At 61.9% G+C, this 57671-nt stretch carries 49 protein-coding genes, 1 tRNA gene and 1 pseudogene (1 of these 51 running past the window's edge); 25 read left to right on the top strand and 26 right to left on the bottom strand.

Annotated features, from left to right (window positions below):
• Positions 1-27: 27 nt before the first annotated feature.
• Positions 28-294 (top strand): DUF1127 domain-containing protein, encoded by a 267-nt coding sequence (locus tag V1277_RS12745; RefSeq protein ID WP_334416452.1) that lies wholly within the window; start codon positions 28-30, stop codon positions 292-294.
• 165 nt (positions 295-459) lie between these two features.
• Here the strand turns inward: V1277_RS12745 and V1277_RS12740 are convergent, their stop codons facing one another.
• The 3 genes from V1277_RS12740 to V1277_RS12730 all read right to left on the bottom strand — a co-directional run bounded on the left by V1277_RS12740 (position 460) and on the right by V1277_RS12730 (position 6497).
• Positions 460-1557 carry an ISAs1 family transposase gene (locus V1277_RS12740; protein ID WP_334416451.1) on the bottom strand — a complete coding sequence of 366 codons (1098 nt, stop codon included), beginning with the start codon at positions 1555-1557 and terminating at the stop codon, positions 460-462.
• 248 nt (positions 1558-1805) lie between these two features.
• Positions 1806-4259 (bottom strand): adenylate/guanylate cyclase domain-containing protein, encoded by a 2454-nt coding sequence (locus V1277_RS12735; protein WP_334416450.1) that lies wholly within the window; start codon positions 4257-4259, stop codon positions 1806-1808.
• A gap of 174 nt (positions 4260-4433) precedes the next feature.
• Positions 4434-6497 carry an AsmA family protein gene (locus V1277_RS12730; protein WP_334416449.1) on the bottom strand — a complete coding sequence of 688 codons (2064 nt, stop codon included), beginning with the start codon at positions 6495-6497 and terminating at the stop codon, positions 4434-4436.
• 218 nt (positions 6498-6715) lie between these two features.
• Between V1277_RS12730 and V1277_RS12725 the strand changes: the two genes are divergently transcribed.
• A complete protein-coding gene (locus tag V1277_RS12725; protein WP_334372095.1) occupies positions 6716-7390 on the top strand; it encodes a Crp/Fnr family transcriptional regulator in 675 nt (224 codons plus the stop codon).
• 14 nt (positions 7391-7404) lie between these two features.
• Here the strand turns inward: V1277_RS12725 and V1277_RS12720 are convergent, their stop codons facing one another.
• The 6 genes from V1277_RS12720 to V1277_RS12700 form a co-directional block, all read right to left on the bottom strand.
• Positions 7405-7635 carry a DUF4926 domain-containing protein gene (locus tag V1277_RS12720; protein WP_334416448.1) on the bottom strand — a complete coding sequence of 77 codons (231 nt, stop codon included), beginning with the start codon at positions 7633-7635 and terminating at the stop codon, positions 7405-7407.
• A gap of 64 nt (positions 7636-7699) precedes the next feature.
• Entirely contained in the window at positions 7700-7960 is a 261-nt protein-coding gene (locus V1277_RS34965) for a DUF6883 domain-containing protein (protein ID WP_442894575.1), read from the bottom strand.
• Between the two features lie 42 nt (positions 7961-8002).
• Positions 8003-11152 (bottom strand): efflux RND transporter permease subunit, encoded by a 3150-nt coding sequence (locus V1277_RS12715; RefSeq protein ID WP_334416447.1) that lies wholly within the window; start codon positions 11150-11152, stop codon positions 8003-8005.
• Positions 11152-12075: an efflux RND transporter periplasmic adaptor subunit gene (locus V1277_RS12710; protein WP_334416446.1), complete on the bottom strand. Its 924-nt coding sequence runs from the start codon at positions 12073-12075 to the stop codon at positions 11152-11154. The genes V1277_RS12715 and V1277_RS12710 overlap by 1 nt, the downstream gene beginning before the upstream one ends.
• A 146-nt stretch (positions 12076-12221) precedes the next feature.
• Entirely contained in the window at positions 12222-12896 is a 675-nt protein-coding gene (locus tag V1277_RS12705) for an OmpA family protein (RefSeq protein ID WP_334416445.1), read from the bottom strand.
• A 149-nt stretch (positions 12897-13045) separates the two neighbouring features.
• A complete protein-coding gene (locus V1277_RS12700; RefSeq protein ID WP_334416444.1) occupies positions 13046-14527 on the bottom strand; it encodes a caspase family protein in 1482 nt (493 codons plus the stop codon).
• A gap of 449 nt (positions 14528-14976) precedes the next feature.
• Here V1277_RS12700 and V1277_RS12695 point away from each other — a divergent pair, with 449 nt between their 5' ends.
• The 3 genes from V1277_RS12695 to V1277_RS12685 are packed head-to-tail and all read left to right on the top strand — an operon-like array spanning position 14977 to position 17036.
• Positions 14977-15783: an N-acyl homoserine lactonase family protein gene (locus tag V1277_RS12695; protein WP_334416443.1), complete on the top strand. Its 807-nt coding sequence runs from the start codon at positions 14977-14979 to the stop codon at positions 15781-15783.
• Between the two features lie 14 nt (positions 15784-15797).
• Complete coding sequence (locus V1277_RS12690) at positions 15798-16679, top strand: NAD(P)-dependent oxidoreductase (protein WP_334416442.1); 882 nt, start codon at positions 15798-15800, stop codon at positions 16677-16679.
• A 12-nt stretch (positions 16680-16691) separates the two neighbouring features.
• The gene (locus V1277_RS12685; protein ID WP_334416441.1) at positions 16692-17036 is read left to right on the top strand and encodes a RidA family protein; all 345 of its coding nucleotides are present in this window, start codon (positions 16692-16694) and stop codon (positions 17034-17036) included.
• A 24-nt stretch (positions 17037-17060) separates the two neighbouring features.
• Here V1277_RS12685 and V1277_RS12680 read toward each other — a convergent pair whose 3' ends face one another.
• Entirely contained in the window at positions 17061-17576 is a 516-nt protein-coding gene (locus V1277_RS12680; RefSeq protein WP_334420359.1) for a MarR family winged helix-turn-helix transcriptional regulator, read from the bottom strand.
• Between the two features lie 231 nt (positions 17577-17807).
• Here V1277_RS12680 and V1277_RS12675 point away from each other — a divergent pair, with 231 nt between their 5' ends.
• The 5 genes from V1277_RS12675 (at position 17808) to fahA (ending at position 23493) form a co-directional block, all read left to right on the top strand.
• Positions 17808-19421, top strand: coding sequence for an FAD-dependent oxidoreductase (locus tag V1277_RS12675; protein ID WP_334416439.1), 1614 nt, complete (start codon positions 17808-17810; stop codon positions 19419-19421).
• 9 nt (positions 19422-19430) lie between these two features.
• Positions 19431-19661 (top strand): DUF2783 domain-containing protein, encoded by a 231-nt coding sequence (locus V1277_RS12670; protein ID WP_334416438.1) that lies wholly within the window; start codon positions 19431-19433, stop codon positions 19659-19661.
• Between the two features lie 33 nt (positions 19662-19694).
• Entirely contained in the window at positions 19695-20651 is a 957-nt protein-coding gene (locus V1277_RS12665) for an MBL fold metallo-hydrolase (RefSeq protein ID WP_334416437.1), read from the top strand.
• Positions 20652-20654: 3 nt separating this feature from the next.
• Positions 20655-22001, top strand: coding sequence for a homogentisate 1,2-dioxygenase (hmgA, locus tag V1277_RS12660; protein ID WP_334416436.1), 1347 nt, complete (start codon positions 20655-20657; stop codon positions 21999-22001).
• 220 nt (positions 22002-22221) lie between these two features.
• Positions 22222-23493, top strand: a complete 1272-nt coding sequence (fahA, locus tag V1277_RS12655; protein WP_334416435.1) for a fumarylacetoacetase — start codon at positions 22222-22224, stop codon at positions 23491-23493.
• A 150-nt stretch (positions 23494-23643) separates the two neighbouring features.
• Here the strand turns inward: fahA and V1277_RS12650 are convergent, their stop codons facing one another.
• Both V1277_RS12650 and V1277_RS12645 read right to left on the bottom strand, forming a co-directional pair.
• Positions 23644-23955 carry a DUF1272 domain-containing protein gene (locus tag V1277_RS12650; protein WP_334416434.1) on the bottom strand — a complete coding sequence of 104 codons (312 nt, stop codon included), beginning with the start codon at positions 23953-23955 and terminating at the stop codon, positions 23644-23646.
• Between the two features lie 111 nt (positions 23956-24066).
• Complete coding sequence (locus tag V1277_RS12645) at positions 24067-24531, bottom strand: Lrp/AsnC family transcriptional regulator (RefSeq protein WP_334416433.1); 465 nt, start codon at positions 24529-24531, stop codon at positions 24067-24069.
• Between the two features lie 122 nt (positions 24532-24653).
• Between V1277_RS12645 and hppD the strand changes: the two genes are divergently transcribed.
• A complete protein-coding gene (hppD, locus tag V1277_RS12640; protein ID WP_334416432.1) occupies positions 24654-25772 on the top strand; it encodes a 4-hydroxyphenylpyruvate dioxygenase in 1119 nt (372 codons plus the stop codon).
• Positions 25773-25900: 128 nt separating this feature from the next.
• Here hppD and V1277_RS12635 read toward each other — a convergent pair whose 3' ends face one another.
• The 4 genes from V1277_RS12635 to V1277_RS12620 all read right to left on the bottom strand — a co-directional run bounded on the left by V1277_RS12635 (position 25901) and on the right by V1277_RS12620 (position 30904).
• Complete coding sequence (locus V1277_RS12635; protein ID WP_334416431.1) at positions 25901-27013, bottom strand: CaiB/BaiF CoA transferase family protein; 1113 nt, start codon at positions 27011-27013, stop codon at positions 25901-25903.
• 164 nt (positions 27014-27177) lie between these two features.
• Entirely contained in the window at positions 27178-27978 is an 801-nt protein-coding gene (locus V1277_RS12630; protein ID WP_334416430.1) for an FAD binding domain-containing protein, read from the bottom strand.
• 14 nt (positions 27979-27992) lie between these two features.
• A complete protein-coding gene (locus tag V1277_RS12625) occupies positions 27993-30332 on the bottom strand; it encodes a xanthine dehydrogenase family protein molybdopterin-binding subunit (RefSeq protein WP_334416429.1) in 2340 nt (779 codons plus the stop codon).
• A gap of 86 nt (positions 30333-30418) precedes the next feature.
• Positions 30419-30904 (bottom strand): (2Fe-2S)-binding protein, encoded by a 486-nt coding sequence (locus V1277_RS12620; RefSeq protein WP_334372119.1) that lies wholly within the window; start codon positions 30902-30904, stop codon positions 30419-30421.
• Positions 30905-31403: 499 nt separating this feature from the next.
• On the opposite strand from V1277_RS12620, the gene V1277_RS12615 reads away from it, so the two are divergent.
• Positions 31404-33374 carry a methyl-accepting chemotaxis protein gene (locus V1277_RS12615; protein ID WP_334420358.1) on the top strand — a complete coding sequence of 657 codons (1971 nt, stop codon included), beginning with the start codon at positions 31404-31406 and terminating at the stop codon, positions 33372-33374.
• Positions 33375-33588: 214 nt separating this feature from the next.
• Here the strand turns inward: V1277_RS12615 and V1277_RS12610 are convergent, their stop codons facing one another.
• Positions 33589-33939, bottom strand: a complete 351-nt coding sequence (locus V1277_RS12610; RefSeq protein ID WP_334416428.1) for a DUF3175 domain-containing protein — start codon at positions 33937-33939, stop codon at positions 33589-33591.
• Between the two features lie 552 nt (positions 33940-34491).
• On the opposite strand from V1277_RS12610, the gene V1277_RS12605 reads away from it, so the two are divergent.
• The 3 genes from V1277_RS12605 to V1277_RS12595 all read left to right on the top strand — a co-directional run bounded on the left by V1277_RS12605 (position 34492) and on the right by V1277_RS12595 (position 38500).
• Positions 34492-35991 (top strand): MFS transporter, encoded by a 1500-nt coding sequence (locus V1277_RS12605; protein WP_442894477.1) that lies wholly within the window; start codon positions 34492-34494, stop codon positions 35989-35991.
• Positions 35992-36006: 15 nt separating this feature from the next.
• The gene (otsB, locus tag V1277_RS12600) at positions 36007-36843 is read left to right on the top strand and encodes a trehalose-phosphatase (RefSeq protein WP_334369061.1); all 837 of its coding nucleotides are present in this window, start codon (positions 36007-36009) and stop codon (positions 36841-36843) included.
• 196 nt (positions 36844-37039) lie between these two features.
• Positions 37040-38500, top strand: coding sequence for a trehalose-6-phosphate synthase (locus V1277_RS12595; RefSeq protein ID WP_334416426.1), 1461 nt, complete (start codon positions 37040-37042; stop codon positions 38498-38500).
• A 77-nt stretch (positions 38501-38577) separates the two neighbouring features.
• Here the strand turns inward: V1277_RS12595 and V1277_RS12590 are convergent, their stop codons facing one another.
• Positions 38578-38928 (bottom strand): hypothetical protein, encoded by a 351-nt coding sequence (locus tag V1277_RS12590; RefSeq protein ID WP_334420357.1) that lies wholly within the window; start codon positions 38926-38928, stop codon positions 38578-38580.
• Positions 38929-39124: 196 nt separating this feature from the next.
• On the opposite strand from V1277_RS12590, the gene V1277_RS12585 reads away from it, so the two are divergent.
• The 4 genes from V1277_RS12585 to V1277_RS12570 all read left to right on the top strand — a co-directional run bounded on the left by V1277_RS12585 (position 39125) and on the right by V1277_RS12570 (position 41928).
• Positions 39125-39214 (top strand) — tRNA-Ser (locus tag V1277_RS12585).
• Between the two features lie 398 nt (positions 39215-39612).
• Complete coding sequence (locus V1277_RS12580) at positions 39613-40608, top strand: DUF3644 domain-containing protein (protein ID WP_334416425.1); 996 nt, start codon at positions 39613-39615, stop codon at positions 40606-40608.
• Between the two features lie 69 nt (positions 40609-40677).
• Positions 40678-41178, top strand: a complete 501-nt coding sequence (locus V1277_RS12575) for a Panacea domain-containing protein (RefSeq protein ID WP_334416423.1) — start codon at positions 40678-40680, stop codon at positions 41176-41178.
• A gap of 9 nt (positions 41179-41187) precedes the next feature.
• Positions 41188-41928 carry a hypothetical protein gene (locus tag V1277_RS12570; RefSeq protein ID WP_334416422.1) on the top strand — a complete coding sequence of 247 codons (741 nt, stop codon included), beginning with the start codon at positions 41188-41190 and terminating at the stop codon, positions 41926-41928.
• Positions 41929-42260: 332 nt separating this feature from the next.
• On the opposite strand, the gene V1277_RS12565 is transcribed toward V1277_RS12570, so the two are convergent.
• Positions 42261-43343: a murein L,D-transpeptidase family protein gene (locus tag V1277_RS12565; RefSeq protein WP_334416421.1), complete on the bottom strand. Its 1083-nt coding sequence runs from the start codon at positions 43341-43343 to the stop codon at positions 42261-42263.
• A 165-nt stretch (positions 43344-43508) separates the two neighbouring features.
• Positions 43509-44186, bottom strand: coding sequence for a nitroreductase (locus V1277_RS12560; RefSeq protein ID WP_334416420.1), 678 nt, complete (start codon positions 44184-44186; stop codon positions 43509-43511).
• A gap of 768 nt (positions 44187-44954) precedes the next feature.
• Between V1277_RS12560 and V1277_RS12555 the strand changes: the two genes are divergently transcribed.
• Positions 44955-45842 (top strand): TRAP transporter substrate-binding protein, encoded by an 888-nt coding sequence (locus V1277_RS12555; protein WP_334416419.1) that lies wholly within the window; start codon positions 44955-44957, stop codon positions 45840-45842.
• A 448-nt stretch (positions 45843-46290) separates the two neighbouring features.
• Here V1277_RS12555 and V1277_RS12550 read toward each other — a convergent pair whose 3' ends face one another.
• From V1277_RS12550 to V1277_RS12540, 3 genes are all read right to left on the bottom strand, one after another.
• A complete protein-coding gene (locus tag V1277_RS12550) occupies positions 46291-47826 on the bottom strand; it encodes a TRAP transporter large permease (protein ID WP_334416418.1) in 1536 nt (511 codons plus the stop codon).
• 6 nt (positions 47827-47832) lie between these two features.
• Positions 47833-48408 (bottom strand): TRAP transporter small permease subunit, encoded by a 576-nt coding sequence (locus V1277_RS12545; protein WP_334416416.1) that lies wholly within the window; start codon positions 48406-48408, stop codon positions 47833-47835.
• Positions 48409-48924: 516 nt separating this feature from the next.
• The gene (locus V1277_RS12540; protein WP_334416415.1) at positions 48925-49251 is read right to left on the bottom strand and encodes a hypothetical protein; all 327 of its coding nucleotides are present in this window, start codon (positions 49249-49251) and stop codon (positions 48925-48927) included.
• Between the two features lie 3 nt (positions 49252-49254).
• On the opposite strand from V1277_RS12540, the pseudogene V1277_RS34960 reads away from it, so the two are divergent.
• Positions 49255-49446 (top strand): annotated as a pseudogene (locus V1277_RS34960) (MBL fold metallo-hydrolase); the annotation flags it as partial.
• A gap of 26 nt (positions 49447-49472) precedes the next feature.
• A complete protein-coding gene (locus V1277_RS12535; RefSeq protein ID WP_334416414.1) occupies positions 49473-49907 on the top strand; it encodes an MBL fold metallo-hydrolase in 435 nt (144 codons plus the stop codon).
• Between the two features lie 146 nt (positions 49908-50053).
• Here V1277_RS12535 and V1277_RS12530 read toward each other — a convergent pair whose 3' ends face one another.
• Together V1277_RS12530 and V1277_RS12525 are read right to left on the bottom strand one after the other, a co-directional pair.
• Complete coding sequence (locus tag V1277_RS12530; protein WP_334416413.1) at positions 50054-50692, bottom strand: 2-dehydro-3-deoxy-6-phosphogalactonate aldolase; 639 nt, start codon at positions 50690-50692, stop codon at positions 50054-50056.
• 11 nt (positions 50693-50703) lie between these two features.
• Positions 50704-51630: a 2-dehydro-3-deoxygalactonokinase gene (locus V1277_RS12525; protein WP_334416412.1), complete on the bottom strand. Its 927-nt coding sequence runs from the start codon at positions 51628-51630 to the stop codon at positions 50704-50706.
• 219 nt (positions 51631-51849) lie between these two features.
• Between V1277_RS12525 and V1277_RS12520 the strand changes: the two genes are divergently transcribed.
• Positions 51850-52842, top strand: coding sequence for a Bug family tripartite tricarboxylate transporter substrate binding protein (locus tag V1277_RS12520; RefSeq protein WP_334416410.1), 993 nt, complete (start codon positions 51850-51852; stop codon positions 52840-52842).
• Positions 52843-52893: 51 nt separating this feature from the next.
• Here the strand turns inward: V1277_RS12520 and V1277_RS12515 are convergent, their stop codons facing one another.
• Entirely contained in the window at positions 52894-56106 is a 3213-nt protein-coding gene (locus V1277_RS12515; protein WP_334416409.1) for a VCBS domain-containing protein, read from the bottom strand.
• A gap of 328 nt (positions 56107-56434) precedes the next feature.
• Between V1277_RS12515 and V1277_RS12510 the strand changes: the two genes are divergently transcribed.
• Positions 56435-57052, top strand: coding sequence for a FecR family protein (locus V1277_RS12510; protein WP_334416408.1), 618 nt, complete (start codon positions 56435-56437; stop codon positions 57050-57052).
• 96 nt (positions 57053-57148) lie between these two features.
• On the top strand, positions 57149-57671 hold the 5' portion of the coding sequence (locus tag V1277_RS12505; RefSeq protein WP_334416407.1) for a tetratricopeptide repeat protein. The gene runs 347 nt beyond the window's last position; the window shows 523 of its 870 coding nt (coding positions 1-523); the start codon lies at positions 57149-57151; its stop codon lies off the right edge, out of view.

Here is a 57671-nt window from a genome sequence, read left to right as displayed (position 1 = left end):
CCGGCTACGGTTTGAAAGAAAACAGCCATGACTATGCTGACCACCATTCCGACCTCCGCCACCAGGCCATTTGCCTGGCGAACTGCGGTTTGGCTCGCGCGCCTGCGCCGTCTCGTCAACCGCTTCCTCGCAGCGGTCATTGCGCGCCACGAACGGCACGCCATGCGCGAGGCCCTGCGCAAGCTCGACGATCGCCATCTCGAGGACATCGGCATGTACCGCACGCAGATCGACAGCAGCCTCGAAGAATTGGCACAGACCCGCGCGCGAATGCAGCAGCCCGGTTGGCACTGACAGGCGGGTGCGTCGAGCACCCAGTCTTCCCTGTGCCCTCTTGTTTTCATGGGGCGGTGAATGAAGCAAATCCTCGGGCGCAACGGCGCTGCGGGAGGTTTTGGTGTGTGTGGCTATTTGAAAATTGAATCAGGCGCTAGCTTCACCCTCCCCTGGAGGGCAGGGCTATCGCATGTGAGCAATGAGTTCGAAGAGGAAGGCATCGTTCCAGCCAGCCCGCTTGAGCTTGAGGCGCAAGGAGCTGGTTGTGTCGGGATGGGCTCTGGCAACATTGAGGGCAAGGCGCCTGAGTACGGCAAGGTTGGCCGGGCCGTTGTCCTTGCGATTGCGGGCCAGATCCTCGTCGAGGATGACATCGAGCGGCCAGTGCAGGCCGTTTTCGATGGTCCAATGGGTGCGAACGATGCGCAGAACCTGCGTGCGGCTGTAGTTTTGGCTCATCAGGAAGTAGCGCTCGACGGTTTTGTCCTTGCCGCGCTTGCTGCTGATCCGTGCGACGGCTTTGAGGCCCGGAAAGTTGTGCTTCCGCTCCATATCCTTGACGGGCACGACAAGCACACTGCGCTTTTCCTTTCGGCCATGATCTGCCTCGGTGGTGGAAACCGGCTTCTTGCCCTTGCGCACCGCTGCGGCAATCGCCGCCCTGGCGTCGGCCAACAGCGCTGGCTGGTTCTCCTTCACCGCCAGCACGTAATCGCCGCCCCGCGCCACGATCTCCTTGGCCATGCCGCGATGGCAGTGCAGCGCATCGGCCGTCACCACGCAGCCTTTGAGCTGCAGAAGTTCGATCAACTGCAACGCGCCAGCAGCTTCGTTGTTGTTCGGCGCCTGCACGTTGGCCAGCGCCATGCGGGTCTGCGCCGCCCAAGCGGTCACCATGACCGGCGGCATGTGGCTCCTGCCGCGCTCGTAGCCGCGCCGCAGCGCCTTGCCGTCGAGCGCGATCACGCCTTTTGGCCGTTCGATCTTCGCGCCTTCGGCAAAGGCTTTCATGAAGCGCTGGAAGGCTTTCTCGAACGCTTTCGGATCGAGCATGCGGAACACGCGGCTGAACGTGTCGTGGCTCGGCAGACCATGCTCGAGCACCAGCACGCCCTCCCAAAGATAGGCCTTCATTCGCGCAAACAAGGCCATGTCGGTGCAACTCGTTGCCCCGCACAGCGTCGCCATCAAGGCGATGAACAAAATCTCCGTCAGATCGTGCCGCGCATTGTCCGCGCGCGGGTCCGGCAGTTCCTCGAAGCACTCCGCAAATCGATTCATCGGCCGCTCCATCCGAATCAGGAGCTACCTTCAGAATCAATTTCTCGCCGCTGCGCAATAACTTACGGAATTGAACATGCGATTCCCCTGCCCTGGAGGGGGAGGGTCGGCACGGATCGAGCGAAGCGAGATGCGTGACGGGGTGGGGTGATCTCTCAGCTCGGGCACCGTTCGAGTGGAGAGACCGTCACCCCACCCCGCCGCTTCGCGTCGACCCTCCCCTCCAGGGGAGGGTAAGCACCCGCGCATTACGACTTCTTCTTCATCCGCGCCGCCGCCGCGGCGGCATCGACCACGTTGTCGACCGACTCGCGCCAGGCGGTGATCTCCGCGGCCAGAATCGGATGGTTGAATCCCTTCAAATTCAAATCATCGATCGGCCGGCCCTCGGTCCACGGCTCGACCATGCCATAGACGCGCCGGCTCACCACGATCTGGTTGGCCTTGGCCTCGTCGCAGAGTCTCGACGCAAGATTGGTCACGCTGCCGATCGCGGCGTATTCCAGGCGCTGCTCAAAACCGATCTGGCCGAGGGTGGCGTAGCCGAGCGCGATGCCGATGCCGAAGCCGAGATTGTGGCCGCGGTTGCGCCACTTCTCGGTCAGCCCGCCAATGGTGTCGCGCATCTCCACCGCCATCCGCACCGCGCGCGCGGTGTGGTCCTCGAACTGGATCGGCGCGTTGAACAGGATCATCACGCCGTCGCCGGCATAGCGGTCGAGCGTGCCCTCGTACTTGAAGATCAGTTCGCCGAGCGCGGCGTGATATTCGCGCAGCACGTTCATCGCCTCTTCCGGCTCGGTGGTCTCGGTGAACGCCGTAAAGCCGCGCAAATCGCAGAACACCACCGTCACCTCACGGCGGTGGCTGTCGAGCAGGCCCTCATGACCGTCGGAGGAGGCGATGAGCTGCGCCACCTGCGGCGCCAGGAAACGCTCCAGCCGTCGGATGCGCTCGATCTCGCCGAGCTGCGTCTCCACCCGCTCCTCCAGCGAGCGATTCCAGTCGCGGAGCTGGTCGGTCTGCTCCTGCAGCTTGCTCGCCTGCTCGCGCACGATGTCGTTGGCGTCGAGCAGCTCGCGGCTCTTGTGGTCCACTTCGGTAAACAGCCGCGCATTGCGCATTGCCAGCACCGCCTGGTGCGCAAACGTCTTCATCAGGCCGATCAGATTGGCGGAGAATTCGCCCTCGTTCCGCCGCAGCACCACCAGCGATCCCAAAATGCCGGTCTGGTCGACCAGCGGCACCACCAGCACCGAGTGGAAGCCGGCTTCCATCGCGACATCGCGCAGCGGATGCTCGGCCGTCGCGCCGAGCTGGGGGATCGCGATCGGCTCGCCGCTGGTTGCGGCCTCGCCAAGCGGCGAATGGTCGGCGTCGATGGCGCGATGGCGGCCTTCGGCCGCCTTGTCGATGCCGATGGCCTCGGTCAGGCTGAATTGGTGATTGCCGGCGTCATAGCCGTAGATCAGCACGGCATCGGCATGGGTGATCTCCAGCGCGCGCGCGGCGACCGTCGGCAGTACGGCGTTGAGATCGAGCGAGGAGGCGACCGCGCGGCCGACCTCCTCGAGCACCTTGAGCTCGTTGATCGATTGCGCGAGATCCCGCGTGCGCTCGTTCACCTTGGTTTCGAGGTTCGAATAGGTCTCGGCGAGCTGCCCGGCCATGCCGTTGAACTGGTTGGCGAGCTCCTCCAATTCGTCGGAGGTCTTCACCTCGATACGGTGGCCGAAATCGCCGGCGCCGAGCCGCCGCGCGCCGGCCTGCAGCGCCGTGATCGGCACCAGCAGGCGCCGCGCCATGATGGTGCCGGCGATGATCGCGACCACGAGGCCAAGCGCGATCAAAAGCGCGATCCGCACCAACTGGTCGCGGATCGGCGTCAGCGCCTGCGCCGTCGGCTGTTCGAAGAACACGCGCCAGCCGAGTTTCGGCACCAGGCTCGAGGTCGTCAGCACGGCATCGCCATTGGCATCGGTACCCGACGCCGGCGCCACGCCGCCGGGCTTGCTGACGGCAGCGACCTGCGGCAGCGCCGACAGATTCTTGCCGACCTCGGGCCCGTTCGAGGACCTGGCCAGCACCTCGCCCTTGGCGTCAGTGACATAGGCATACGCCACCTTGCCGACCTGGGCGTCGATCAAAAATTCGGAGAGGAAATCGAGGTCGATTTCGGCAATCGTGATGCTGCCGTCGGCATGCGACAGCGCGATCGACATGAACGGCTGCTGGTCGCGCAGATAGGCCGGCGCAAAGCTGGTGCCGCGCGAAACGGTTTCGGTGAAGCGGACATCGCGGGAAAAATCGGCGTTGCTGCCGAGCGTGACAGTCTGCCGCGTCAGGCGGAGCTGCTCGCGGCCGTTGCTGCCAAGCAGCGAGAGCTGGCTGACCTGCGGCACCTGCCGCAGCAATTGGGTGTAGTCGGCGCGGCGCAGGTCCAGCGTGTTGGAGGAGGCGCGCGTCACCCAGGAGATCTGCCGCTCCAGCTCGGAGATCGATTGCGCGATCCGCTTCGCGGTCGCCTCCGCCTTGTCGGACATGCCGTCGTGGAGCGAGCTCTTGATGCCGCGATAGGTGATCCAGATTTCCATCGCGCCGTTGATGGCCAGCACGAACACGACAAGCCCGACCAGCGCGACGACGTATTTGGCAAACAGTCCCTCGCGCAGAAATCTTGCTCTGTCGTTGCCCTCGCTCATCCGGACCCTCGTGCGCCACGCCTTAGAGCATGCGCATCCGTTCGTCGCTTGCTGCGGGGCCGGCCGCTATCGGGGGCCCCGGATGAGGGCCTGTTTAGCACGAATTGAGGGAGCCGGCGGGCCCTCCGCCAGCATGGTTAGCCCCGATTTAGGCAGGAAACGGGGCCGTGGGCCTCACCGATTGAACAACTGCCGCAACACCTCGTTCATCGGCTGGCTGTCCTGCTGCGCCGTCGTATCGCTCGGCGGTGCGGGAGTTGCCGGCTCGGCCGGCGCGGCTTGGGTCGGCGCATCGGCGGGCGAGGTCGGCGTCAGGCTCCGTTGACCGCCCGGGCGCGTGCCGCCTTGCGGCTGATTCTGGCCCAATCCACCCAATCCCTGAATGAGATTGCCGATGGTCTCACCAAGCTGACCGCCGAGCGGATCATTCGGCTTGCCGCCCGTCTGGCCGGTGCCGGGCGTAGTGCCCTGTCCGCCGGCCGCACCTTGTTGTCCGCCGCCGAGCAGGTTGCCGATCGCAGCGCCAAGCCCGGCGCCGTTCTGGCCGAACAGGCCCTTGCCCATTTCGCGCAGCTTGGCATAGGCCCCCTCCGGATTGTCGAGGATGCCCTGCATCTCCGGATAGATCCGTGGGCTCCCCCACGGTCCCTCGATCATCACGGGAATGCCGAGCCCGACCGGATCGCTGGCGCGGCCCTGGCCTTCGGTGGTCATCACCAGTTTCGGCTCGACACGGAAGCCGATCTGCTTGGTGCCGAGATCGATGGTGCCGACGCCGGTCATCTTCACCAGCGGGCCGACCAGATTGAGATCGGTAGTCTGCGCCTGCCCCTTGTCGATTTTGAACGACGCCGACAACTGCGACAGATCCGTCGCCTTCTCATCGCTCGCCTGCCACCCGGACAAGGTGCTCGCCGTGAGCGAGCGGATCATCTGCGCGACGTTGAGCCCCTTGATCGCGCCGTCCTGGAACACGACGAAGGCGGTGCCCGCCATGTTCGACATGATCGCGCGCTGGCTCGTGCCGTTGGAGCGCACGCTGATCTTCGCCTGCATCCTGCCGTCGATCCTGTCGAAATCGGCAAGGCCATCCAGCAGCGGCAGCGCGCGCACGCTGGTGAGATCGGCCCGCATCGCATAAGTGGGATTGGCGGTGGAGACATCGACAGTCAGGTCGCCATTGGCGTTGCCGTCATAGGCGCCGACATTGGCAACCTGCGCCTTCAAGACGCCGCTTGCGAGCGTGGCGTCGATCGCGGCAGGGGTGAAGCGCGCGTCGCCGATTTTGAGTTCGGCCGCGGAAATGCGCGCCTGCACGTCGACGTAGTTGAGCCCATTGACGTCGATCGTCGCGTTGCTCCAGGGCTGGCCTGAGGAAGAATCGGTGCTACGCGACATCGGGACCGTGAGCTTCTGGAAATCGAGGTCGAGCTTGACCAGCGGCTTGCTCGACAGATCGACCGAGGCCCAGCCGTTGAACGCGCCGTCGCCGAGCGCGCCGGTGACGCCGTTGATCATCACGACCGAGCCGTTGAGCCGGGCTTCGGCCTTCGCCATGAGCTGCGCGTGCAACAGGCCCGGCGCGTCGATCTTGATCTCGGCCGGAATATTCTGCCGTTCGATCGGGGCCGCGGGCAGCGCCGCCTTGCCCTCGAATTTCAGCGGATGGCCGCCGCTGCGCGCACTGCCGGTCAGCGTAACCTTGCGGTCGGCATCAATCGTAATGTCGGCGTTGACGGTCTCGATCCTGTTCTCGACGCGGTCGCGCAAATTGGAGAACACGATGGTGCCGCCGGTGACGCTGACATGCTCGATCGAAAAGGCGTCCGCCGTCTTGCCGCCGGCGGGCTTCGAGGGAGGATTGGCCTCCCTCACGCGCTCGCGCTTCAGGGGCAAATTCACCACCGGGCGAATGATGACGAGTTCGGTGATCTGCGGCCGGCCGGCCCACAGGCTCGCCAGCGTCACGTCCGCCTCGATGCTCGAGGCCGTGAAACGATGGTTGATGTCGCGATCCCTGGGATCCTGCAGCGTGACATCGTTCAGCCGGATGTTGACCTGTGGCCACAGGCCGATCTTGGCGCCGCCATTAATGGCGAGCTTGTAGCCGGTCTCGCGCTCGATCCGCTCCTGGATCTCGGCCTTCAGGTAGCCCGAGGGGATGCCGATCACCAGCAGCAGCGCGATGACGACGATCACGGCGGCAATGATGGCGCCGGCAATTTTCAGTGCTCTCATATCGACATTCCAGACCGCGCAAACGGCTCTTATTTCGGTGGCTCGACACGCCGTCGCAACCGGTCGGGCGAGCTTATCCCGGAAAGGGATAGCGCCCAAAGCAGCCAAAAATAATCCGGGCGTACTGCAAAGTTATGTGACTTATGACACACTTGCGGGCAGGGGAATCCTGCTAACGGCGTTCGGGGGCGGTGGAGCCGATCTGGAAGGCAATACAAATGACTAAACAGGCCGAATTTGCGGTCATTTTGAAAATGAACCCGATGTTCGCGGATTTGGGCGCCGACGAATTGCAGCGCATCTCCGGCCTTTGCCATACCCAGCAGCTCGGCGTCGGCGAAATGTTGTTCCAGAAGGGCGATCCCGGCGACGCCCTGTACGGCGTCCGCCGCGGCCAGATCCGGATCGAAACCGGCGCCTCCGACGGCAGCCGCCTGACGTTGAATTTCATGGGCTCCGGCGATCTCTTCGGCGAAGTCGCCGTGCTCGACGGCCAAAGCCGCACCGCGGACGCCACCGCCGGCGAGCCGTCGGAACTGTTCGTGCTGCGGCGCGAGGATTTCCTCGCCTTCCTGGAGCGCGAGCCCAAGGTCGCGATCAAGATCATCACGCTCTTGTGCCAACGCATCCGCTGGCAGAGCGAACGGATGGAAGAATCCGTGCTGCAGCCGCTGCCGGTCCGGCTGGCGCGCCGGCTCTGCGCGCTCTCGGACGACTTCGGCTCGGAGGTGCACATTTCGCAGGAGCAACTCGGCGTCTTCGTCGGCGCCGCCCGCGAAAGCGTCAACCGGCAACTGCAGCTCTGGCGCAAGGACGGCATCTTGGACCTGCAGCGCGGGCGGATTTTGCTGCAGAACATGACCAAGCTGACAGCGGTGGCGAGGAACGAGTAACGTAGTCGCTGAGCTCAGGCCACTTCGGGAACGTAGTGCAGGGTGAGCAATTCTGCGCGCGGGCAGGGGACGACGGCGTAGGCTTGGCCCTGCTCGTCACTGAACTCCACAAGCGAAGTGCCATCGTCCAAGAGTTCCACCACCGTGCCAACTTGCCCACGTGTAAGCTGCTGCGCCGGGATGTCCGATAGCAGCGCGACAACGTCGAGCAAGGAGGGGCCTTCGTTCTTATCTTTCGAAGTCATCATCGTACCCAACAGGTAACGAACATAGGCCGGTCTTCACCGGCTCGCACGATCCAGATCGTTCTTACCACAACATCTTTGCCATGTCGCCTGACCTGGCGTCCAGACGCCAATGAGTACCCCAAGCATCGACTGCAACTTCGGAAGCCTCGCTGGTGCGGGCTGCTGCCAGCAGGGCATCTCGTAACCAAGGAGCATCCGCGCGCTGCAGGCCAAGAGCCTCGCGGAATACGCGGGCCTTGTGACGACCGCGTGGGTGCGACGGACTGAGGCAATAATCCTCGATCTTACGGATGTCGAGGATTGCCTCGTCGGAGTTTGGCAGCCGGATAGCCGTGGCGCTAGTCTCCCGGCCCGTCCGTTTTACCTACTCCGCCGCAGGCGATATCGCGGGCGGGCCCTTGGCCGGCGGCTTGCCGTGATGATCCGATCCGTGGCTGGCATCCTCCGTCTCCGCGCTGGAGACGATCAGCTTCTTGCCGAGGCGCCAGCACAGGGCGCCGAAATCGTCCATCACCATGAACATCGCGGGCACGAACACCAGCGACAGGATGGTGGAGAAGATCAGGCCGCCGATCACCGCGAGCGCCATCGGCGAGCGGAATTCACCGCCGGCGCCGAACGCCAGCGCTGACGGCATCATGCCGGCGGCCATTGCGATCGTCGTCATCACGATCGGGCGGGCGCGCTTCATGCCGGCGTCGATCATGGCGTCTTCGCGCTTCCTGCCCTCGCGGATCGCCGCACTCGCGAATTCGACCAGCATGATGGCGTTCTTGGTGACGATGCCCATCAGCATCAGGATGCCGATCCACACCGGCGTGGTGAGCTGCTTCCCGGTCAGCAGCAATGCCGCGATCGCGCCGCCGATCGAGAGCGGCAGCGAGAACAGGATGGTGATCGGTTGCAGGAAGGTGCCGAACAACAGCACCAGCACCGCATAGACCATCATTAGGCCGGCGGTGATTGCAGTCGCAAAGCCTTCCGACAATTCGTTGAGGCTTTCGGCGTCGCCCGACGGACTTACCCTCACGCCCTTCGGCAGGCTCTTCATGACCGGAAGATCGTAGATCAACTTGGTGGCGTCGCCGAGCGCGGCGGTGCCGACGAGGTCGGCGGCAACGGTTGCCTGCCGTTCGCGGTCGTAACGATTGATGCTGGTCGGGCCCTGATCGAGCTGGATGTCGGCGACGACAGACAGCGGCACGCCGCCGCGTTCGCCGCGTTGGCCGAGCGGCACCCGCAACTGCTGCAGCATCTGCAGGTCGCTGCGCGCACTGTCTTCGAGTTGGACTCGGATCGGCACCTGACGGTCGCCGGCGTCGAACTTTGCCAATGCCGGGCCGACGTCACCGATGGTGGCGACGCGGATCGTTTGCGACAGGCTCTCCGTCGAAACGCCCAGCCGTGCCGCCAGTTCGGCGCGCGGCCGGATGCGAAGCTCGGGGCGGTCGAGCGCGGTTTCCGAGATCACGTTGGCGATGATCGGGATCCGCTTCATCTGCGTCGCCAGCTCGCTGGCGACGTTGTTGACGATGTTGCTGTCGGTGCCGGTCACGACCAGCGAAATCGCTCGCAGGCCGTTTTCGTCTAGGAACCAGAAGCGGATATCGGGAACGTTTTCCAGCTCCTGGCCGATCTCGAGTTCGAGCTGCCGCTGCGTAATCTTGCGATCGGCCTTCGGCGTGTAGTTGATGATCAGCGCGGCGCGGCGGACTTCCTGCGTTCCCGGCGGCACCCGGCCGCCATCGACGAAGATGCTCTTCACCTCGGGACGCTTGCGCAGCCGGGCGACGATTTCTTCAGTGACCTTTTCGGTATAGGCGAGCTGCGAGCCCGGCGGCAATTCCATTGCCAGCAGCGAGCGCGCGGTGTCCTGCGCCGGCAGGAAGCCTTGCGGCAGCAGCGTAATGCTCCAGATCGAGGCGGCGAAGACGCCGAAGCCGATCAGCACCGTGATGAAGTAGTGCTTCACTGACCAGGTCACGAGTTTGGCGTAGGTCTGCAGGATGCGCCCGGGCGGCGGGTCTTCGTGCGGGTGATCCTTCAGGAAGTAAGCGGCGAGCACCGGCGTGACGAAGCGCGCCGCCAGGAGCGAGAAGAACACCTGCACCGACACGGTGATGCCGAACTGCTTGAAGAACTGTCCCGCGATACCGGACATGAAGCTGGCGGGAGCAAAAATCGCAATAATCGTCAGCGAAATCGCGATCACCGCGAGACCGATTTCGTCGGCGGCCTCCAGCGCGGCGCGATAGGGCGATTTGCCCATGCGCATGTGGCGCACGATGTTCTCGATCTCGACGATGGCGTCGTCGACCAGAATGCCCGTCGACAGCGTAATAGCGAGGAAGGAGACGAGGTTCAGCGAGAAGCCGAGCAGGTCCATCGCCCAGAACGCCGGAAAGATCGACAGCGGCAATGAGATCGCGGCGATGATGGTGGCTCTGATATCGCGCAGGAACAGCAGCACGACGATCACCGCGAGGATCGCGCCTTCGAACAAGGTCGAGATCGCCGCATCGTAATTGCCCTTGGTGAAGTTGACCGAGGTGTCGATCAGTTTCAGGTCGACGTCGGGATAGGCGACCTTCAGCGCATCGATGCGCTTCTGCACGGCCTCCGCCACCACCACGTCGCTGGCGCCCTTGGAGCGCTTGATGCCGAGCGCCACCACCGGTTCGCCGTTGAAGCGGGCAAAGGTCCGGCGATCGGCAATTGTATCGGTGACGGTGCCGAGGTCGTCGAGCCGGACCTCGCCGCCGCCGAACAGCGGGATCATCGTGCCGGCGAGTTCGTTCAGCGTCTTGGCGCCCGCCAGTGTGCGGATCGCCTGGTCATTCTTGCCGATTTCAGCACGGCCGCCAGCGAGGTCGACATTGGTGCCGCGAAGGATCTGGCTGACATTAACGGCGGTGAGCCCCGCTGCCTGCAGCCGGTCGGGATCGAGCGAAACGAGAATTTCGCGCTCGACACCGCCGATGCGCTCGACCTGCGCGACACCGCGCACGCCCTGCAGCGCGCGCTTGACGACGTCGTCGACGAAATAGGAAAGCTGCTCCGGCGTCTTGCCCGGCGAGATCGCGGCATAGGTGACGATCGGCAGGCCGATCACGTCGACGCGCTGGATCAGCGGCTCGTTGACGTTCTGCGGCAGGTTGGCCCGAACGCGCGTGACCGCGTCCTTGACGTCGTTGAGCGCGCGATCGGTGTTGGTTTCGAGCGCGAACTGGATCGTCGTCACCGACAGGCCGTCGGTTATCGAGGATGAAATATGCCGCACGCCTTCGACGCCGGATACGCCGTCCTCGATGGTCTTGGTGACCTGCGCTTCCAGTTCAGCGGGAGCGGCGCCGAATTGCGCGACCGCGACCGAAATCACGGGGATGTCGGCGCTCGGCAACCGCGTCACCGCGAGCTTGGTGAAGCTGACCCAGCCCAAGACCAGGAGAATGATTGAAAAGACGATCGAAGGAAGCGGGTTCCGGATCGACCAAGCCGAGATGTTCAAAGCCATTAGCGTGCCCGCGTGCGCTCGAGTTCGTCGGCGAACATGGTCTTGACCTGGTCGCCGTCATGTAGCGAGGTGCCAGCATCGGCCACGACGATTTCGCCGACGTCGAGGCCTTCAAGAATTTCGGTTGAGGTTTCGGAGGTCAGGCCGACCCGCACTTTTCGTGTTTCGATGGTGTTGCCTTTGACCACCTGCAGGGTCAGACGGTCGATAGCGGTGCGCGGGACGGCGACGCCGCAGGAGCGCTTGGCATCGATATTGGCGCGGGCAAACATGCCGACCTTGAGCGAGGGGTTGTTGTTCAGCGAAATCCGGACCTTGCCGAGTTGGGTGGTGCGGTCGATCTGCGGCGAGATCTGCCGGACCTTGCCGACGACATCGGGCGCATCGTCACGGCTGATGCGTACCGTCGCACCCGGATTGAGCTTGAGCAGATGAACGCTCGGCACTTCGGCTTCGAGCTCGATTTCATTGTTCACGGAGACACGGAACATCGGCCCGGCCTGGGGCGAAGCCGGCGCGCCGACCGCAGTCCTGACTTCGGTGACGAGACCGGCAGCCGGCGCACGAAGCGATATCGGTCCAGATCGGCCTCCCGGGGCTCCCGGCTGTTGCGGCGGCGGGGTGAGGCGCGCCATCTCCTGATTTTCGGTAACCGTATCGCCTTCCTTGACGAACAGATCAGTGACCCTGGAGCCTTCCTGATCGACGCCGATCTGGGCCTCGCGCCGCGGCACGATAAAGCCGGTGACGCGGACCATGTCGGAGAAACAGGCATTGGTGGATTTGGTCACGATCACCAGCGCCTGTCCCGGCGTTTCCTTTTCTTCCGCGCGCGGACGGTGCTCGAACCAGTAATAGCCGATGGCGAGAGCGGCAACGAAGGCCACTCCGAGCGCAGGTTTAAGGTATTCGGAGAATTTCATCGCCGGATCAATCCAGACTCGAAGTCAAATCAAAGCAGAGCTCATTTGGTCGGCCGAAGGCCTGCCATGGCGCCCAAAACGAATACGTCCCGCATTTGTGCTGCGGGACGTATTGTAGCCGGAAACTATTGCTCGGCGCCACGCCCTTACTTGGCGTTCGACGCCGTGGCCTTGTTTTCCATGTTGACGACCTGGACGCGGCGATTCACTTCCGCCATCGGCTGGCTCGGATCCTTGAGCTTGCTCTCACCGTATCCGACGGTGACAAGATCGGTGCCGTTGATGCCGTATTTGTCGACGAGATAGCGCTTGATTGCGTCGGCGCGGCGCTCGGACAGATCCTGGTTGTAGGCGTCGCCGCCGGCCGCGTCGGTGTGGCCCGCGACCACGAAGGTCGAGCCCCTCAGATCATTGTTGGTGAGCGCGCGGCCGAGCGCCTGAACCGACGGCAGCGACTTCGCGCTGATGTCGGCCGAGTTGTAGTCGAAATTGATCTCCAGATCGATCTTCGGCTTGTCCTTGACGATGGCGGCGATTTCCTCGCGCTCGGCGGTCGAGAGCGACCGCGTGGAGCGGCCGCGGATCTTCTGGACGAATTTGCTTTCGGTAGCGGCCGCGGTCGGATCGACGGTTTGGTGCGGGCCGACCGAAAGGCCGCGGGTGAGCGGCTTCTTCTCCGGCGCCAGCGCGCGGACGATCTGATCCTCGGTGACGTTCCTCTCCTGCGCGAGGGCAGTTCCCGCACTCAAACAGGTTGCTGCGCCGAGCGCTACAACCGAGACGATTGCGGCTAGGGTTTTCGTTGCTGAGAAAGTTGCCATTGCCAGTCCCCCTCCTGCGGGCTTCCCACGCGGTTCTAAGGTCATCCAAATGAGCTGCCGGACCCCTTGGTTTGGGCCGGCTGGTTTTCTTTAGTCTGGGCGCCCGCCGCAGGGTTCGAGGCGTCGCCAGCCTTCTACCTAAAAAATCGTCACTGCACCCCGTAATCGGCGAATTCCTTGACGATATTGGGGTCCATCGCCTTCGCATTGTTAATATCGAGATCACCTTCCGAAATCGAGCCGTTGCGCTTCTTGGCAAGGCCGCGGCCGTACAGCGATGACGTCAATCTCGGGTTGATCTTGAGGGCCGCGTCGAAATCAGCAATTGCATTTTTGTTCTGGCCGCTTTTCAGATTGACGAGGCCGCGGCTGTCGAGCGCGTCGACGAAATTCGGCCGCAGCCGCAACGCCTCGTTGCAATCCTTCAGCGCTGCCTGCAGGTCCCCGATCACCGTGCGGGCCCAGCAGCGGTTGTTGTAAGCTTCCACATCCTTCGGATTCAGGCGCAGCGAATTGTTGAAGTCCTTGATGGCGAGCTCGTAGGCGCCCTTGCTCGCATAGACCTGTCCGCGCCGGTACAGCGCGGCGGCATCGTCCGGATTGTCGTTGAGCCTGGTGGTCAGGTTCTTGATGGTCGGGTCGTCGGCCAGCGCAACCGCGGTCGGGCTGGGGCTCTCGGCCGGCTTGGCCGGCGGAGGAGGCGGAGGAATCGCGGCTTCAACCGCCGGCTTCGGCGGTGCCGGAGGAGGCGGTGGCGGAGCAGGCGCGGCCACCTGGGGCGCGGCAGGTGCGGGAGCAGGGGGAGGAGCGGGGGCAGGCGCGGGAGTCGTTGGCGCTGCGGCCACCGGAGCCGGCGGCGGGCTCGCCGGCCGCGGACCGCCGCTGGGAATAAAGGAGAAATCCTCGGCCAGCGACGACGAGATCCACGGCACCTGCTCCTGGCGCGAGGCGCGGGTGACGCCGACGCGCGTGCGGTTCAGCGTTTCCTCCGCCATCAAATCGGGGGTGCGGATTTCCTTCAGCAGCTCTTTCACAAACAGACTGCGGTCGCTGCCATTGTCGGAAACGACCGACGAGAGCGCGGCCGAATACATCACCAGCGTGCCGTTCGGCGCGATAACCGGCGCAAGGCCGGCGGAAAAGCTGCGGAACCGGCGCTCGAACGGATTGCGCCTGCTGGCGTCGATCAGCGCGATCTTGACGCCCGCGCCGCGGCTGTTGATCTCCCCCAGCACGGTTTCGAGGCTGAAACCGTCGCGGCGAACGTCGGCCTCGGTCCAGATCTGCGCATCGACAGGGATCATGTAGCTCTGGCGGCTCGACTGCACGCCAAAGCCCGAAAAGAAGATCAGCGCAACCGAGCCGGGCTTGACCTTGCCGTACAGCCGCTCGAAGGCGCGGCGCATCTGCTCCCCGGTCAGGTTCTCGCCGATATCGACATTGAAGCCGTCACGCTTGAGCTCTTCGGCGATGTCGCGCGCATCATTGATCGGCTCCTTCAGGGGCGCCTCGGCGTCCGGATATTTCGCGTTGCCGATTACCAGCGCATAGCGTTCGCCGGCTGCGAGCGACGGGGCTACCGACGCGACCGCAAAAATCAGGGAAAGGAGCAATACAAGGCGGGTTTTCATATTGACGGCAATCCAGCCAAAATGGCGCCGATACCAGCTTGCGCCGCGGCGACCTTACTCTACGCACTCTGCATTATCAAACCGCGCGCACATCCCGTCAACTGCTTGCGATCTCGTCACTAATTGCGACAATTAACCGCGACCGCACCGCGTGGGTGAAGGGGAATAAACGATGTTGACGGGCGGCAACACTTCGGCGCGCGGACTTGGTCCGTGCAATCGGTTCCCGATCTGCCCGACCACCCTTTCGTCCGTACCCGGCTGCGTCGAATACGACGGTCATACCCGGGTCACCCGCGGGTGACGACCACCATGGAAATGTGACCCCTCTCACATAATGCTCTGCAATGCAACGCGATCGTCATTCGCGCACCGCGTTTGACCTTTGTAGGTGACAATGGCTTGCTGCCGGCATCGGCCAAGTTCAGCACAAAAGAAAAGTGACACCGATGGGAAACGCCTACGAGATCTACGCCCTGCGCTATGCGACGATGTCGCCCCGCACTCCCCATTTGAATTTTCTGATCCCCGATCCGCACGAAACCGCGGCGCAGGATCTGGATTACTTCGTCTGGCTGATTAGAGGGGGCGGCCGCGACATCCTGGTCGACACCGGCTTCAACGCCGAGGAGGCGAAGGCGCGTTCGCGCAAACTCACGCTCAATCCGGTTGACGCACTGGCCGATTTTGGCGTCGCCGCCGATACGATTCGTGACGTGATCGTCACCCATCTGCATTACGATCACGCCGGCAATCTCGACCGATTCCCCAATGCTCGGTTTCATCTGCAGGACCGCGAGATGAGCTACGCGACCGGGCGCTGCATGTGCAACGGCATGCTACGGCATCCGTTTTCGGTCGAGCACGTCACCACGATGGTGCGCCACGTCTATGGCGAGCGCGTTACCTTTCATTCCGGCGACGGCGAGATCGCTCCCGGCGTGACGGTGCATCGCGTCGGCGGCCATTCCGATGGGTTGCAGGTGGTGCGCGTGGAAACCGCGCGCGGACCGGTGGTGCTGGCGTCGGACGCTTCGCATTACTACGCCAATTTGCACAAGCGCAGCCCGTTTCCGATCGTCTACAATGTCGGCGACATGGCGCAGGGCTGGGAAATCGTCGAGCGGCTGGCCGGCCATCCCGACCGTTTCATTCCCGGCCACGATCCGATCGTGAGCGAGATCTATCCGCGCGCCAGCGACAAGGTCGATGCGTTCGCGCTGCACCTGGCGCCGTCGCGTTCCTTTGCAAAATAGGCTCAAGAAAAACAATGTTGGAATACAACACGATCGGCTTCATCGGCCTCGGCGTGATGGGCGAGCCGATCTGCCGCAATCTCGTGAAGAAGATCGGCAAGCGCGTGATCGCGTTCGATCTTGCGGCCGAGCCGCTGGCGCGGCTGCATGCCGAGGGCGCGGAGGCCGCAGGCTCCGTCGCCGACGTCGTCAGGCAAAGCGACCTGCTGTTCCTCTGCCTGCCCAGCGCCAAGCATGTGCGCGCGGTGTTCGAGGGCGACGGCATCTTGAAGAACATCCGCAGCCGCCAGGTCGTCATCGATCTCGGTACGTCGTCAGTCGGCCAAACCCGTGAGTTTGCCAAGCTGCTGCAGGCCAAGGGTGCGTCCTGGGCCGACGCGCCGATCGCGCGCACGCGCCAGGCGGCGCAGGACGGCACGCTCAGCGTGATGGTTGGAACAACGCCTTCGCTTTACGCCGAGATCGAGCCCTTGATCCGCTGCTTTGCCACTGATGTCACTCATTGCGGCGACGTTGGCGCGGGGCAGGTGACGAAGATTCTCAACAACATGGTGCTGTTCGAAACCGTCAACGCGCTCGCCGAAGCGGTCGCTGTCGCGAAGCATAATGGTGTCGACCCAAAGCTGTTGCTCGATACGCTATCCAAGGGCTCGGCCGACAGTTTTGCGCTGCGCAATCACGGCATGAAGGCGATCGTGCCGGGCAATTTTCCGGAGCGCGCGTTCTCGACCGAATATGCGCTGAAGGATCTTTCCTATGCGCTGGAGTTCGCGGCCGATGCGGGGTTGAAAATCCGCGGTGCGGAGCTGGTCGGCACGGTATTGCAGGAAGCGATCGATGCCGGCTCGGGGGATAATTATTTCCCTGTCATCGCGAAACATATTGGCGGCCGCTAATCGGAGACGATCATGATTCAACGCTTTGCCGGGCTTACACCAACCCGCAGCCGCGCCGTCGCGCACGACGATCTGGTGTTCACGGTGGCTGTCGCGCCCGACCCGGTCACCCCGTCGATGTACGAGCAGAGCGTAAGGGCGCTCGCCCGGATCGACGAAAGCCTCGCATTATGCGGCACGGACAAGAGCAAGATTCTCTCGGCCATCGTCTACATCGCCGACATCAAGCGGAAGGGCGAGATGAACCGTGCCTGGGATGAATGGGTCGATACCAAAAATCCGCCAATGCGCGCCTGCATCGGCGTCGATCTCGAGCCGCCGCATATCGTGGAGATCGTGGTGACGGCCGTGAAGTGAGCCTCGGCACAGCGCTCAAGCCGGTCAGTAAGCCTCCTTCGCGTCCGCCTCCTCGCTGGTCTGCACCAGGTCGAGGCTCGCCTCGACTTTCCCCAGCAGCCGCGCGAAATCCTTGCGCTCCTGCGCGGACAGGCAGGAGAGAATCTCGTGTTCCCTGCGCAGCAGGCGTGGGATCAACTCCTCATAGAGCGCTTCGCCCTTGTGTGTCAGGCGGAGGCGGAATTCGCGGCGGTCATCCTCGTTCTCGACGCGCTCGATGATCTCTCGCTTCATCAACGAGGTGACCGCGCGGCTGATGGTGGATTTGTGGGTGCGGGTGCAGTGGGCGATGTATTGCGCGCTGCAGGCATCGTGGCGGAAGCCGAGCGTCGCCAGCACGCGCCATTCCGGAATATCGAGCCCATAGCGCTCCGCATACTCGGCCGAGAGTGCGGAACTGACTTCCGCCGCCAGCCGGTTGAGCCGGAACGGCACGAACTTGAAGAGGTCCAGTCGCGCGGCCCTTTTCGGCGCGCTCTCTTCCCGCGGACCGACCGCCATTTCGCCTGATATCGCTTTTGGCAAGAATCGCCTCGATTTGAGTTGACGCCGGACCCGGCCGGGGGTTTAAGATAGTTGCATGTGAGACTAATTAGCAGGGTCGCAGGCCGCTAGCCAGCGTTTTCGAGCGAAGTGGAATACCGTTCGCGTTAAGAAAACGCGTCAAAACAGAATCTAGTCCGGTTCTGATCCAATCAGAACCGATAAGGCTCTAGTCACGGGTTGACCCGCATGGCGCTGACTAAAACCCAATTCGGCTATCGTCGCCACTCCGACCAGGATCGGGCTGGTGCGAACGTGGCCGAGCACGCGATCGTCGTGGTCGGCGCAGGTCCGGTAGGGCTGTCGCTGGCGATCGATCTGGCGCAGCGCGGGCAAGCGGTCGTGCTGCTCGACGACGCTGATCGGATCGGCGAGGGCTCGCGGGCGATCTGCTTCTCCAAGCGCTCGCTCGAATTCTGGGACCGGCTCGGCATCGGCCAGCGCATGGTCGACAAGGGCGTGGTGTGGAGCGTCGGCAAGATCTTTCACGGCGATTCCCAGCTCTATCAGTTCAACCTGCTGCCGGAGGAGGGCCACAAGCGGCCGGCCTTCATCAACCTGCAGCAATTCTACGCTGAGGCCTATCTGGTCGATCGTGTCGAGGAACTCCCCAAGATCGACCTGCGCTGGCGCAACAAGGTGACCGGGCTCGAGCCGCACAACGACCATGTGGTGCTGTCGATCCAGACGCCGGACGGCCCCTATCGGCTGGCGGCGCAATACGTGATCGCCTGCGACGGCGCCCGATCGTCGCTGCGACAAATGGTGGGAGCGGAGTTTGCCGGCCAGGTGTTCGAAGACCAGTTCCTGATCGCCGACGTCAAGATGACTGCGGCATTTCCAACCGAGCGCTGGTTCTGGTTTGATCCGCCGTTCCACGCTGGACGCTCCGCACTTCTGCACAAGCAGCCCGATGATATCTGGCGGATCGACCTGCAGCTCAGCCGGGATGCCGATCCGGCGGTGGAAAAGCTGCCGGAAAACGTGCGGCCGCGCATCGCCCGCATGCTCGGTCACGACAAGTTCGATTTCGAATGGATCTCGCTGTACAAATTCCAGTGCCGGCGCATGAATAAGTTCATCCATGGCCGCGTGATCTTTGCCGGCGATGCTGCGCATCAGGTCTCACCGTTCGGCGCGCGTGGCGCCAATTCCGGGCTCGAGGACGCCGAGAATCTGGCATGGAAACTCGATCGCGTGCTGCGGGGTATCTCGCCCGAGGCGCTGCTTGAGAGCTACCACATCGAACGAAGCGCCGCGGCCGACGAGAACATCCGCGAATCCACCCGCTCGACCGATTTCATGGCGCCGAACTCCCACCAGGAGGCGCGGTTGCGCAAGGCGGTGCTATCGCTCGCCCGGGAAACCGAATTCGGTAAGCGGATGGTGAATGCGGGGCGTCTCTCGACGCCCTCAATCTACGAAACGCCGCTTTCGACCGCCGATAGCGCTTCCTGGCGCGGCGGCCCGCGTCCCGGCGCCTCGATGCCGGACGCGCCGGTTGCAGGTCGGAACGGCGAACCGATGTATCTCACCGATGCTTTCATCGGGGCGGGAACGGGGTTCACGCTGCTGGAATTTAGCAATGGTGCTGCGCCGGAGCTGCCTGAGGAAATAGCCACGGTCCGCATTGGCGGCAAAGGCAGTCTGGCCGATTCTGCAGGTCTTGCCGCCAGTCGCTACGACGCCGAGCCCGGCACGGCCTATCTGCTGCGTCCCGATGGCTACGTTGCGGCGCGCTTTCGGCATCCGACCCGGCCGGCACTCGACGCCGCGCTCGCGCGTGCCGCCGGCTACAACTGAGGTTTCGTCATGGCGCTATCGACCAGTTCGAACTTTGCCAAGCCTGATGACGCGTTCCGCGCCATCGTCGAGGCACATCGTGGACTGAACGACGAGCAAAGCGCCGATCTCGATGCGGCACTGGTTCTCATCCTCGCCAATCACATCGGCGACCTCGATGTGCTGAAGGAGGCGATTGCGCTTGCCGCCCGGCGGATGCTCGATGCGGGCCAACAGCAACAGCAGCAACAGCAACAATAATTCGCGTCTTAAACGAAGTCAGGAATCGAATTGATGGCTAAAGGTTTCGCGTCCACCACCGATCTCGCGGAGAAGAAGATCACCTTCTCCGAAATCGGCACCGATCTCTACGCGTTCACTGCCGAGGGCGATCCGAACTCCGCGATCATTGTCGGCGACGATGGCTGCCTTGTGTTCGACGCACAGGCGACGCCGGCGATGGCGAACAAGGTGATCGAGCGCGTTCGCACCGTCACCGATAAGCCGATCAAGTATGTCGTGCTGTCGCATTATCACGCCGTGCGCGTGCTCGGCGCTTCCGCCTACAAGGCGCAGGGCATCGTGGCGTCGGCCGAAACCTATCGGCTGATCGAGGAGCGCGGCCAGCAGGATTGGGATTCCGAATACGGCCGCTTTCCCCGCCTGTTCCAGGATGCGCAGAGCATTCCCGGGCTGACCTGGCCGACGCTGACCTTTGAAGGCGAGATGTCGATCTATTTGGGAAAACGCGAGGTGCGGCTGATGCAACTCGGCGCGGGGCATACGTCGGGCGACATCGTGGCCTGGGTGCCGGATGCCGAAGTGATGTTTTCCGGCGACCTCATCGAATATCACTCGGCCTGCTATTGCGGCGACGCGCACTTGCGCGAATGGCCGGGTACCCTGAACGAAGTCCGCGCCTTCAATCCGAAGGCGATCGCGCCGGGCCGCGGCGACGCACTGAAGGGACTTTCAACCGGGCGCGACGCGATCGCGATGACGCGCGACTTCGTCACGACGCTCTATGGCGCCGCGGAAAGCTCGGTTGCCAAGGGCCGCACGCTGAAGGAGACCTTTGCCGCGACGCGCGAGATGATGGACCCGAAATTTTCCAGCTTCGCCATTTACGAACACTGCCTGCCGTTCAACGTCTCGCGCGCGTTCGACGAGGCTTCGGGAATAGACGATCCCGTGATCTGGACCGACAAGCGCGACCAGGAAATGTGGGCCGCCCTGCAAGGAGGAGGATAGACCATGAATATCAACACCTCGCCTGATCAGATCGTTCGCAGCACCGCACAACTGACGCCGGGCTATATGTCCGGTTTCGGCAACAGTTTTGAAACCGAGGCCTTGCCCGGCGCGCTGCCGATGGGTCGCAACTCGCCGCAGCGCTGCGCCTACGGCCTCTATGCCGAACAGCTTTCCGGCTCGCCGTTCACCGCGCCGCGCGGCAGCAATGAGCGCTCCTGGCTCTATCGCATCCGCCCGTCGGTGAAGCATTCGGGCCGCTTTGCGAAAGTTGATGCCGGGCTGTGGCGCACCGCGCCGTGCCACGAATATGACTTGCCGATCGCGCAACTGCGCTGGGATCCGGCGCCGATCCCGAAGGAAGACAAGACTTTTCTGCAGGGCGTCCAGACCATGACGACGGCGGGCGACGCCAATACACAAGTAGGCATGGCCGCGCACGTCTATCTCATCACCAAGTCAATGGTCGATCAGCATTTTTACAATGCCGACGGCGAGATGATGTTCGTGGCCCAGCAGGGCAACCTGCGTCTCGTCACCGAATTCGGCCGCATCGACATCGAGCCGGGCGAGATCGCGGTGATTCCGCGCGGCGTGAAATTCCGGGTGGAGATTCCGAATGGACCTGCGCGCGGCTATCTCTGCGAGAATTACGGCGGCGCCTTCACGCTGCCGGAACGCGGGCCGATCGGCGCCAACTGCCTCGCCAATTCGCGCGACTTCCTGACGCCGGTTGCTAGCTATGAGGACAAGGACACGCCGACGGAACTGTACGTGAAATGGGGCGGCTCGCTGTTCAAGACGACGCTGCCGCATTCGCCGATCGACGTGGTGGCCTGGCACGGCAATTACGCGCCCTACAAATACGATCTTCGCACCTTCTCGCCGGTCGGCGCCATCGGCTTCGACCATCCCGATCCCTCGATCTTCACGGTGCTGACCTCGCCGTCGGAAACGGCCGGCACCGCGAATATCGATTTCGTCATCTTCCCGGAGCGCTGGGCGGTCGCTGAAAACACTTTCCGCCCGCCCTGGTATCACATGAACATCATGAGTGAGTTCATGGGGCTGATCTACGGCGTCTACGACGCCAAGCCGCAAGGTTTTGTTCCCGGCGGCATCAGCTTGCACAACTGCATGCTGCCGCACGGCCCCGACCGCGAAGCCTTCGATCACGCCAGCAATGGCGAACTGAAGCCGGTAAAGCTGACGGGCACCATGGCCTTCATGTTCGAAACGCGCTTTCCGCAGCGGGTGACGCAGCACGCGGCGACGTCGGCGACCTTGCAGGACGACTACGCCGATTGCTGGAAGGGCCTTGAGAAACGGTTCGATCCGAACAAGCCTTGACCTTTACCCTCCCCTGGAGGGGGAGGGTCGACGCGCGTGCAACGCGCGGCGGGGCGGGGTGACGGTCTCTCCTCGCGAACAGTGCCCGAGTGGAGAGATCACCCCACCCCGTCTCGCATTTCGCTGCGCTCCATGCGAGCCGACCCTCCCCCTCCAGGGCCCCTCCAGGGGAGGGTGAAAGAAACTGCCCCACCGATATTCAAGCTGCATCGGGAAAGCCATGCCCCACCCCAACGATCCCAAACTCCGCTCCTTCATCGACGTCGCGCCCGATTCCCATTTCCCGATCCAGAATCTCCCTTACGGCGTGTTCTCCGCCAAGGACGGGCTCGCCCCGCGGGTCGGCGTCGCGATCGGCGACTACGTGCTCGATCTCTGGCAACTCGCGCAGGACTGCCGCTTCGATCTCGTCGAGCCGGCGGTGTTCGCCGCGCCGCAGCTCAATGCGTTCATGGCGCTGGGGCCAAAGGTCTGGTCGAGCACGCGGGCGCGCATCAGCGAACTCTTACGGCACGACTATCCCGAGCTGCGCGACAACGAAGCCTTGCGCAAGCGCGCGCTGGTGCCGATGGCGGACGTGAAGTTGCACATGCCGTTCGCCGTCTCCGGCTACACCGATTTCTATTCGTCCAAGGAGCACGCCACCAATGTCGGCGTGATGTTCCGCGGCAAGGACAATGCGCTGCAGCCGAACTGGCTGCACATGCCGATCGGCTACAACGGCCGCGCGTCCACGGTTGTCGTCAGCGGCACGCCGGTGCGCCGGCCGCGCGGCCAATTGAAGCCGCCGACGGCCGACATGCCGAGTTTCGGCCCCTGCAAGCGGCTCGATTTCGAACTCGAAATGGGCGTGGTGGTCGGCCAGCCGTCGGTGATGGGCGAAATGCTCACCGAGAAGCAGGCCGAAGAGATGATCTTCGGTTTCGTCATCCTGAACGACTGGAGCGCGCGCGATATTCAGCAGTGGGAATATGTCCCGCTCGGCCCGTTCCAGGCCAAGGTGTTCGCGACCTCGATCAGCCCGTGGGTGGTGACGCGCGAGGCGCTGGAGCCGTTCCGCCTCAACGGCCCTGCGCAGGATCCGAAGCCGCTGCCATACTTGCAGCAGACGCAGCCGAACAATTACGACATGGCGCTGGAGGTGGACTTGCGCGCTGCGCCGATGAACGCGCCGAAAAATATCAGCCGCACCAATTTCAAATACATGTACTGGTCGTCGGTGCAGCAACTCGTGCACCATGCGTCTTCAGGCTGCGCCATGAATGTCGGCGATCTCTTAGGGTCCGGCACCATCTCCGGTCCGGAGAAGGACCAGCGCGGCAGTCTGTTAGAGATAAGCTGGAACGGCACCGAGCCGGTCGAACTGGCCGAGGGCGTGAAGCGTTCGTTCCTGGAGGATGGCGACTCGCTCGTGCTGCGCGGCTGGTGCCAGGGCAACGGCTATCGCGTTGGGTTCGGCGAGGTCGAGGGGACGATTTTGGCGGCGGAGTGATGCTCTCCCCCGTCATTGCGAGGAGGCCGTAGGGTGGGCAAAGGCGCGTAGCGCCGTGCCCACCATTCTCCATCCGCGCAAGCTCGCAGAGACGGTGGGCACGCTGCGCTTTGCCCACCCTACGCAGCCTCGCAATGACGACTTGATAGTTTAGCGCTCCTGCGGCGGAATATCCCGAAGCTTCGCCGAATGCGCAGCAACGTCCTCGACGCTGTACTTCAAATGCACCCGCTTGTCCGACGGCGGGTGCTTCACGACGCACACGCCCGGCCGTCGCTCGGTCGCGGGCCGGATCGGCCGCCGCTCAAAACCGCCGCCGCAGTTCGGGCAGACATTATGCAGCTTGGTCTCGACGCAATCCGCGCAGAACGTGCATTCGTAGGAACAGATCCGCGCGTCGATCGCATTCGGCGGCAGGTCCTTGTCGCAATATTCGCAGTTCGGTCGGAGTTGCAGCGCCATGCGTGGTCTCGTGGGGTGATTCTTACAGATCATCGCAAATGGGATCGGGAACGCGAATGACGAATTTCCCTCGATTTGGGCCATGCGGCCCCAGTGCCTCATCGAACCGCTTCACTTCAACGGCAACCTCGCGCTCTCCTTCAGCCGGTCCAGCACGACCGACGAGCGCACATGTGCGACGCTCTGATGCGGCATCAGCACGTTGTTGACGAGATCGGAGAGGTCCTTGAGGTCGCGCAGCACCACTTTCAGCACGTAGTCGGCGTCGCCCGTAAGCGAATAGGCCTCCTGGATGTCGTCGACGCGATTGACCAGGGCGCGGAATTTCTTGGCGTTGTCGGGCGAATGCGTCGCCAGCGTGATGTGGACGAAGGCGATCAGGTTGAAGCCGAGCGCCTCGCCGGCGAGGTCGGCGTGGTAGCCGGCGATCACCTTTTCCTCCTCGAGCCGCATCCGCCGCCGCGAGCATTGCGAGGCGGACAGGCCGACGCGGTCGGCGAGTTGCTGGTTGGTCAGCCGGCCGTCATCCTGTAGCGCGGCCAGTATTTTGAGGTCGAAGGCATCTGTCGATATCATGCGCAAATCACCGATTCTATGCACGGTTCATGCGTCATGATAGCCCAATGCGGGACTATTTGCATGCACTTTGCGCCCGTTTCGCCCGATATTGATCCAGATCAATTTACGGGAGTTTAGCCATGGGTCCGTTTCCGCATGACGCGCCGGCCGCCACCATCAGCGCCGACAACCCGATGGGCACCGACGGCTTCGAGTTCGTCGAGTATGCGCATCCGAACCCGGAAGAGCTGCACGCGCTGTTCAAGCTGATGGGCTATGCGCCTGTCGCTCGCCACAAGACCAAGAAGATCACGGTCTATCGCCAGGGTGACATCAATTATCTCGTCAACGAGGAGCCTGGCACTCATGGCCATGGCTTCGTCGCCGCGCATGGGCCTTGCGCGCCGTCGATGGCGTTCCGCGTGGTCGACGCCAAGCAGGCCTACGAGCGCGCGCTCTCGCTCGGCGCGGAGCCAGCCGATGTTTCGTCCGCTCAGAAGACGCTCGACGTCCCCGCCATCAAGGGCATTGGCGGCAGCCTGCTCTATTTCGTCGATCGTTACGGCGCCAAGGGATCGGCCTTTGATCTGGAGTTCGAATGGCTTGATACCCGCGATCCTCGGCCCGCCGGCGCCGGGCTCTATTACATCGATCACCTCACCCACAACGTCCATCGCGGCCGCATGGATGTCTGGACCGGCTTCTACGAAAAACTGTTCAACTTCCGCCAGATCCGTTTCTTCGACATCGAGGGCCGGGCGTCAGGCCTGTTCTCGCGTGCGCTGACCAGCCCGGATGGCAAGATCCGGATCCCGATCAACGAGGATGCCGGTGACTCCGGACAGATCGAGGAATATCTCAACATCTATCGCGGCGAGGGCATCCAGCACATCGCCTGCGGCGCGCGGGATATCTACCGCACCGTCGAGACGCTGCGTGAGGCGGGACTACCATTCATGCCGTCGCCGCCGGATACCTATTTCGAGAAGATCGACGCGCGCCTGCCGCGGCATGGCGAGGACGTCGCGCGGCTGCAGCGCGATGGCATTCTCATTGACGGCGAGGGCGTCGTCGACGGCGGCCACACCAAGGTGCTCTTGCAGATCTTTTCCGCGAACGCGATCGGGCCGATCTTCTTCGAATTCATCCAGCGCAAGGGGGATGACGGCTTTGGCGAGGGTAACTTCAAGGCGCTGTTCGAATCGATCGAGGAGGATCAGATTCGGCGGGGTGTGTTGAAGGTGGATACCGCGGCGTAGCGCACTCTCGTGTCCCGGACGCGCTGCAGCGTGTTAACGCTGCTGCGCAGAGCCGGGACCCAGCCGCTATGGGCCCCGGCTCTGCAGTGCATCGCTACGCGCTGCACTGCGTCCGGGGCACGAGATCTTTACCGCCCCGCCTTCCACGCGCTCGTCAATTCCGCAATCTCCGCGTTCTCCGCATCCCTGATCGCCGACGGCGTGCGCGAGAAGCGTGGCGCGGGCGCCGGCTGCGTCACGCCATGACGCTCGACGAAAATCTTTCGCGCCGCCATGTGCGGATGCTTTGGCGCTTCCGCCATGGTCAGGATCGGCGCAAAGCAGATGTCGGTGCCTTCCATGATCCTGCACCAGTCTTCGCGCGTCTTACTCTTGAATATCTTCGTCAGCTTCTCCTTCAGCGCCGGCCAGGCCTTGCGGTCCATCTGGGCGTCGAAATCGGCGTCGGTGAGGCCGGCATGCTGGCGCAACAGCGCGTAGAACTGCGGTTCGATCGAGCCGATCGAAACGAAATTGCCGCAGGAACATTCATAGACGCCGTAGAAATGCGCGCCGCCGTCGAGAAAATTCTGCTCGCGGCCTTCCACCCAGCGGCCGATCGCGGTCATGTCGAAGAACATCGACATCAGCGACGCCGCGCCGTCGCACATCGCGGCATCCACCACCTGGCCCTTGCCGGACTTCGACGCTTCCAATAGCGCCGCCAGCACGCCGACCACGAGATAGAGTGCGCCGCCGCCGAAATCGCCGACCAGGTTGAGCGGCGGCACCGGCTTTTCCTTCGTGCCGATCGCCGCAAGCGCGCCGGTGACCGAGATGTAATTGATGTCGTGGCCGGCCGCGTGCGCCAGCGGGCCTTCCTGGCCCCAGCCGGTCATCCGGCCGAACACCAGCCGCGGGTTGCGCGCCATCACCACATCGGGTCCGAGGCCCAGCCGCTCCATCACGCCGGGGCGAAAGCCTTCGATCAGCGCGTCGGCATGGCTAAGCAGATCGAGCACCTGCGCGACCGCGGCCTTGTCCTTGAGGTCAAGCTCGACCACCTTCCGGCCGCGCCCCGCCACCGACTTCAAATTCTTCTTCGCGCCGACGCGATCAAGCGTCACGACTTCCGCGCCCATGTCGGCCAGCATCATGCAGGCGAACGGGCCGGGGCCGATGCCGGCGAATTCGACGATGCGGAAGCCTGTGAGCGGGCCGGAGGTTCGGGTGGCGGATTGGGTGGCTGGTTGATCGAGCACGTTGTTTTCTCTCCCAAGGGAAACGTCTTAATTAGTTGATTAGCTAAATTGTCCCGCCGAAGCGAGGCCCTGGCAAGTCTCTTTTGTCGAGAATCGAGCCAAAATACGAAAGCGGCGCGCATCGCTGCGCGCCGCTCCCTATCAAAGTCGCGTCCAGGCGCTGATCAGCCCGCCGCAGTCACCGCGCGCTGCGCCATCACCTTAACTAGGTTGGCGCGATAGTCCGAGGTACCGTGAATGTCGTTCATCAGGCCGTCGGCGGAAATCTTGACATTATCGAGCGCGGCGGCGGACCAGTTGGCCTTCAGCGCCGCCTCGATCGCGGGCACCCGCATGACGCCGTTTTGCGATGCGCCGGTGGCTGCGACGCGGACGTCACCCGCCGGGGTTTTTGCGACGAACACGCCGGTCAGGGCGAAGCGCGACGCCGGATGGTTGAACTTCGCGTAGCCTGCTTTGTCCTGAACCGGGAACGATACCGCAGTGATGATTTCGCCATCTTCCAGCGCCGTGGAGAACAGGCCCTTGAAGAAATCATCCGCCGATATCGAACGCTTGTTGGTCTTCACGGTGGCGCCGCACGCCAGCACCGCCGCCGGATAGTCCGCCGCGGGATCGTTGTTGGCGAGCGAGCCGCCGATGGTGCCGCGATGTCGCACGGCGGGATCGCCGATCAGCGAGGCAAGGTAGGCCAGCGCCGGGATCGCTTTTTGCACCGTTTCGCTCGAGGCCACGTCGTGATGGGTCGTCGCCGCCTTGATCATTATTCCGTCACCGGTTGGCTCGATGCCGATCAGTTCCTTGATCTTGCCGAGATCGATGACGTCGGATGGCGAGGCCAGCCGCTGCTTCATCACAGGAATCAGCGTGTGGCCGCCGGCCAGATATTTCGCGTCGGAACCCTTGGTGAACAGGCTTGCTGCTTCGTCGACCGAAGAGGGGCGGTGATAGGTTGTCTGATACATGATGCTTCTCCCTCTCAGCCGTGGATCGCATGCCAGACGCGATCGGGCGTCGCCGGCATTTCGAGCTTGTTGTTGTCGATTGCATCCGTGATGGCGTTGATGACGGCAGCCGAAGCGCCGATCGCGCCCGCTTCGCCGCAACCCTTGACGCCGAGCGGATTGCCCGGACATAGCGTCGTCGTGTGCGACAGCTTGAAGGAGGGCAGGTCATCCGCGCGCGGCATGGTGTAATCCATGAACGACGCGGTCACGAGCTGGCCGGATGAGTCGTACACCACGCCCTCCAGCAGTGCCTGGCCTATGCCCTGGGCAAGGCCGCCATGGACCTGGCCTTCGACGATCATCGGATTGATCAACCGGCCGAAATCATCCGCAGCCACGAAGTTGACGAAGGTGCTTTTTCCGGTGCCTGCATCGACTTCCATTTCGCAGATATAAGCGCCGGCCGGGAAGGTGAAGTTGGTCGGGTCGTAGAACGCGCCCTCCTTCAGGCCCGGCTCCATGCCGTCGGGCAGGTTGTGCGCGGTGTAGGCGGCGAGCGCGACCATCGGCAGCGCCAGCGACTTGTCGGTGCCGGCGACTTTGAACTCGCCGTTCTCGATGACGATGTCGTTCTCGGAGGCCTCGAGCTGGTGTGCTGCGATCTTCTTGGCCTTCGCCTCGACCTTTTCCATCGCCTTCAGGATCGCGGTGAGACCGACAGCCGCCGAGCGCGAGCCGTAGGTACCCATGCCGAACTGCACCTTGTCGGTGTCGCCATGGACGATCTGGACCTGGCTGATGGGCACGCCGAGCCGCTCGGCAATGAGCTGGCAGAACGTGGTCTCGTGGCCCTGGCCGTGGCTGTGCGATCCCGTGAGGATCTCGATGGTCCCCACGGGATTGACGCGCACTTCCGCCGATTCCCATAAGCCGACGCCGGCGCCGAGGCTGCCGACCGCCTTTGACGGCGCAATGCCGCAGGCCTCGATGTAGCAGGAAATGCCGATGCCGCGCAGCTTGCCTTCGGATTTGGCCTTCGCCTTGCGTGCCGGGAAACCGGCGTAATCGATCGCCTTCATCGCTGCATCTAGCGAGGCGTGGAAGTCGCCGATGTCATAGGCCATGATCACAGGCGTCTGATGCGGAAATTGCGTGATGAAATTCTTCTTCCGCAAATCGGCCGGATCGACCTTCAACTGCCGCGCCGCCGTCTCCATCAGCCGTTCCACCACAAAACTTGCTTCTGGCCGGCCCGCGCCGCGATAGGCGTCGACCGGAACGGTGTTGGTGTAGACGCTGATCACTTCGGCGAAGATGTTGGGGATGTTGTACTGGCCCGACAGCAGCGTCGCATAAAGATAGGTCGGCACCGAGGAGGAGAACAGCGACATGTAGCCGCCGAGATTGGCGTAGGTCTTGACGCGCAAGGCGGTGACCTTGTTGTCCTTGTCGAGCGCCATCTCCGCCTTGGTGAGGTGATCGCGGCCATGCGCGTCGGTCAGGAAGGCTTCGGTGCGGTCGCCGGTCCACTTCACCGGACGACCGACCTTCTTGGAGGCCCACAGCGCCACCATCTCCTCGGGGTAGATGAAGATCTTTGAGCCGAAGCCGCCGCCGACGTCGGGCGCCACCACCCGCAGCTTGTGCTCCTGCGCGATGTTGTAGAACGCCGACAGCACGAGTCGGGCGACATGCGGATTTTGCGAGGTCGTGTAGAGCGTGAAATGCTCTTCAGGTTCGTTATATTCCGCGATCGCCGCGCGCGGCTCCATCGCGTTCGGCACCAGGCGATTGTTGGTGATGTCGAGCGAGACGACGTTGGCTGCTGATTTGAAGGCGGCATCGGTCGCGCCTTCGTCGCCGATGGTCCAGTCGTAGATCACGTTGCCCGGCGCTTCCGGGTGCAGTTGCGGTGCGCCCGGCGCGATCGCGGCGCGGATGTCCGGAACGGCCGGCAATTCCTCATAGTTGACGACCACGGCTTCAGCCGCGTCGCGGGCCTGGTTCTTGGTTTCAGCGATCACCACCGCGACCGCCTGGCCGACGAAGCGCACGGTCTCTGGCGCCATTGCCGGCCATGCACCCATCTTCATGCCGGTGCCGTCCTTGGAGGTAATGGCCCAGCCGCAGATCAGATTGCCGATCTTGTCGTCGACGACCTGCTGGCCGGTCAGCACGCCGACCACGCCCGGCATCTCCATCGCCGCCGAGGTGTCGACGCTCTTGATCTTCGCATGTGCATGCGGGCTGCGGATGAAGTGTGCGTGGGTCATGCCCACCAGCTTGATATCGTCGACGTAACGGCCCTTGCCTGTGATGAAACGGCGGTCTTCCTTGCGCACGACGCTTGCGCCAATGCCTTCAACGCCCATGTCCTGTCCTCCCGACCGGAATTGTTGTTTCCGCGATTTCTTTCGAATCGCGGGGTTGAATTCGGAAAAATGCTGGCCTGCGGCGGCTATTCTGCCGCCTGCGCGACCTTCATGCGTCCGGCCGCATCGAGCACCGCCTTGACGATGTTGTGGTAGCCGGTGCAGCGGCAGATATTGCCTTCCAGCTCGTGCCGGACGGTTGCCTCGTCGAGATTGCCGCTATGGCGGTGCACAATATCGATCGCCGACATGATCATGCCCGGGGTACAGTAACCGCACTGCAGGCCGTGATTGTCACGGAACGCAGCCTGCATCGGGTGCAGTTCGCCGCCCTTGGCGATGCCCTCGATCGTGGTCACGTTGGAGCCGGCGGCCTGGCCGGCCAGTACGGTGCAGGATTTCACCGCCCGGCCGTCGATATGGACGACGCAGGCGCCGCACTGGCTGGTGTCGCAGCCGACATGCGTGCCGGTCAGGTTCAAATGGTCGCGAAGGAGATGGACGAGAAGGGTCCGGTCTTCGACCTCGGCCGAGACGGCCTTGCCGTTTACCGTCAGCTTGACTGTAGACACGCGTGGTACCTCCCGATGTTTTATAATTATTCCAATTAGAAACAGCGGCGAAGGAACTTGCAACTAGGATTTTGGTCGGCGCTGTCATTGTGATGACATTGGCGAGAAGCGTGCGCGTGCCGAAGACTCTCGACGCGAATTTTTCTTACCCTCCCCTGGAGGGGGAGGGTCGACGCGCGTGCAACGCGCGGCGGGGCGGGGTGAAGGTCTCTCCTCATCCACAGTGCCCGAGTGGAGAGATCACCCCACCCCGTTTCGCATTTCGCTTCGCTCCACGCGAACCGACCCTCCCCCTCCAGGGGAGGGTAAGCCTGGCACCCCTGCAAGTTTTGCCCAGATTTACCCGCCCTTATCCATTCTGCCTTAACTTTGCGCACCGGATCGGGGGCTGGGCCGCCGATGCCTGTTTTTCAGAACGAAAACGGGGTGTGACGTGCGATTTTTGAAGCGTGGCGGCTCGTCTTTCAAGCTCCCGACCCTGCGGTTCCGCGCCAAGATCATGCTCGGCTTTGCCGTCGTGCTGGCGATTTCGGCCGCCAGCATGGGGTTTGCCTATCTCGGGTTCGAGCGGGTTTCGGCCGGCGTGGAGTCCTACCGGCGTAGCGTGCTGGAGGCCGACCTGTCGCGCGACATCGACCGCGAGCTGATTTCCTACCGCTCGCTCGCCCGCTATTTCGTGGCGACCGGAAAGGAAGAGGACGGCAAGGCGGCGCTGGCAGCCGAAGCCGGCCTGAAGGACGCAATCATTGCCTCGATGAAGGGGACCACCAATCCGACGCGGCTCGAGCAGGTCGCGAAACTGGAGCGGGAGTTCCGCGCCTTCACCAAGATTTTCGCCGACATCGTCAAGGTCAAGGACGAGAGTGCGCGCATCACGCAGAACCAGCTCACCCGCACCGGCAACTCGCTGCGCTACAAGCTGGACGATCTCCCGAGCAATGCCGACGATGACGAAATGCCGGTGATCACGCTCGGCGCGAAGAAGGTGACCGAACAGTTTCAGGCGGTCACTGCGCTTGCCAATACGTTCGTGGTCAATTCCGACAAGACGGTCGCTGCCAGTGCAATGGCGCGCCTGAAATTCGTCGAGAACGCGCTCAAGGCGATTTCGTCGAACAACGAAAAGGTCCGCGAGGGGATCAAGGCAATCTCCGCCATGCTGGAGGAGTACCAGAGGTCGCTCGCCAAGCTGGTCGACAATTCCAAGGAGATCGACGAGCTGACGTTGGAAATGACGGAATCGGCCGCCGCTATCAACAAGGGCTCGGGCGCCATGAAGTCGGACCTCTTGGCCGATCAGAAGCGGCTCGAAGCCGAGTCGGACGCGACCATCGGCGAGACCGAGCGGCTGATCCTGATCCTTGCCGCCGGCGGCTTTCTGCTCGGCTGTGTCTGGGCCTTCTTCCTCGGCAAGGGTATTTCCCGTCCGATGATTGCGATGTGCAACGCGATGCGCGAACTCGCCGCCGGCAATTTCGAAGTCGTGCTGCCCGGCCTCGGCCGCAAGGACGAACTGGGCGAAATGGCAAGTGCGGTCGAGGAGTTCAAGGTGCAGGCGATCGCCCGCGCCGAGCGCGACGCCGCCACCCAGGAAGCGCAGAACAAGGCGGCGAGTGCCGCGCGCCGCGCCGAACTCATTCGCTTCGCCGACGAGTTCGAAGCCGCGGTCGGCGCCATCGTTTCCAACGTGTCGTCCTCGGCCGTGCAGCTCGAATCCGCCGCCGGCAAACTGACGCGGACGGCGGAAACCACCCAGAGCCTCTCAAGCCAGGTCGCCGACGCTTCGGAAGAAGCCTCCACCAACATGCAGTCGGTGGCGTCCGCGACCGAGGAATTGTCGACTTCCGTCGACGAGATCGGCCGGCACGTCAAGGAATCCAGCCAGATTGCAGAGGCCGCGGTCCGTCAGGCCGAGCAGACCGACGGGCGGATCGGCAAGCTGTCGCGAGCCGCGCAGGAGATCGGCGACGTGGTCAAGCTGATCACGGCGATTGCCGAGCAGACCAACCTTTTGGCGCTGAACGCCACCATCGAGGCCGCCCGCGCGGGCGATGCCGGCCGCGGCTTTGCCGTGGTTGCATCCGAAGTCAAATCGCTCGCCAGCCAGACGGCGAAGGCGACCGACGAGATTTCCAATCACATCTCGGGCATGCAGGGCGCGACGCAGGAATCGGTCGTCGCGATCAAGGAGATCGGCGGCACCATCGGCAGGATCTCCGACATCGCCGCGACGATCGCGAGCGCCGTCGAGCAGCAGAGCGCGGCAACGCAGGAAATTGCGCGCAGCGTCCAGAACGTCGCGGAAGGCACGCAGGAGGCCGCCACCAACGTCATGCACGTCAATCGCGGCGCCACCGAAACCGGATCGGCGTCCGAGGAAGTGCTGAATTCGGCCCGCACGCTATCCAGCGAAAGCACGCGCCTTCGCGAAGAGCTCGACCGCTTCATGGCGAATATCAGGGCGGCGTGAACGAGGATCGTGGTCTATCGTTTCGCCACGGTGCATCCCATCCAATGCTGTCGTCGTCCGGCCTTGTGCGCAATTGCGCACTGGGACCGGACGATCCAGTATTCCAGAGACGGCTGTACTTAGCCGAGAGGCCGCGGCGTACTGGATACCCCACATTCGCGGGGTATGACGATCGGAGTGATTTGGCTCGCACATGCCAGCAGCACGAAGCCTCTCACTCCCTCCCGAACTGGTGCTTCAGCTCCACCTTCGCGCGCTCCAGCCGCGCGCGCTGCGTCTTCGGCAACGTCTTGCCGGCGCGGTTGATGTAGAAGGTCAGCATCGAGAGCGCCGAGCGATAGGCGCCTGACTTGCGGCGCGTACTGTGCTCGGCGGAGCGCTTGAGCGATGCCGCGATCTTCTTCGCGCTGGTTTGCTTGAAGACGCCGCGCTTCAGATCGAGCGCGTCGCTTTCCTGTGTCACGCGTTGCGACCACCGTTTCGGCGATGATTTCTTCGCCGGTGTCGTGCGGCTGCTCTTCCGGGCTGCGGTCTTCCGTGGCGCGGTTTTTCGCCGTTCGGCCATGTTCGACTCCATTGCTGTTTTGCCGAAAACGGCCACCCGATTGTTCGGTTCCCTGCGCGCTCTGATTGGAGAGGGCGGGAAGTTTCAGGCAAAGCTCGAACATTTCAAATGTCGCGAGATCGCGAACGCATATTCCGCTGTCGTCGCCCGCCAACGGGTCGCGCGAATGCGCGCCCGATGACAGGCTCTGGCGGGTGACCCAGTATCCCAGAGACAGCAGTGATTGAACCGATAAGCCGCGGCGTACTGATCCCCCGCTTTCGCGTGGGATGACAGCTTGTGGTGTCTCGGCACTCGCCGTCATTACGAGTGCAGCGAAGAAAAGAACGAATGGATTGCTTCGCTTCGCCCGCAATGACGTGGCGAGCCCGCGTGAAACCTCGCGCATGCACAGTACACGGCAACAGCTATGCAATTTCGCCGTGCGAAAGTCTCCGGAACCGCACCCTCTGAGAGGCGTTATCTTCACGGCGGGCATCAAGTTTGCCGCAATTGAGCGTGAAAACCCTGGGGCTGGGGCGTTCCGGGGTGTTTTTTCATTGGCTAAATCCGATGGATGTGAAAGCGATATGGCGGGGGGCGGCAGTGGCTGAAAGCGCGTCCATTACGTCGCTGGAGCAGGACAATGCTCGTGTCGTCGAGACCAGCATACCGGCGCGGCTCGATTGCCTGCGCTGGGGCGGCTTTCACACCCGCGTCGTGGCCGCACTCGGCATCACCTGGATTCTGGACGGGCTGGAAGTCACGCTGGCGGGCGCCCTGTCGGGCGCGCTGAAGGAAAGCCCGACGCTGCAATTTTCGAATTTCGATGTCGGCCTTGCCAACAGCGCCTATCTGGCCGGCGCTGTGCTCGGCGCCCTCGGCTTCGGTTGGCTGACGGACCGGATCGGGCGCAAGAAACTGTTCTTCATCACGCTCGCGGTCTATCTCAGCGCGACCGCCGCCACCGCGCTGTCGTGGAACATCGCGAGTTACGCGCTGTTTCGTTTCCTGACCGGGGCGGGCATCGGCGGCGAATATACCGCGATCAACTCGACGATTCAGGAACTGGTGCCGGCGCGCTACCGCGGCTGGACCGATCTCGTGATCAACGGCAGTTTCTGGATTGGGGCTGCGGTCGGCGCGGTCGCGGCCATCGTGTTGCTCGATCCCAACGTGCTGGCGCCGGATCTCGGCTGGCGGATGGCCTACTTCATTGGCGCCGCACTCGGCCTGGTCATTTTCGTGATGCGGATGTGGATTCCGGAAAGCCCGCGTTGGCTGATGATCCATGGCCGTCCCGAGGAGGCGCACGCGATTGTCGACGGCATCGAGAGGTCGTCGAAGAGACATCCTGATCATGAGGCCGACGAAATATTCCCGAAGATCCGCTTACGGATGCGCAGCCACACGCCGCTTGGCGAGGTGGCGCGAACGCTGTTCACGACCTATCGGCAGCGTTCGCTGGTTGGACTGGTGCTGATGGCCTCGCAGGCGTTCTTCTACAACGCCATCTTCTTCACCTTCGCGCTGGTGCTGACCGATTTCTTCGGCATTCCGTCAAACGATGTCGGCTGGTACATCCTGCCCTTTGCGGCGGGCAATTTCCTCGGGCCGTTGTTGCTTGGCCGGCTGTTCGATACGCTCGGCCGCCGCGCGATGATCGCGGCGACCTATGGCATTTCCGGCCTGTTGCTCGCGCTGTCGGGCTACCTGTTCTCGATTGGCGCCTTGAGCGCGCAGACCCAGACCATCGCCTGGATGGTGATCTTCTTCTTTGCCTCGCCGGCGGCGAGTGCGGCCTATCTGACCGTCAGCGAGACGTTTCCGCTGGAGGTGCGCGCGCTCGCGATTGCGCTGTTCTACGCGATTGGAACGGGCATCGGCGGCGTGGCCGGACCGGCGCTGTTCGGTGCGCTGATCGATACCGGATCGCGCAACAGCGTTTTCGCCGGCTACCTGTTCGGGTCGGCATTGATGATCGTGGCCGCCGCTGTCGCGTGGCGGTATGCCGTTGCGGCCGAGCGCAAATCGCTCGAATCTGTCGCACGGCCGCTCGCATGTGTGGAGTAGGATGAGATGGACGACATGAATCAGGATCTGGCCGAAATGTCATTGGAAGACGATATCGCCCGCGAAGACGATGCCGCGCTGGAAACAGTTCCGGTGCCACGCTCGATGGTGCCGCACTTAAGCGAGTCCGCCATTCTGCTCGACATTGACGGCACGCTGCTCGATCTGATGCCGACGCCGCGCGAAGTCTGGGTGCCGCCGGGGCTGGCGAAGACATTGAACCGCCTGCTGGTCAGGACCAACGGCGCGCTGGCGCTGGTCAGCGGCCGCTCGCTCAACGATATCGACCTGATTTTCGCGCCCGATCAATTCCCGGCCGTCGGCGGCCACGGCGCCGAAATGCGGATCGAGCCGGACAGCGAGGCGGTGGCCGCCCACGCCCCGCCGATGGACAAGGAGTTGAAGCGCCGGCTGGCGGCGATCGCAAAGCTGAGCCCGGGAATATTGCTGGAGGACAAGGGGTACTCGCTGGCGCTTCACTATCGCCTCGCGCCGCATGCCGAGAAGGCGATCTATGCCGCGGTGTCGCTGATCAGGGCCGATCTACCCAATGCGCCGATCGAAGTGTTGCCTGGCAAATGTGTCTGCGAGATCAAGCACTCCGGCTTCACCAAGGCGAGCGGCGTGCGCGAATTGATGACGCGCGAGCCGTTCAAGGGGCGCCGTCCGTTCTTCATCGGCGACGATGTTACCGACGAGAGCGTCTTTGCGATCATGCCCGACCTCGATGGCCTGGCCTTCTCGGTCGGCCGCCGTGCCAAAGGCGTGGCCGGGCATTTCGATGCGCCGAGCGACGTCAGGGAATTCCTTACACACCTGCTTGATGACGAAAGGGACGCATCTCTGCCATAATGTCTTTCGTCCCGTCGAGTTTCGAACATAGATTCTCGCGCTTCACGCCGAGGTTCGCGGCAAATTTTATTTTTCGTGAGTTCCGGTGAGTTCCTGCACGCTGCAGCCCGAATTTGGTTTCAATTCGTTGAAAGGGTGATCAGGAACCATATTGATGAACGGTTGTTAACGCGAGCGTACCAACGGGAGGGGACCTGTGAACCTCGTCGTCGTTTCTAACCGCGTTTCGCGCGGAAAACCCAACGAACCCATGACGGGGGGACTCGCTGCGGCGTTACTGCCGATCGTCGAGAAGTCGGGCGCTATCTGGGTTGGTTCCAGCGGCCGGGTTCGCGACGGGAACCTGAAGGAACCATTTGCCGAGATCGAAGCGCTTGGCGCCGGCGCACTGGCGATGCTGGACCTGCCGGCCGCGCATTACGGCGGCTATTACGAAGGTTTTGCGAATTCCGCATTATGGCCGGCGCTGCATTCGCGCGCCGATCTGATCCGCGCGTCACATGAGGACTATCTCAGCTATCGCGAAGTGAACGCCTTCATGGCGCGCGCGCTGTTGCGATTCCGAAAAGCGGATTCGGCGTTCTGGATTCAGGACTACCATTTCCTCGCGCTCGGCGCCGAACTGCGCGATCTCCGCGTCACCGAGCCGATCGGCTTCTTCCTCCATACGCCGTGGCCGGCCCGTTCGGTGATCGGCGGCGTGCCGCACCATCGCGAGCTGGTCGAGGCGATGCTGGCCTATGATTTGATCGGCTTCCAGACTGAGGAAGACTGCGAGAACTTCCTGGCTTACGCTCAGTCCGACCTCGGCCTCGTCGTGCATGACGGCGTCATCATTTCGCGCTACGGTCGAACGCGCGCTGCGGTATTTCCGATCGGCATCGATCCTCAGCTATTCGCGCAGTTGGCAACGAAGGCGTCGACCCATCCGGATGTCTCGCGGCTGCGGCGCAGCCTGAATGGCGAGAAGCTCGCGATCGGGGTCGACCGCCTGGATTATTCCAAGGGCCTGATCAACCGCATCAAGGCGTTCGACCGGATGTGGACCTTGCATCCGTCACTGGCGCGCACGGTGTCGTTGCTGCAGATCGCAACGCCGTCGCGCGGTGCGATCGAGGCCTACGGCAATCTGCAGAGCGAGGTCGCAAGGTTGGTCAGCGACGTCAACGGCGTTCACGGTGAAGTCGACTGGACGCCGATCCGTTATCTCAACAAGGGCTACGGCCAGGCCGTGCTCGCCGGCCTCTATCGCACTGCGCAGGTCGGCGTGGTCACGCCGCTGCAGGACGGCATGAATCTCGTCGCCAAGGAATATGTCGCCGCGCAAAACCCGGTCGACCCCGGCGTGCTCGTGCTGTCGAAATTCGCCGGCGCCGCCAACGAACTCGACACTGCGCTATTGGTCAATCCGCACGACATCGACGGCATGGCGCGCACCATTGCGATCGCACTGTCGATGCCGCTAACCGAGCGGCGGATGCGCTGGGAGGCGATGATGGCGAAGCTGCGCGGCCATACTATCCAGCAGTGGTTCGCCGACTTCACCGACGCGCTGCGCGAAAGCCAGCTCGAGCGCAGCGAACTGGCGCCTGTCCTGGCGGAGCCCCCGCTATGGCCGCTTCGTTCCGCCAGCAACAACAACGCGCGGTATCATTAGAGTCGTGTAGCAATTCCAGAGCTATCCCCTCACCATGAGGGTTCCTGGCAGGGTGCGCCGATAGCCCGTGCCGCGCCTCAATAGCAATACGACACGCCATCCAGCACCGGGCAGCGCGCCTTGTTCGGCGCGCTCGGATTTTCCATCGGCACCATGCCGCCGCCCTTGCCTGAACCGGCGAACACGCCGGGGCCGATGACGACGGACGACTTGTTGCCGATGATGACGCTCGGATGCGGCGAGGCCAATCTCGATCGCGAGCCGTCGGCCCACACGATGGCGTCGCCCGCGAAGATGCCGCGCCGGCCGTCATCGCAGCTTACATCCGTGCCCTGACGCGTGCAGGCCTGCGCCATCGCCGGGCCCGCCGCGGCGCCCGCACACGCCGATAAAAGGATAGCGAACAGAAGCGCCCGCGCGATGATCATGCCGTCCTCCACCGATTTCGTTGCCACCATGGTCGTCGATCGTGGCCGGATTCCGGTTCAAGGGTCCGGAAAGCGCTGATGATCCGACGCTGGACGTGCCAAATTGCCAAATAAATTCAAGGAATTGGGGAAATTTCGACGGCTATGCCCGGCGTCCCTTGCAAAATCAGTGCTGCCCCTTCAAGAGAGGGCCTCCGGAGAGATGGCCGAGTGGCTTAAGGCGCACGCTTGGAAAGCGTGTGTGCGGGAAACCGTACCGTGGGTTCGAATCCCACTCTCTCCGCCATCGCTCAAAAACCGCGGTCGTTATGCGAAAATCACCGCGATCGAAGCTGATAACGCTAGATCTTAATCAACCAGCGTTGTCACCATATTTCTCCGAGGAATCGGCCGACAAGAGGCGCAGCGTGAGTCAAATCGACTCAGTGAAATCGCTTGATAGCGCCCCGCTTGCTCGCGGTTGATCTGCAAAGGCATGCGAGCAATCCCGGCTGAACGGACCGTGTTCAAAAATTGCCCCGGGGCGGGGGGAGCGCCGCAAACCGCTGACAGGAGGTCACGTCTCAAATTTGTGGGCCCCAAAGAAATTGGAGCCGGGCTCGCCGTGCGACCCGCTTAAATCTAAGCCGGATGCCCGCCAGAATCGATATTATGGGTCAGTGCAACTCAACCGATTCGCCTCCTATGCGCCGCCCACGATATGGATATCTCGTCGAAAAAGCGACCCAAGCCGCTATTGCTTCAATCGAGGTCTACAATAAGCCCGGCTTCAAATATCGAGAAGAAACCTTCGCGATTTTGATGCTCAATGCGTGGGAGCTGCTGCTCAAGGCTCGCATTCTGAAGGCAAACCGCAACAAGCTTCGGTCGATTGAGGTCTGGGAGCCCAAGGCCACCAGGAAGGGCAGAGGCAAGCGGCTTTCGCCAAAGAAGAACCGCGCTGGCAACACGATGACGATCGGAGTGATGCCCGCGGCAAACATCGTACGCGAATATACACAGGACTCGATTGACGACCATGCAATCGAGAACATCTCTCTGCTCATGGAGGTCAGAGACAACGCGATTCACTTCCATAATGTCGGTCGCGATCTACATAAGCGCGTTCAGGAGATCGGGGCTGCCGCTTTGCGGAACTTCGCGTTCGCCGCCAGGAAATGGTTTGATTGCGATCTGTCGGAGTACCAATTCGCGTTAATGCCCGTCGCGTTCGAAACCCCGGCCGGCATTATCCAGACCGTGTTTGGCGGAGATACGAAAGGCGCCGCTGGCAAAGTAGCAAAGCTGCTTGCGGATCAAGAGCGAAAATTTCCGTTCGAGGCCAGCAAGCCTTTCAATGTCGGCGTAGAGGTCGAACTGAAGTTTGTCAGGAAAGCCGATGCTCAGGCGATCCCCGTGATCGTCGCTCCTAATGATCCCAACGCCATCAAGGTAACGCTAACTGAGGAAGATATTCTGAAGCGATACCCGTGGGACTATCGAAGGCTGTGTAAAGAACTGAAGAAGACGCCCAACTTCAAAGAGAACGCGCAATTTCACAAACTTCGTAGACCTCTCGAAGATAATCCCAGCTTCTGCCGAGTTCGTCTTCTGGACCCTCGAAACAGCAAGAGTTCAAAGCAGCGATTCTACAATCCAAATATCGTCGAGGAGATCGCGAAGCACTACCGTCAGCCCTGAAGACGGAACATCAAGGTTGTCGCGGGCCCGATGATCTAGTAGAACAGATTGGGAACATCGGAGCGCCGGATGGCTCACGACGGCCGAGCAATTGCGAACTTCGTTTTAGACGAGTGCGACAAGCAGGGCGTAGAGGTAACGAACCTCTCGCTCCAAAAGATTGTCTATTTCTGCCATGTTTGGTCGCTGATCGAGCTGAAGGCTCCCTTAGTCGCACAGCGGTTTGAGGCTTGGGAGTTCGGCCCAGTTCTTCCGTATCTATACAGGGAGTTCAAGGGTTTCGATCGCTCGCCGATTCGGAGCCGAGCCAAGCGAATCGATGTGCTCACGGGCCAGAGTCAAGTTGTGAGTTACAAGTTTGACGGATCGACCGCCGATATACTCACAAAAATTATTGCGTTCTATTCGCGCCTTCGACCGGGTGATCTGGTTGAGCTAACCCACGCGCAGGGCGGTCCGTGGTATAAGGTTTGGAATCACCGAGGTTCGGTGAATCCCGGCATGAAGATCGCCGATGAGGAAATTGTCCGGTTTTATTCAAAGCGCGTAGCACCATACATTTTGCAATGAGAGGTCAACGTGTCAAAACTGAAGGTGCCGTCCGTTCAGCATCTCGCGCGGAATTGGCAAAGCACACCTGAGCGCACCTGCAAGAAGCTGGTGACGCTTGCAAACAGTCCACCGACATTCAATTACAATGCTTTGTTCTTTGCTGCCCGCGACATGCTGGTCTTCAAGCAGCCCTATGACGAGATCGTCGAAGGTATTAAGCGGGCGGTGAAGCGGGCAGATGTTCGCCAGAATTTGTTGGGAGTGTTGCCGCTGATCCGGGATCACTTTGCTGAGGTCTCGCCGGATTTCGTCCAATCAATCGACCGTCGATACTATTCCATCGGTCGAGGGCTTAGGGTGCCTTTCGATCCTCCGCTGTTGTACGGTGTAGGCGGACAGCTTACCTTTCCTTGGTTTAGTTTTTGGCGACAAAATCCGCTCGCAAAAGAGCGTTTGTCCCTCTTCGTAACGCTCGTTGATGATCTATTGTCGGATGATCCCGATCTTGGAGCAGCGAAGTTCCAGATCTTGGATTTCAGCGTACCGAAGGTGAAGGGCCGTGAGCCAGACCGGGAACTGCGCATCATTGACGCCCGTGACATCCCGCGTGTGAATGACAGCACGAAGGTTGAAATGCTCCGTATCTTTGCCGAGGGTTACCTCATGGCAGAGGCCGAACTTGCTGGGCGTCCAGCAGCCGCCGAAGGCCGCGAGCGGCGCGATCCAATGCAGGGTGAGCTCTTCGATGATGAGCCGCGGAATCCCTGATTGAGGAGCGGGCGACTTTGAAGTTGTGCCGATACAAGTTGTCCCGGGACGATGAGGCTGGCGTATGCGCGGAAGCCTTTCACCGAGGCAACAAGCCTGTGTAACATTCTTGAGTTCTCAAAAATAAACTGCAATAAAAGCAATGACCTAGCAGTCTAGCCAGCCAATCCTTTCCTGGGCACCCTGTGCGGGCCGCTCAAGAAAGTTCCATAACCCCCAATACGTGTCCGATCAGAGTTACCGTGATAGCGCCCAAGCTTTCACGTTCAGCCTCCGGTCATGGGTGATGATGCCAGGCTTGGTCTGCTGATGACCCGTCGTCGCACAAGAGCTTAGCACCGGCCCGACGGGAAGCTGGCGCGCGCCGCATCACACACAACCGGTTTGGAGAACGACGTACCAAACCATTTGCTCGTCAACGAGCCGTCATTGTCGATCCAGGGGATCGGTGGCAATTGCGGCAGGTAGGATGCATACGGCATCACTTTCGCAAGCGTCACCCGGCCCGGAAATTTTGCGAGGAAAGCCTTGTTCATTCCGCCGTCAAGTCCGCTGTAGATCGGGGCAACCGGTACGTTATCTTCAAGCAATTGCGCGTACGCGCGCTCGTCGGCGCGCTGTTTTTCCTGCGCCCGCCGCGCGATTGCCGGATTGACGACGAAGGGCGGACATTTTTCGTTCGGGTTGAACACGAGAGGGTGCGGCGAATTCGGCGGAGGTTGCGCATCGAATACATAGCGGCGGTTGCACACGTCCACCTTGGGTTCGCGTCCCGTCGTCTCGAAATGATCGTTGCCGACCTTGAGCATTTTCCAGAAGGCCAGGTTGGGACTGTTTCGATGCCGCGCCAGGTTCGCCGGCGTCAGGCGGAACGGATAGGCCTGGACCTGGAACGACGGCCGGCCGCGGAGTGAGTCGCGCGCCAGCGAATAGATTTCGCTGATCTGTTCGTCGGTCATGGCATAGCAACCGCTCGACCAGCAATCGCCGTGGATCATGAGGAAGCTGCCGTTGCGCTTGTTCGCCTTGTCGAAGCTGTTGGGGTAGCCGAGGTTGATCGACAGATAAAAGCTGGAGTTGGGATTCATCAACTCGGGCGTAACCGTATAAAACCCTTCCGGAGCCTGTCGGTCGCCCTCGTACAACTTCGGCCCGAGATCGCCCGACCACCGGCAGATCGGATAGGTCTTGAGGATCTGGAAACGGCCGGTCGTGTCCTGTTTCCAGACTTCGAGCTCCGCCTCTTCCTTGAAGAGACGCACGACGATAGGTGAATATTTTGGCATCTTCTTCTGTTCGAGCAGCGCGAGCAGCTCGGCCGGTAATTCCTGTGTCGCCTTGGCCGGCAACGGCTTGCTGCTTTCGCCAAGGCACATGACCGGCGTCAAGGCAGCGGCAAAAGCCGCCGCCAGCACGAGAGCCTTAGCCGTTCCGATTGAATCGAAACGGGGCTCTCGCTTCTTGTTTTGACGCGTTTTCTTGACGCGAACCGGTACCCACTTCGCTGGAAAACGCTCTAGTGCACGTCGGACCATGGCGCGGATCACTGCTATGCCTCCAGCCCTTCCGCCCGCGCGCCGCTACTTCTCAAACCCGACGAACACCGTAGCTTCCTCGACAGACTTCCGCTCCGACACGACCGCATTCGCCGGAAAAGTTTCATCCGGCCAGCCCAGCGCGATACTTTTCATGATGACCTGATCGTCGGCAATCCCTGCGTGCTCGCGCACCACGGGGGACTGCATGATGCCCTGGCTGTTGATCACGGCGCCGAGCCCACGAGACCAGGCGGCATTGACCAGGGCGGTCGCCACGGCGCCGCAGTCGAAGGGCGTATCGTCGCTGCCGTCGAGCACGCGGTCATAGGTAATGATCACGCAGACGGGCGCGTCGAACTGGCGGAAGCCGCGCAGCACCCAGTCCTGGCGCTTGTCCTTGTTGTCGCGCTCGATTCCCATCGCGGAGAATAATTGCTTGGCGACACCGACCTGCCGGTCGCGGTGCTTGCCGGCAAAGGGCTGGCCCGTGCGGAACTCGCGCGACTGCGGGATGCCCGCCACCATCCGTTCGGTGTTGCCGGCGCGGATGCGATCCAGCGGTTCGCCTGATATGACGTAGAAATTCCAGGGCTGGGTGTTCATCGACGACGGGGCGCGTATCGCCAAACCAATGATTTCCGCAATCAGCGCCTTGGGTACCGGATCGGGTTTGTAACCCCGGATACTCCGGCGACCGAGAATAACGTCATCAAACTGCATCTGTGTGGGATTCCCTGACACTTCTAAACCAGCCTGGATTTTCGTGGTTTCTGCACCCTCGTGCAAGCGACGAGCCGCCTGCGTGGGCCTTTCTCACTTGGTGGTCACTTCCGACTCGCGTCGGTGACGCGTCCTCAACGAGGTACTCACGCGGATGGAAGCTGTCACGACGCAGCATCCGATCACAGGCAGGGGACGTCTGACGCCACAACAGACAGAGTCCGTTGCGTGCCCGTGGTCGTTTAGCGGATTTCGTGATGGTGAAATTGTGCCGCTGATTTGCCCGACGTGTCAAATTTTCGGTCCAGACCGTCGGTTGCGGCGGCCGCCGGCTACTTTGCATGGGGTTGTTTTCGATATTTTTGGTGGAGCCGCGGCGACCCGGCGCGACGGCACCGCTCTTCAGGCTGTTGCTCAAATCGTGGGTTTTGGTCCAGGAAGGTCGAAAATGCTTTGTCTTTCAATGGGGATTGACTGACACTCTCTCCGCCAGCCCCGAAATGTCCGACCTATCTATTCGAACAGCTTCGCCGCTGCCCGGAGGGCCCTTTTTGCCGCCGCAAGCGGCTGTCTAGCCTAATCACGAAACGGGGTAGCCGGACGGCTGTTTTAACGGCCTGCGGGTTCATCTTACTGGCGGCTTACGAAGCCAAAGGGCCGCACTGGCTGACAGCACCTCACCGCTGTAGGCTATTCGTGTGCTGGCCGCCCCTGGGTCGCCCGCACTCTGCCAAAAGGGAGAAAAAGCAAAAGGGAGGGAGACGTCCGATGAAAATGAGTTCGCTTAGGAAAGTCGCTCTGTTCGCAGTAACCTCCGCCACGTTGGCGTTCGCCGGCACAGCGCTCGCCCAACAGCCTCGGGTCCTCAAGATACAATCGGCGGTTCCGCCGTCATCCACCACGCACGATGCTCTCAAGTTTTTTGCCGAGCGCGTCGACAAGCTAACCGGCGGCAATCTCAAGATCGAGGCGCTGCCGGGCGGCGCGGTCGTTCCGCCGTTCGAGATCCTGGATGCCACGCACAAGAAGGTGATCGACGGCGCCTATGGCATCTCCTACTGGTGGTACGGCAAGAGCGTCACCGCGACGCTGTTCGCCAATACACCGGCCGGCATCTTCGGCATGGATGCTGTCGACTTCATTGGATGGGTTTACGAGGGCGGCGGCCTCGATCTGTGGAACGAGTTCTATCAGAAGGAGCTCAAGCTCAATCTGGTGGCGTTTCCGAGCATTCCGCCGAGCCCGCAGGCACTCGGCTGGTTCAAGCGTCCGATCAAGGATCTGCCCGACTTCAAGGGAATGAAGTGCCGCCAGACCGGCATCGTCTCGCAGCTCTATGCCAAGATGGGCATGGCGGTCGTCAACATGCCGGGCGGCGAGATCCTGCCCGCCGCAGAGCGCGGAACGATCGATTGTGCCGAGTGGGTCGGCGGTATCGAGGATCTGCGACTCGGCCTGCATACGGTCTGGAAATACCACTATACACCCGGCATGCATGAGAGCGCCTCGGTCGCCGAGATCGCGATCAACAAGGACGTGTGGGACAGCCTGCCGCCGCAGAACCAGGAGGCCATCAAGTCGGCCACAACAGAGACGTTCCTGCGCCTGGTGGGCCAGCTTCCAGCGACAAAACGCGGACGCGATCGCAGAGTTTAAGGAGAAGCACGGAGTTAAGCTCCTGACGACACCGCCTGAGGTCAATCAGGCCTTCCTTAAAACCTGGGACGAATTTGCTGCGGCGGAGGCCGCGAAGAATCCGTTCTTCAAGAAAGTCTACGAATCCCAGAAGGCCTATGCCTCAAAGGTCGTGCCCGCCAAGCGCTTCATGTTTCCGTCCTACGCATTGCAGGCGGACCATTATTGGCCCGCTAAAGAATAAGACGGCCTTGAACGCGATGGGATTCGCCGTCGCGCTCCAGGTTTTTGATTGAGCATGATCTCGGGGCAAACGCTTCGCGTTTGTCCCGAGGGGGAACCGGTGCCCACCCATCGGGTCGTGGCCCCGAGGGCATGCTTTTCCGGATCATGCTCTGGCGAAGGGATGACATAGCTGGAAAGGCGGCCTCGACCGCCCTTCTTGATATGAATAAGCAGCCCATCGCGCTTACCTGACAATGTTCGGCAACCACAGTGCGATTTGCGGGAACAACAGCAGCAGCGCCAGGACTATGACCTGAATCACCATATAGTCGGACATGCCCCTGTAAATTGTGCCCAAGCTCCATTGCGGAACGACGTTCCGCAGGTAGTACGCCGACATTGCAACGGGCGGGCTCAAGTACGACGTCTGCATGTTGACGGCGGTCAGTGCGCCAAACCAAATCAGCAGGTCCAGCTTGTTCAAACCGAACTGAAGCTTTTCGACCACCGGCAAAACAATTGGAAGAAAGACCAGGATGATCACGGGCCATTCGAATGGCCAGCCGAGGACGAAAAAGATCACCATGATCAATGCCAGCTTCCACCAGTCACTCAACGGAAGGGCGAGCAGATAATTGGTAATCAGGTTCGCCGTACCCAGCTTGGTGAAGACAGCGCCGAACACCGTCGAGGCCACCGCCAGAAACAGCACCATGGCCGAAGTCACCATCGTGCCGATGGCCGCGTTGGTGATCGATTGCATGCTGAGCCGGCCGTAAGAGAATGCAAGGAGGACAGCGCCGAAAGCCCCGCACGAGGCTGCCTCGGTCGGTGTGGCGATTCCACCGACGATGGTTCCGAGGGTAAATCCGATCAGTGCGCTGAGAGGCGCAATGCCGAGCATGATGGCGCGGAAGTAGGCGTTCCGGAAGTAGGGGTAAGCCGTCAGAATCGCTAACACCGAAGCGATGGCCGATAGGCTAAACGGCCCGATCGCAAACGACAGACGCGGTACACGCGCTTGGCTCAACAACAAATCGAGCAGCAGATACGCCAATGCGACCAGGCACGCGAGGCCCAATCCGACTACAGGAGCGCCTACCTTTTCCGTCGTCATCGCGTCATAGGTGGCTGTGCGCTCCTCCATGGTCATGGCTGGACCGAGCTTCGGATTGATTAAGCTACGGACGAGCGTATAGGCAATATAGGAACCAGCGAGCAGAAAGCCCGGGCCGAACGCCGCTGAATAAAGAAGATTGACGGGCACGCCCATGACCGGGCCCATGACTACCAGCATTACGCTCGGAGGGACCAGAATGCCGAGCGTGCCGCCGGCGGCGATTGCACCCGCTGACAGCCGCGCGTCATAGCCGGTTTTGATCATCATCGATCCGGCCATGATGCCGAGCACGGTCACCGCGGCGCCCACGATGCCGGTCGCCATCGCAAAAATAGTCGCCGTTAGAATCACGGCCAAATAGAGCGATCCGCGCACCGGCGCGAGAACGCTGCGCAAAGCCACGAACAGCCGCTCCATGAGTCCGGCCTGTTCGGTCATGTAGCCCATGAAGATGAACAGCGGCACGGCGGGAAAGATCTCGTCTTTCATCGTGCCCCAGATTTGCAGGTAGGCGAGATTGAAAGTCTGCTCCCACCCGAGGCCAATTGCACCAAACACAAGGGCAAGAAACAGCAGCGTGAAGGAAATCGGAAAACCGATGAAAATGACGAGGACCATACCGACGAGCATGGCAATTCCGAGAGCTTCGGCGGCGGTCATGGTTCTTCAGACCTCGATCTTCTCGTGCCTGGCCAAGAATGCGCCGGTTCGCCAAGCCCAGAGGCTCTTCATCAGCTCCGAGATACCTTGCAAGAACAGCATGAACGCCGTCAGCGGAATAACCCCGCGCAGCGGCCACAGGACCGGCGTCCACGCGCCGGAGCTTCCGCGTTCGTCGATCGAGAGCGAGTACAGGAAATCGTCTATCGAGAGGAAGAACAGCACGACCATTGTCGGCAGGAAGAACAGCAGGAACGCCAGGCTGTCGATCATGCCTTTCGTGCGATCCGAGAATGCTTCCCACAGTACATCGGTGCGGATGTGAGCGCCCTTCAGGAGCGCCAATGCCGAGCCCAGCATGAACAAGGTCGCGTAGGACATCGTCGTCACATCCAGGGCCCAGACCGTGGGATCCCCCAGGACGTAGCGGGCAAAAACCTCGACGACATTGGCGAAAATCAGGGGAATGATCGAGAGGACGAAGAGATACCCGGTCAATTCCGTGAACTTGTCGATGCTACGGATGACGGCCAAATAGCCGCGGGATGGCATGGGCTTTGGCGAAGCAGATATGTTGGCCATTGCAGTATGCCCAGACGGTGCCCGCCTTGGACTTCCCTATTGGAGTGCGCGCCACCGCTCCACTCAAATGATCCCGATGCTAGCTTAGCGGCCGTCTGGGTGCCAGCGGATGAATGGCCGCGGCGATCGGTCAGGATTGCGATGCACAATTAGGCGAAAAGCAATCCCACGGCGACAAACAGATAGGCGCCGGGGACCGAATGTCTGGTGGGCACTTCTCAGACTCACACGTTTCGCCAGCTCGGTCTCTGCCGGGGGCTGATAGACGAGCGCCCACGGGTGCCGCGCCATAGCTGCGAAGCAGCGACGGCGGGCGGGTCGGACCGCTGGCTGATCTACCCCATCTGTTGAACAGCCGCGTCATACGCCTCGATCGTCGCCCTGCGGCGCGTGTGGCTACTTCCGCAACGGCGAGAAAAATCCGCAGGTCATCCCATTGGAGGTCCACGTTCACTCCTCTCAGCTAGCGGCCATTCATTTATGTATGGCTATATAGGAATTTAGACGATTGCTATTCTACCCGTCCAGGGCAAAAGCGGCAGCAGAAATGAGGAAAACATCATGCTCCGTAAGTCTGGACTGCTTTTCATTGGCGCCCTTGCCATCTCGGCGCTTTCGGCATGCACGCAGACGACCCATCCGGCGAAGCCCGCAGATATCGGCAAGCCAATCAGCTCGGCCGCCATGGAGGCTTTGATTGATCAGCCGGGACCAATTGAACTCAAGACGGTCGTCGGCGCGGATTGGGTTGCCGATCTTTCGGGACTGCTCAATCTGAAAGATCCAAAAGCCGTTGAAGCGGGGCTCAAGGATCGCGAGGAGCCGATCAAGATCTATGCGCATCTCTTGCGGCACCCGACGCAGGGATTGTTCCTGATCGACACAGGTGTTTCAAAGCGGTTGGTGGAGAATCCCGCGGGTGTCGGGGTCGGATGGGTGCTGAGAACGTTCGCTAAAATAGACAAGATGCAAGTCCGGCAAGACACTTTGTCGGTTATCAAATCGGCAGGTATGCCCCTCAAAGGTGTCTTTATGACCCATCTCCATTTCGACCATATCTCCGGATGCCGGATATTCCCAAGGACGTTCCGATTTACACGGGACCCGGCGAACCTGAGTACTCGAACTTCGAGAACATGTTCGTCCAGGGGATGGAAGATCGCTTCCTTGAGGGAAGACCCGCACTTCAGGAATTCCAGTTCTCGAAAGACCCGGGCGGGAAGCTCGAAGGGGTGATCGACGTCTTCGGTGACGGTTCGTTCTTTGCGATCCAGAGTCCGGGACACACTCCGGGCCACATGGCGTTTGTCGCGCGCACCACGACAGGTCCGGTGCTCCTGACCGGCGACACTTGCCACACGCGCTGGGGTTGGGAGAACGGCGTTGAGCCGGGAAGCTTCATTGACGACCGGGAACGCAATCGGAAGAGTTTGCTCGCGTTGAAGGCCTTGAGCGAACGTCATCCGAAGATGATCGTGAAGTTGGGTCATCAGCCTTGAGTCTGGCCTAGTTGGATCGAGGCGATACGGGAGTCCTTTCGACGACTGACACTCTCTCCGTCAGCCCGCCGTCGCGTGCGCTTCGGCACGCGGCATGTCCGCGACGGAGGGCAGGCGACGGCGGGCGGGTCGGACCGCTGGCTGATCTACCCCATCTGTTGAACAGCCGCGTCATACGCCTCGATCGTCGCCCTGGCGCGTGTGGCTACTTCCGCCGCCGTCATGCCGGGCTTGAAGAGGCTGCTGCCGAGGCCGAACGCCAGAATGCCGGCCCGCGTGTAATCCGCGAAGTTCTTGTCGGAGACGCCGCCGACGGCGGCGATCATCAGGTCTGGTGGAAGCACGGCGCGGATCGCGGTGATACCTGCTGCGCCAAGCACGCTCGCGGGGAAGAATTTGAGGCTCGAGGCGCCAGCCTTGGCGGCAAGCAGCGCCTCCGTTGGACTAAAGACGCCGGGCATCGTGACCATGCCGCGCGCCCGGGCGCCGGCAATGATTTCGGGATCGACATTGGGAGTTACGAGGAGCCGGCCGCCCACGTCGTGGAGCCGGGCAACATCGTCCAGCGTCAAGACCGTGCCCGCCCCAACCAGGATTCCGGCGGGCGCCTTCCTGACGGCGATCTCGATTGAGCGGAATGGATCCGGCGAGTTGAGCGGGATCTCGATCGCCGTCATGCCGCTCTCGATCAGCACGCTGACGATACCCTCTGCCTCCTCGGGCCTCACGCCGCGCAGGATTGCGACCAGCGGACGCTTCATCGGGGGAAATGGGACAACGCTCATCGTCTGATCCTTCATACGTTCCAAATCGAGTGAGCGGCCATTGCAAGGCCGCGACGGACCGCATCCTCGGCACCGATTGATCGGACAGGAACGGAGACCGTGTCAAACGCCAATTGGTAGAGCATCTGGAGTCGTCCTGAGGCCACCAGTGTGATGCCCGACTTGGGAGCTTCCTTGGGAGCTTCGCCGGCGAGCCCCGCCGCCAGTTCAAGACCGATGAGCGTGCCCGATATTTTTTCGCGGGCCGAGGATGGCTTGCCGCCGTAGAGGAGTTGACCCGATCGCACCTGGAACAACAGATTGGCAGCGAACGCTGGCGCCTCAAAGGCGGCAACGACCGCTGACTTGAATGTCTCGACATCTTCCGCTTCATCGGCGCCGGCCACCGCGTGGGACAGGATCGTTTCGCGCGACACGACGTCGAACAGTTCGCCCGTCATGAACGTGGCGAAGCGCTCGACGGTCCCTCCACTCGCCCTGACCCATTTCGAATGGGTGCCCGGCATGCAGACGAGCGCGTCGTCAGCCGCGTCCACGCCCAAGGCGCCGAGCAACTGTGTTTCCTCGCCCCGCATGACGTCCGGCGCCTTGGGGTCTCGTTGTGCTATTCCCGGGAGGATGCGGATGTCACGGTCCTGTCCCGGTACCACGACGGCCTGCTTCAGGATCGATGCAAGCCGCGCCGGCGTCTCGACATAGCCGGCTTCGACCCACCCCTGCCGCGCGCCGGCCATGCCGCAAATGACAACGGGCAACCCATCCGCGGCACCGACGGCTTTTAGATGCGATTGCAGTACGGTTGCGAAGCCAAGCTTGCCTGCCGCCATCATGCCTTCGTGGCTGCGCCGCTCCCCCAGCACGTTGCCGGCCCGGTCGACCAGCCAAAGCCGAAAACTGCTCGTGCCCCAATCGACCGCAACATATGCAGCCTCGCTCATTTCATATCCGTCCCGATGCTATCTGCGCCTTGAGGACATGGTATCACGCCGATCAGCCGGCGAGCTACGTTCGCTTTCCATTTGATTTGCGGAAGCGCAATCAGCATGATCCGAGGTCATGTGAAGCCAGGCCGTTGCTGCGGCGTGGCTTTGCCAACGAGCACACGTCCGCGACAACGCGGCATGACAACAAAAAGAATGACTTGGGAGGACGCCGTCGTGATCAATTTACCCTTCAGACGTGCAATCGTGGGCCTTGGCCTGCTGATTGCGGCACTCTCGCCGCAGGCGCACGCGCAATCGTCCGCCAAGACGGTGACGCTGGTGGTGCCCTTTGCGGCCGGCGGCGGCACCGACACCGTCGCGCGTCTGATCGGCGAGCGGATGGCGCGCACGCTCGGCCAGACCGTCATTATCGAGAACGTGGTCGGAGGCGGCAGCACGCTGGCCAATGATCGCGTGGCCCGATCGGCGCCTGACGGCACCACGATCCTCATTAATCACGTCGCGTTGCTTGCGGCGCCCAGCCTGTTCACCAACCTGCGCTACGATACCAAAACCGCGTTTGAGCCGGTCGGCCTCGTCAACAACGCACCGATGGTTCTAATCGGCCGCAAGTCGATCCCCGGCGCGGGACCAAAGGACTTTGTGGACTGGATCAAGGCGCAACGCGACAAGGCGAACTTCGCGCATGGCGGCCTCGGGACCAACAGTCATTTGTGCGCTGTGATGATGGGCAATGTGCTCGGCTTCAAGCCCACAGTCGCAGCCTATCGCGGATCGGCGCCGGCCATTTCCGATCTGCTGGCGGGGCAGATCGATCTGTTGTGGGATCAGGTGACCAACGCGCTGCCGCAGATTCAGGCCGGAACGCTTCACGGCATCGCCATCACCTCGCCGGAACGGCTTGAACAGTTGAAGGACGTGCCAACCACCGCCGAGCTTGGCATGCCCGAGGTCAGCTATTCGATGTGGCATGGGCTCTACGTTGCGAAGGGCACGCCCAAGGAAACCGTCGGCGCGCTGAATTCAGCGCTCCGTGCGGCACTGGCCGACCCGCCCCTGCTGGAGAAGCTGAAGCAGCTTGGAACTCTGCCGTTTCCCGAAAACGAGCTGTCGCCCGAGGCGCACGCGCGCCTGTTCGCCAGCGATCTGACGCGGGTGGCCAAGCTCGTTGAAAGCTCGGGAATCAAGGCGAGCGAAGCGAAGTAAGCGCACCTTGTGCGGCGTGGAGTGGTTGCGCTGAAATCAGCGCACCGTCTATCACACGATCAGATCATGCGGCGCGTGGGTGCCGGCGCCGCTCCACGCATGGTCCGCATTGTTATCGAAGCTATCAAACCAGTGAGACTTCAAATTGTCCGACGAATGATGCTTTGACGAAGTGATTTCAGTCGCTTGTGCTGACTCTGGGATCGCCGACGGCTCGCTGGTTGGTGCGCCGTGTCCGTGGTGACCGAGCTTGAAGTGGAAGGAGTGTTCATGCGTGTGCACCGCTGAGCCAAATGCTACATAGGCAGCTAGCGGTTCACCGTCAGAGGCTCCGTGCTTGGACCCAGTATCATGCTTGCCTGAACTCGAATGGTGACCGTGTCCGTTGCCCTTCCAGGCGTCCTTCGTGTGATCGTCGTGCCGCCCGTGATCTTCGCTGCTCCACTGGGCGCTGAAGTGGCTTTTGGTATTGAAAGACCAATCGTTGTGAGATGGTGCGAACCAGTCGTCGCCGTTCGACGTTCGATGGTAGTCGGTCCGCTGCGAAGCGTCGCTATTGTCGTTCAGCACGACGCACGTATTGTGCACGCTGGTGTCGATCGCCTCGGTCTGATCCAGCGTGAGGCCATGGTCCGCTGATGCTGTAACATGAACCCGCTGGGGTTCGATCGAAGGTCCGCTTGTCGGGGCGATCGCTTCATCGTCACCGGGGCTGCTTGCCGCTTGCGTCGGCGATTCATCCAAGCGGGAAAAGTCGAAGCTGTCGCTTCCGGCTGTTCGCAGCGTCCAGCCTTCGATGTTGTTCTGCGCGCCGTCGTCATCGGCCCCGTCTAGTGAAGCATCGGCGGCGAGCGTCGTGACAGCCGCGTCGGTTTCCGCCGTCGCAACCAACTCGGGACTGATAGCCTCGGTGGCGATCACGACCGGCGCCTCCGTCGGCTCCGGGACGAAATCCGATGCCTGAATGGTTACAAATCCCTCCAGGCGAATTTCCAGCAGAGTGGAATCGCCGATATCGAGGGTCTGATCGGTCGGATTGACGTACAGAATGGTTTGATTCGTCGCGCTATCGTAGAACCAGGCGATCGTATGTGCCGGTACGGCTTGGCTTGTGGACGTCAGCGCCAGAAAAGCAAGCGCTCCGAGAGCCGTGAGATCGATCCTGTCAGACCCCGATCTGAAATCGGTGATAACGTCGAACCGGCCTGCACGGGAATCCGCTGCGGACAAATAAATGAAACAATCCCCACCATTGCCGCCTGTGAGTTTGTCCGCGCCATATCCGCCGATAATGGTGTCGCAGCCATTGTTGGCGTTGATCGTATCGCTTCCCGAGCCTCCGTAGATCCTGTCGTCCCCATCGTTGCCCTTGACCGTATCATCGCCGGAGCCGGCGTAGATAAGGTCGCATTTGCCGGTGCCGTTGATGGTGTCGTTACCAGCGCCTCCATAAACGATCTGACCATGATGGCCGCCGCCCGCAATGCTGTCGCTTCCGGGAGTTCCGTAGACATACGGCGGATCGCATATCACGGCTTTCCCCGTAGCGAGGTAGTCGAAATCATTAGGGTCGGCATCGCTGGCGCCGTGGATGGTGACCGTTATCACTTGTTCCGTGCCATCGATGGTGGTCACCGTGAAGGTGTCGGTCAGCGTGTCGCCTTCGTCGAGCGCCTGCACCGCGCAGTTGCTCTCATCTAGCTCATACGTCCACACGCCGTCCGCCGTCATCGTGAAGGTGCCGTAGCCGGCATCGCTGGCCGTCGGGCAGTTGACCGCCGCAAAACCAGGCGCGTTGTCGACATCGGTAGCGGTGAGTGTGCCGGTTACCGTAGGCTCGTCGCATTTGGCGCCGCTGTCCTCGATCACGGAGCCCGTTGTGGCCCCGGAAATGACTGCCGCGTCGTTGGCGCCGTTGATGGTGACCGTGACCACCTGCGCGGTGCCGTCGATGGTGGTAACTGTGAAGGTGTCGGTCAGCGTGTCGCCTACATTGAGCGCCTGCACCGTGCTGTTGGCCTGGTCGATGGAATAGGCCCACACGCCAGCCGTCGTCATCGTGAATGTACCAAAGCCGCGCGTGCTCGCGGTCGGAGTACTGACCGCGGTGAAAGTATCGGGCGCATTGTCGACGTCGGCGCTGGTGAGCGTGCCGGTGGCGCTCGGCGTGCCGGGCGCAGTGTTGGCGAGGCCGCTGGCCTCGGTCACCGTGCCGTTGGTCGCGCCGGAGATGGTGGCCGCGTCGTTGGCGCCGTTGATGGCAATCGTGAAAGTTTGATTGGCCGAGAGCGTCCCGTCGGAAACAGTGATCGTGAAGTCCGTGGTCGTGGGCTCTGTAAGCGCATTGATCGCGTCATTGTGGGGAACGAACGTATAGGCGCCGGTCGTGCTGTCGACGTAAAGCGTGCCGTAGGGACCAGCGTTCGATACATCGTACGTCACCCCGTCGATGACGGTGCCGCCGGGCGTTCCCCCGCTAATGCCGAATGTCAAAGTAGCGTCTGGGTTGGGACTGCTGGCAACGAAAGCGCCGCTTGTCGCGGTGAAGACGTCAAAGACCGTGGTGTCGATTTCGGTCGGTCCGGCCACTGCGTTCAGCGTCGGTGGAGTCGGCGGCGGGGGCGGAAGTTGTCCGATAATCATCTCCGGGGCTGATGCGAGGATCACCGCGGGCAAAGGAGGCAAATCCTGCTTCGGGGTAGAGCCATCGATCTGAATGAAATTGATCGGTTGCACCGGCAGCCGCTCGAGGGGAGGCGGCGTGCCCGATCCCGTCGACCCCAGACCCTTCTCGTAGGTGGCAAGCGCCTCCTGCTGGGCTGCCTGCAGTTCGGCCATTCGAGCAGCGGAGTTCGTGCTCTGATTGACGCTGATCGTGGACCCCTGCGAACGCAGGATGATGGTCTGTCCGGGATCGTCGACGAGGAAGCGTCGAGGGATCACCTCCTTGGTGACCAGCTCGAATGCGCCATGCTCGAGGTCCTTGTATGCGATATTGCCGTCGTCCAGGAACGTGACGTCAGGGTCGGCGGCCTTGACCTCCTTCACAAGCGAGAAAGTCAGTGCCGTGAGCCACAGCATGCCGAACCTGCCGGCATGCGCGCGAGTTTGCGGATCGCCGACTGTGGCTTGAGCGGAAGTGCAGGTCGCGCGCCTGAGGGTGCCGAAGCCGGCCGCGGTCTGAACGTTGCCAATAGCTTGGGGAAGCGGGGCCGCAGCGGCCTTACGTTCGTTCCCAGTTTCGGCGTGGGACCCGACGAGCATAGCTTCAACCCCCGCCCTCGTGCGAAATTTTCGTGGTCTGGCCTCGCGCAGCCCAAAAAGTCAAAATACTCTAGCGCGGCCAGCCGAAGGCTAGCCGCCAAGGCCTCTAGGCTATCCAATCCATGGGCGTTAGGCTCTAGGCTCAAAAGGAGTAATCCTTTTGAACGGTGGGCAGATGATGCCTTCTCCCGACATCGGGTCTAATGTTGGGGTCTAATGTCGCCTTGGCCGCCGGTTCAATGGCCAGTGAGCGGTCTCTCGGACAAGATCTTCTCAGAAAGGGGGGATCATGTGCACGCGTGCGATTGCCATATTGGCGACAGGTCTCGTGCTGGCGACAGCCGGGCTTTGCGCCGGGCCGGCTCACGCGCAACGCGATTCCGCCAGGCCCGCCGTTCAGGATCTCGCGTCAAAACCAATTGGAAAAATTGTCGTCGCGACGGGTTCGGTCACCATTGAACGTGCGGGTGCAGCGGTCATTCAGGCGAGCACCGCAGGTCAGCCTGGTGAGGCGAAGGTCGGTGATCTCGTCTATCAGGGCGATGTCGTTGCGACCGGTGCCGACGGGCGGGTCGGTATCAACTTCACTGACGGCACTTCCTTCAATTTGTCGAACAACGCGCGCATGGCGTTGAACGAGTTCGTGTACGATCAAAAGAGTGCGTCCAACTCGACCTTGTTCAGTCTGACCAAGGGCACCTTCACTTTTGTCGCGGGCCAAGTCGCGAAAACCGGGGATATGAAGGTCGATACCCCGGTTGCGACCATGGGTATTCGCGGCACCACGCCACGCGTCGAAATTTCGGATGACGGGACAGTCAGATTCTCGACCCTCATTGAAGAAGGCAAGAGCAAGGGCCCACGAAAGCCGGGAGCGCCAGCGGCACAGCGACCCGAGCAACAGCCGTATCCAAAATCAAATCTGAACATCTGTCGCGGATGCTAGGTCCGTTCGCGTTGCGGGCGACTGCTCAGCCAGCCAGGTCCCGGAATTCAAATCGAGGGCAGCCCATTCGCCAGTGCCAAGGTCGGAGAGCCTGACATGGAATTTGGTGCGAGCCGGCGCGTCATTCGGGGGCTCGCGCCTGGTTTTGCTTTGTTGCTGCTCGGGTCACTGGCTGCCGCGCAGAGTCCCAAGAAGAGCGACTATCTCGAGAACGTTACGTTGTGCAACGGTTCGGATCGCACGTCGCTTGCGGTCCGGATCAATGGTTGTACCGCACTCATCGATTCCGGCCAGGGCACGACGAAGGCCCTTGCGATTGCCTATAACAATCGTGGCAACGCCCATACGGCAAAAGGAGACCTTGACCGCGCTCTCCCGGATTTCGATCAATCCATCAAGCTTGATCCGACTTATGCAAAACCCTTCAACAACCGCGGCGCAGCTTACTTGAGGAAGGGCGAGTACGACCTCGCCCTCAAATCTCTTGACGAAGCGATCAAGCTCGACCCGAATTACGCCAGAGCTTTCGTCAACAGGGCCGGGGTCTTCCTGAAAAAACACGAGTACGATCGCGCGGCGCGAGATTACGACGAGGCAATTCGTCTTGAGCCCAATCTGG

The sequence above is a fragment of the Bradyrhizobium sp. AZCC 1588 genome, assembly GCF_036924735.1.
Classification (GTDB): Bacteria; Pseudomonadota; Alphaproteobacteria; order Rhizobiales; family Xanthobacteraceae; genus Bradyrhizobium.
Note: the sequence above shows the minus strand (reverse complement) of the source record. Positions and strands in the feature narration are given on the sequence as shown.

What these genes read in the sequence shown, in the direction of transcription:
- V1277_RS12745 (WP_334416452.1), top strand. Translation starts at nt 28, where the DNA reads ATGACTATGCTGACCACCATTCCGACCTCCGCCACCAGGCCATTTGCC.
- V1277_RS12740 (WP_334416451.1), bottom strand. Translation starts at nt 1,557, where the DNA reads ATGAATCGATTTGCGGAGTGCTTCGAGGAACTGCCGGACCCGCGCGCG.
- V1277_RS12735 (WP_334416450.1), bottom strand. Translation starts at nt 4,259, where the DNA reads ATGAGCGAGGGCAACGACAGAGCAAGATTTCTGCGCGAGGGACTGTTT.
- V1277_RS12730 (WP_334416449.1), bottom strand. Translation starts at nt 6,497, where the DNA reads ATGAGAGCACTGAAAATTGCCGGCGCCATCATTGCCGCCGTGATCGTC.
- V1277_RS12725 (WP_334372095.1), top strand. Translation starts at nt 6,716, where the DNA reads ATGACTAAACAGGCCGAATTTGCGGTCATTTTGAAAATGAACCCGATG.
- V1277_RS12720 (WP_334416448.1), bottom strand. Translation starts at nt 7,635, where the DNA reads ATGACTTCGAAAGATAAGAACGAAGGCCCCTCCTTGCTCGACGTTGTC.
- V1277_RS12715 (WP_334416447.1), bottom strand. Translation starts at nt 11,152, where the DNA reads ATGGCTTTGAACATCTCGGCTTGGTCGATCCGGAACCCGCTTCCTTCG.
- V1277_RS12710 (WP_334416446.1), bottom strand. Translation starts at nt 12,075, where the DNA reads ATGAAATTCTCCGAATACCTTAAACCTGCGCTCGGAGTGGCCTTCGTT.
- V1277_RS12705 (WP_334416445.1), bottom strand. Translation starts at nt 12,896, where the DNA reads ATGGCAACTTTCTCAGCAACGAAAACCCTAGCCGCAATCGTCTCGGTT.
- V1277_RS12700 (WP_334416444.1), bottom strand. Translation starts at nt 14,527, where the DNA reads ATGAAAACCCGCCTTGTATTGCTCCTTTCCCTGATTTTTGCGGTCGCG.
- V1277_RS12695 (WP_334416443.1), top strand. Translation starts at nt 14,977, where the DNA reads ATGGGAAACGCCTACGAGATCTACGCCCTGCGCTATGCGACGATGTCG.
- V1277_RS12690 (WP_334416442.1), top strand. Translation starts at nt 15,798, where the DNA reads ATGTTGGAATACAACACGATCGGCTTCATCGGCCTCGGCGTGATGGGC.
- V1277_RS12685 (WP_334416441.1), top strand. Translation starts at nt 16,692, where the DNA reads ATGATTCAACGCTTTGCCGGGCTTACACCAACCCGCAGCCGCGCCGTC.
- V1277_RS12680 (WP_334420359.1), bottom strand. Translation starts at nt 17,576, where the DNA reads ATGGCGGTCGGTCCGCGGGAAGAGAGCGCGCCGAAAAGGGCCGCGCGA.
- V1277_RS12675 (WP_334416439.1), top strand. Translation starts at nt 17,808, where the DNA reads ATGGCGCTGACTAAAACCCAATTCGGCTATCGTCGCCACTCCGACCAG.
- V1277_RS12670 (WP_334416438.1), top strand. Translation starts at nt 19,431, where the DNA reads ATGGCGCTATCGACCAGTTCGAACTTTGCCAAGCCTGATGACGCGTTC.
- V1277_RS12665 (WP_334416437.1), top strand. Translation starts at nt 19,695, where the DNA reads ATGGCTAAAGGTTTCGCGTCCACCACCGATCTCGCGGAGAAGAAGATC.
- hmgA (WP_334416436.1), top strand. Translation starts at nt 20,655, where the DNA reads ATGAATATCAACACCTCGCCTGATCAGATCGTTCGCAGCACCGCACAA.
- fahA (WP_334416435.1), top strand. Translation starts at nt 22,222, where the DNA reads ATGCCCCACCCCAACGATCCCAAACTCCGCTCCTTCATCGACGTCGCG.
- V1277_RS12650 (WP_334416434.1), bottom strand. Translation starts at nt 23,955, where the DNA reads ATGGCGCTGCAACTCCGACCGAACTGCGAATATTGCGACAAGGACCTG.
- V1277_RS12645 (WP_334416433.1), bottom strand. Translation starts at nt 24,531, where the DNA reads ATGATATCGACAGATGCCTTCGACCTCAAAATACTGGCCGCGCTACAG.
- hppD (WP_334416432.1), top strand. Translation starts at nt 24,654, where the DNA reads ATGGGTCCGTTTCCGCATGACGCGCCGGCCGCCACCATCAGCGCCGAC.
- V1277_RS12630 (WP_334416430.1), bottom strand. Translation starts at nt 27,978, where the DNA reads ATGTATCAGACAACCTATCACCGCCCCTCTTCGGTCGACGAAGCAGCA.
- V1277_RS12625 (WP_334416429.1), bottom strand. Translation starts at nt 30,332, where the DNA reads ATGGGCGTTGAAGGCATTGGCGCAAGCGTCGTGCGCAAGGAAGACCGC.
- V1277_RS12615 (WP_334420358.1), top strand. Translation starts at nt 31,404, where the DNA reads ATGCTCGGCTTTGCCGTCGTGCTGGCGATTTCGGCCGCCAGCATGGGG.
- V1277_RS12610 (WP_334416428.1), bottom strand. Translation starts at nt 33,939, where the DNA reads ATGGCCGAACGGCGAAAAACCGCGCCACGGAAGACCGCAGCCCGGAAG.
- V1277_RS12605 (WP_442894477.1), top strand. Translation starts at nt 34,492, where the DNA reads ATGGATGTGAAAGCGATATGGCGGGGGGCGGCAGTGGCTGAAAGCGCG.
- otsB (WP_334369061.1), top strand. Translation starts at nt 36,007, where the DNA reads ATGAATCAGGATCTGGCCGAAATGTCATTGGAAGACGATATCGCCCGC.
- V1277_RS12590 (WP_334420357.1), bottom strand. Translation starts at nt 38,928, where the DNA reads ATGATCATCGCGCGGGCGCTTCTGTTCGCTATCCTTTTATCGGCGTGT.
- V1277_RS12580 (WP_334416425.1), top strand. Translation starts at nt 39,613, where the DNA reads ATGCGCCGCCCACGATATGGATATCTCGTCGAAAAAGCGACCCAAGCC.
- V1277_RS12575 (WP_334416423.1), top strand. Translation starts at nt 40,678, where the DNA reads ATGGCTCACGACGGCCGAGCAATTGCGAACTTCGTTTTAGACGAGTGC.
- V1277_RS12560 (WP_334416420.1), bottom strand. Translation starts at nt 44,186, where the DNA reads ATGCAGTTTGATGACGTTATTCTCGGTCGCCGGAGTATCCGGGGTTAC.
- V1277_RS12555 (WP_334416419.1), top strand. Translation starts at nt 44,955, where the DNA reads ATGAAAATGAGTTCGCTTAGGAAAGTCGCTCTGTTCGCAGTAACCTCC.
- V1277_RS12550 (WP_334416418.1), bottom strand. Translation starts at nt 47,826, where the DNA reads ATGACCGCCGCCGAAGCTCTCGGAATTGCCATGCTCGTCGGTATGGTC.
- V1277_RS12545 (WP_334416416.1), bottom strand. Translation starts at nt 48,408, where the DNA reads ATGGCCAACATATCTGCTTCGCCAAAGCCCATGCCATCCCGCGGCTAT.
- V1277_RS12540 (WP_334416415.1), bottom strand. Translation starts at nt 49,251, where the DNA reads ATGCGCATAGATCTTGATCGGCTCCTCGCGATCCTTGAGCCCCGCTTC.
- V1277_RS12535 (WP_334416414.1), top strand. Translation starts at nt 49,473, where the DNA reads ATGCCGGATATTCCCAAGGACGTTCCGATTTACACGGGACCCGGCGAA.
- V1277_RS12530 (WP_334416413.1), bottom strand. Translation starts at nt 50,692, where the DNA reads ATGAGCGTTGTCCCATTTCCCCCGATGAAGCGTCCGCTGGTCGCAATC.
- V1277_RS12525 (WP_334416412.1), bottom strand. Translation starts at nt 51,630, where the DNA reads ATGAGCGAGGCTGCATATGTTGCGGTCGATTGGGGCACGAGCAGTTTT.
- V1277_RS12515 (WP_334416409.1), bottom strand. Translation starts at nt 56,106, where the DNA reads ATGCTCGTCGGGTCCCACGCCGAAACTGGGAACGAACGTAAGGCCGCT.